42 protein-coding genes, 1 pseudogene and 2 CRISPR repeat arrays are annotated in these 47418 nt (G+C 28.5%); of the genes and pseudogenes, 38 read left to right on the top strand and 5 right to left on the bottom strand.

Annotated features, from left to right (window positions below; translation table 11 throughout):
• Window positions 1-145: 145 nt before the first annotated feature.
• The 6 genes and pseudogenes from ARA56_RS16980 to ARA56_RS14690 form a co-directional block, all read left to right on the top strand.
• Window positions 146-268: pseudogene (locus ARA56_RS16980) on the top strand (ABC transporter permease); the annotation flags it as partial.
• Complete coding sequence (locus ARA56_RS14670; RefSeq protein ID WP_055268011.1) at window positions 261-1127, top strand: ABC transporter permease; 867 nt, start codon at window positions 261-263, stop codon at window positions 1125-1127. The pseudogene ARA56_RS16980 and the gene ARA56_RS14670, both read left to right, overlap by 8 nt.
• Before the next feature lie 76 nt (window positions 1128-1203).
• Window positions 1204-2145, top strand: coding sequence for an ABC transporter ATP-binding protein (locus ARA56_RS14675; protein WP_055268013.1), 942 nt, complete (start codon window positions 1204-1206; stop codon window positions 2143-2145).
• Window positions 2135-2764, top strand: a complete 630-nt coding sequence (locus ARA56_RS14680) for an ABC transporter ATP-binding protein (protein ID WP_055268015.1) — start codon at window positions 2135-2137, stop codon at window positions 2762-2764. The genes ARA56_RS14675 and ARA56_RS14680 overlap by 11 nt, the downstream gene beginning before the upstream one ends.
• A 259-nt stretch (window positions 2765-3023) precedes the next feature.
• On the top strand, window positions 3024-5549 hold the full coding sequence (locus ARA56_RS14685) for a glycyl radical protein (RefSeq protein ID WP_055268017.1): 2526 nt from the start codon (window positions 3024-3026) through the stop codon (window positions 5547-5549).
• A gap of 16 nt (window positions 5550-5565) precedes the next feature.
• Complete coding sequence (locus ARA56_RS14690; protein ID WP_055268019.1) at window positions 5566-6351, top strand: glycyl-radical enzyme activating protein; 786 nt, start codon at window positions 5566-5568, stop codon at window positions 6349-6351.
• Window positions 6352-6498: 147 nt separating this feature from the next.
• Here ARA56_RS14690 and ARA56_RS14695 read toward each other — a convergent pair whose 3' ends face one another.
• Window positions 6499-7209 carry a DUF434 domain-containing protein gene (locus ARA56_RS14695; protein WP_055268021.1) on the bottom strand — a complete coding sequence of 237 codons (711 nt, stop codon included), beginning with the start codon at window positions 7207-7209 and terminating at the stop codon, window positions 6499-6501.
• A gap of 431 nt (window positions 7210-7640) precedes the next feature.
• Here ARA56_RS14695 and ARA56_RS14700 point away from each other — a divergent pair, with 431 nt between their 5' ends.
• The 6 genes from ARA56_RS14700 (at window position 7641) to ARA56_RS14725 (ending at window position 14312) form a co-directional block, all read left to right on the top strand.
• Window positions 7641-9323 (top strand): peptide ABC transporter substrate-binding protein, encoded by a 1683-nt coding sequence (locus tag ARA56_RS14700; protein WP_055268023.1) that lies wholly within the window; start codon window positions 7641-7643, stop codon window positions 9321-9323.
• A gap of 69 nt (window positions 9324-9392) precedes the next feature.
• Entirely contained in the window at window positions 9393-10334 is a 942-nt protein-coding gene (locus ARA56_RS14705; RefSeq protein WP_055268025.1) for an ABC transporter permease, read from the top strand.
• Complete coding sequence (opp3C, locus tag ARA56_RS14710) at window positions 10327-11394, top strand: oligopeptide ABC transporter permease (RefSeq protein WP_055268027.1); 1068 nt, start codon at window positions 10327-10329, stop codon at window positions 11392-11394. Before ARA56_RS14705 ends, opp3C begins: the two co-directional genes overlap by 8 nt.
• Window positions 11395-11407: 13 nt before the next feature.
• On the top strand, window positions 11408-12505 hold the full coding sequence (locus ARA56_RS14715; protein WP_055268029.1) for an ABC transporter ATP-binding protein: 1098 nt from the start codon (window positions 11408-11410) through the stop codon (window positions 12503-12505).
• A complete protein-coding gene (locus ARA56_RS14720) occupies window positions 12474-13403 on the top strand; it encodes an ABC transporter ATP-binding protein (RefSeq protein WP_055268031.1) in 930 nt (309 codons plus the stop codon). Before ARA56_RS14715 ends, ARA56_RS14720 begins: the two co-directional genes overlap by 32 nt.
• 258 nt (window positions 13404-13661) lie before the next feature.
• Window positions 13662-14312 carry a DUF305 domain-containing protein gene (locus tag ARA56_RS14725; RefSeq protein WP_055268033.1) on the top strand — a complete coding sequence of 217 codons (651 nt, stop codon included), beginning with the start codon at window positions 13662-13664 and terminating at the stop codon, window positions 14310-14312.
• Window positions 14313-14524: 212 nt separating this feature from the next.
• Here ARA56_RS14725 and ARA56_RS14730 read toward each other — a convergent pair whose 3' ends face one another.
• A complete protein-coding gene (locus ARA56_RS14730) occupies window positions 14525-15346 on the bottom strand; it encodes a nitroreductase family protein (RefSeq protein WP_055268035.1) in 822 nt (273 codons plus the stop codon).
• Between the two features lie 537 nt (window positions 15347-15883).
• Here ARA56_RS14730 and ARA56_RS14735 point away from each other — a divergent pair.
• Window positions 15884-16744 carry a Cof-type HAD-IIB family hydrolase gene (locus tag ARA56_RS14735; protein WP_055268093.1) on the top strand — a complete coding sequence of 287 codons (861 nt, stop codon included), beginning with the start codon at window positions 15884-15886 and terminating at the stop codon, window positions 16742-16744.
• 277 nt (window positions 16745-17021) lie between these two features.
• Here ARA56_RS14735 and ARA56_RS14740 read toward each other — a convergent pair whose 3' ends face one another.
• Window positions 17022-17870, bottom strand: a complete 849-nt coding sequence (locus ARA56_RS14740; RefSeq protein WP_055268037.1) for a MurR/RpiR family transcriptional regulator — start codon at window positions 17868-17870, stop codon at window positions 17022-17024.
• A 10-nt stretch (window positions 17871-17880) separates the two neighbouring features.
• Window positions 17881-18774 (bottom strand): AraC family transcriptional regulator, encoded by an 894-nt coding sequence (locus tag ARA56_RS14745; RefSeq protein ID WP_055268039.1) that lies wholly within the window; start codon window positions 18772-18774, stop codon window positions 17881-17883.
• Between the two features lie 138 nt (window positions 18775-18912).
• Here ARA56_RS14745 and ARA56_RS14750 point away from each other — a divergent pair, with 138 nt between their 5' ends.
• The 12 genes from ARA56_RS14750 (at window position 18913) to ARA56_RS14805 (ending at window position 28013) form a co-directional block, all read left to right on the top strand.
• On the top strand, window positions 18913-20094 hold the full coding sequence (locus ARA56_RS14750) for an MFS transporter (protein WP_055268041.1): 1182 nt from the start codon (window positions 18913-18915) through the stop codon (window positions 20092-20094).
• A gap of 11 nt (window positions 20095-20105) precedes the next feature.
• On the top strand, window positions 20106-20993 hold the full coding sequence (locus tag ARA56_RS14755) for a PHP domain-containing protein (protein WP_055268043.1): 888 nt from the start codon (window positions 20106-20108) through the stop codon (window positions 20991-20993).
• Window positions 20994-21232: 239 nt separating this feature from the next.
• Entirely contained in the window at window positions 21233-21931 is a 699-nt protein-coding gene (locus ARA56_RS14760; protein ID WP_055268045.1) for a hypothetical protein, read from the top strand.
• A 190-nt stretch (window positions 21932-22121) separates the two neighbouring features.
• The gene (locus ARA56_RS14765; protein WP_055268047.1) at window positions 22122-22373 is read left to right on the top strand and encodes a kinase to dihydroxyacetone kinase; all 252 of its coding nucleotides are present in this window, start codon (window positions 22122-22124) and stop codon (window positions 22371-22373) included.
• A 224-nt stretch (window positions 22374-22597) separates the two neighbouring features.
• Entirely contained in the window at window positions 22598-23134 is a 537-nt protein-coding gene (locus ARA56_RS14770) for a UBA domain-containing protein (protein ID WP_055268049.1), read from the top strand.
• Window positions 23135-23401: 267 nt separating this feature from the next.
• Entirely contained in the window at window positions 23402-23758 is a 357-nt protein-coding gene (locus tag ARA56_RS14775; protein WP_055268051.1) for a nucleotidyltransferase domain-containing protein, read from the top strand.
• A 1-nt stretch (window position 23759) separates the two neighbouring features.
• Window positions 23760-24146: a HEPN domain-containing protein gene (locus tag ARA56_RS14780; RefSeq protein WP_055268053.1), complete on the top strand. Its 387-nt coding sequence runs from the start codon at window positions 23760-23762 to the stop codon at window positions 24144-24146.
• A gap of 37 nt (window positions 24147-24183) precedes the next feature.
• Entirely contained in the window at window positions 24184-24597 is a 414-nt protein-coding gene (locus tag ARA56_RS14785) for a hypothetical protein (protein ID WP_055268055.1), read from the top strand.
• Window positions 24598-24766: 169 nt separating this feature from the next.
• Window positions 24767-25312 carry a DUF4342 domain-containing protein gene (locus ARA56_RS14790; RefSeq protein WP_055268057.1) on the top strand — a complete coding sequence of 182 codons (546 nt, stop codon included), beginning with the start codon at window positions 24767-24769 and terminating at the stop codon, window positions 25310-25312.
• 12 nt (window positions 25313-25324) lie between these two features.
• Window positions 25325-26002, top strand: coding sequence for a response regulator transcription factor (locus ARA56_RS14795; protein ID WP_055268059.1), 678 nt, complete (start codon window positions 25325-25327; stop codon window positions 26000-26002).
• Window positions 25995-27251, top strand: a complete 1257-nt coding sequence (locus ARA56_RS14800) for a sensor histidine kinase (RefSeq protein ID WP_055268061.1) — start codon at window positions 25995-25997, stop codon at window positions 27249-27251. Before ARA56_RS14795 ends, ARA56_RS14800 begins: the two co-directional genes overlap by 8 nt.
• A gap of 105 nt (window positions 27252-27356) precedes the next feature.
• A complete protein-coding gene (locus ARA56_RS14805; RefSeq protein ID WP_055268063.1) occupies window positions 27357-28013 on the top strand; it encodes a hypothetical protein in 657 nt (218 codons plus the stop codon).
• A gap of 102 nt (window positions 28014-28115) precedes the next feature.
• Here ARA56_RS14805 and ARA56_RS14810 read toward each other — a convergent pair whose 3' ends face one another.
• Window positions 28116-28775, bottom strand: a complete 660-nt coding sequence (locus ARA56_RS14810; RefSeq protein WP_055268065.1) for an HAD family hydrolase — start codon at window positions 28773-28775, stop codon at window positions 28116-28118.
• A 233-nt stretch (window positions 28776-29008) separates the two neighbouring features.
• Here ARA56_RS14810 and ARA56_RS14815 point away from each other — a divergent pair, with 233 nt between their 5' ends.
• The 13 genes from ARA56_RS14815 (at window position 29009) to cas2 (ending at window position 46296) form a co-directional block, all read left to right on the top strand.
• Window positions 29009-29323 (top strand): hypothetical protein, encoded by a 315-nt coding sequence (locus tag ARA56_RS14815; protein ID WP_055268067.1) that lies wholly within the window; start codon window positions 29009-29011, stop codon window positions 29321-29323.
• A gap of 355 nt (window positions 29324-29678) precedes the next feature.
• Window positions 29679-30224 (top strand): DUF2815 family protein, encoded by a 546-nt coding sequence (locus ARA56_RS14820; RefSeq protein ID WP_055268069.1) that lies wholly within the window; start codon window positions 29679-29681, stop codon window positions 30222-30224.
• Between the two features lie 14 nt (window positions 30225-30238).
• Complete coding sequence (locus tag ARA56_RS14825; protein ID WP_055268071.1) at window positions 30239-32200, top strand: DNA polymerase; 1962 nt, start codon at window positions 30239-30241, stop codon at window positions 32198-32200.
• Between the two features lie 18 nt (window positions 32201-32218).
• Window positions 32219-34594, top strand: coding sequence for a virulence-associated E family protein (locus ARA56_RS14830; RefSeq protein ID WP_055268073.1), 2376 nt, complete (start codon window positions 32219-32221; stop codon window positions 34592-34594).
• 426 nt (window positions 34595-35020) lie between these two features.
• Window positions 35021-35719 carry a CRISPR-associated endoribonuclease Cas6 gene (cas6, locus tag ARA56_RS14835; protein ID WP_055268075.1) on the top strand — a complete coding sequence of 233 codons (699 nt, stop codon included), beginning with the start codon at window positions 35021-35023 and terminating at the stop codon, window positions 35717-35719.
• Between the two features lie 12 nt (window positions 35720-35731).
• Window positions 35732-37528 (top strand): hypothetical protein, encoded by a 1797-nt coding sequence (locus ARA56_RS14840; RefSeq protein ID WP_055268077.1) that lies wholly within the window; start codon window positions 35732-35734, stop codon window positions 37526-37528.
• Window positions 37521-38498: a type I CRISPR-associated protein Cas7 gene (locus ARA56_RS14845; protein WP_055268079.1), complete on the top strand. Its 978-nt coding sequence runs from the start codon at window positions 37521-37523 to the stop codon at window positions 38496-38498. The genes ARA56_RS14840 and ARA56_RS14845 overlap by 8 nt, the downstream gene beginning before the upstream one ends.
• Before the next feature lie 3 nt (window positions 38499-38501).
• Window positions 38502-39242 (top strand): type I-B CRISPR-associated protein Cas5b, encoded by a 741-nt coding sequence (gene cas5b / locus ARA56_RS14850; RefSeq protein ID WP_055268081.1) that lies wholly within the window; start codon window positions 38502-38504, stop codon window positions 39240-39242.
• Between the two features lie 38 nt (window positions 39243-39280).
• A complete protein-coding gene (locus ARA56_RS14855) occupies window positions 39281-41866 on the top strand; it encodes a CRISPR-associated helicase/endonuclease Cas3 (RefSeq protein WP_055268083.1) in 2586 nt (861 codons plus the stop codon).
• Between the two features lie 177 nt (window positions 41867-42043).
• Window positions 42044-42925: a CRISPR direct-repeat array (repeat unit 30 nt; unit sequence GATTAACAATAACAAGAGTTGTATTTAAAT).
• Between the two features lie 122 nt (window positions 42926-43047).
• A complete protein-coding gene (locus ARA56_RS14860; protein WP_055268085.1) occupies window positions 43048-44340 on the top strand; it encodes an ATP-binding protein in 1293 nt (430 codons plus the stop codon).
• A gap of 166 nt (window positions 44341-44506) precedes the next feature.
• Entirely contained in the window at window positions 44507-44998 is a 492-nt protein-coding gene (gene cas4 / locus ARA56_RS14865; protein ID WP_055268087.1) for a CRISPR-associated protein Cas4, read from the top strand.
• A 9-nt stretch (window positions 44999-45007) separates the two neighbouring features.
• Window positions 45008-46006, top strand: a complete 999-nt coding sequence (cas1b, locus tag ARA56_RS14870) for a type I-B CRISPR-associated endonuclease Cas1b (protein ID WP_055268089.1) — start codon at window positions 45008-45010, stop codon at window positions 46004-46006.
• Window positions 46006-46296: a CRISPR-associated endonuclease Cas2 gene (cas2, locus tag ARA56_RS14875; RefSeq protein WP_055268091.1), complete on the top strand. Its 291-nt coding sequence runs from the start codon at window positions 46006-46008 to the stop codon at window positions 46294-46296. The genes cas1b and cas2 overlap by 1 nt, the downstream gene beginning before the upstream one ends.
• Before the next feature lie 192 nt (window positions 46297-46488).
• Window positions 46489-47107: direct repeats of the CRISPR family, unit length 30 nt; unit sequence GATTAACCTTAACAAGAGTTGTATTTAAAT.
• The last annotated feature ends 311 nt before the right edge of the window (window positions 47108-47418 follow it).

Below are 47418 nucleotides of genomic sequence, written 5' to 3' on the forward strand. Positions count from 1 at the left end.
TTTTTAAATATATTGAAGGTTGGTATAACAGAAAAAGGCTACACTCTTCTATTAATTACATGACTCCAGATCAATGTGAATTATTAGCTAGAAGTGCAGCATAAAAAAGTTTGACTTTTTGTGTCCAAAATATTGACATAAGACCATTCCACTATTACTTGGGATTGCAATATTTAGTGCTATATTTGTATTTGCAGGTAATTTAATTGCGAATATATTATATGGAATTTTAGACCCAAGGTTAAAAGAGGAGGGATATCATGCTTAAAAATCCTTCAGTTAATTTAGGAAAAAAAAGAATACAAATATTTTCTAATAGAAGAAAAAGGATAGTATTTTATATAACTATTTCAGTGATTTACTTAGTAACAATTTTGATTGTAGGTTTAATAATGAATCCAGATAAATATGCTGTAGATTACTCTGCAAAATTTATTAGCCCTTCTTTAGGACATCTATTTGGTACAGATTTTATGGGAAGAGATATGTTTTGGAGATGTATTAAGGGATTATCTAATAGTATATTAATCGGTATTTTTGCCTCTGTAGTAAGTTCATTTATCGCACTTGTATTTGGTGTTTCATCTGCAATTATAGGTGGATGGTATGATAGATTTATTAACTGGTGTGTAGATCTTTGCATGGGAATTCCACATCTAATTTTATTAATATTAATATCATTTATGCTTGGAAGAGGAGCTGTAGGAGTTACTGTAGCTGTTTCATTAACTCATTGGACAGGATTGACTAGACTTGTTAGAGCTGAGGTATTACAGGTTCGCTCTGCACAATATGTACAAGCAGCTTATAAGATGGGAAAAAGTAAATTTCAAGTAGCAATAAGTCATATTATACCTCATGTTCTTCCAGTATATTTAATTGGAGTTGTTCTATTATTTCCACATGCTATTATGCATGAAGCATCTATAACATTTTTAGGGTTTGGGCTTCCAGCTGAAGTTCCAGCAATTGGTGTAATATTATCAGAAGCTATGAAACATATTGCAACAGGAAAGTGGTGGCTTGCATTATTCCCAGGGCTTATGTTATTGAGTGTTGTATTACTATTTGATGTAATTGGCGAAAATCTTAAACAATTAATAAATCCGAATAGTGGTAATGAATAATTTTCAAAATTGATAATTAAGAGATGGTGGTAATTTTCTTAATTATGATAAATATTAGTTTAATAAGGAGGAAGGTATGAGGAATAATGCAAAGAGTGTATATGATGAATTTGCATTAGAAGTAAATAATTTATCAGTAGCTTTTAATATGTATGATAAAGGTTTAAATAAAAATGATTTAGAAGTTATTCATGAATTAAGTATAAATGTAAAAAAGGGAGAAATAGTAGCGGTTGTGGGGTCAAGCGGTTCGGGAAAAAGTCTTCTTGCCCATGCAATAATGGGAATACTTCCAGGCAATTCAAATATAAAAAGTGATATAAAGTTTTACGGAGAAAATTTAACAGAGAAAAAGTTAAAAAAGCTTAGAGGAAAAGATATATCTTTTATACCACAATCCGTAGAATTTTTAGATCCATTAATGAAGATTGGAAAGCAAGTTATCGGAATTAATGGAAGTGAAAAAAAACGAAAAGAAATATTTAAAAGATATGATTTAGAAGATAATGTTGCAGACAAATACCCATTTCAACTATCGGGGGGAATGGCTAGGAGAGTATTAATAGCAACAGCTGTAATGAATGATGCAAAGTTAATTATAGCAGATGAACCAACTCCAGGTTTAAATATAGAACTAGCAATGGATACTTTGAAGCATTTTAGAGATATTGCAGATAATGGATGTGGTATTCTTTTAATTACTCATGATGTGGATTTAGCGTTAAATGTAGCTGATAGAATAGCTGTCTTTTATTCAGGAACAATAGTTGAAATAGCAAAAGTAGATGATTTTATAAAAGGGAAAGATGCATTGAGACATCCATATAGTAAGGCATTCATAGATGCTTTACCACAAAATAAGTTTAAATCTATACCAGGATTTCAACCATATGCAGGAAATTTACCAACAGGGTGTCTATTTGGAGATAGATGTCATATGAGAACTGAAGAATGCAATAAAAATATTGAAATGAGAAAATTAAGAGGCGGAGAGGTGAGATGTATTAATGCTACTTGAAGTTAAAAATGTAAGTTATCGTTACAATAAAAGTTCTCCTTGGATACTTGAAGATGTTAGCTTTACTATAGATTCAAAGGAAAGAGTTGCATTAGTTGGTCCATCAGGATATGGAAAAAGTACCTTAGCTAAAATAATATCTGGATATATAAAGCCAGAAAAGGGGGAAATTCTATGGGATGGTAAGCCACTTCCGAAGAATGTATATTGCCCAATTCAAATGATTTATCAACATCCTGAAAAGTCAGTTAATCCAAGATGGAAAATGGCAAAAATATTAAATGAAGCATGGGAAGTTGATAATAATATTTTGCAAGAGATGGGTATAGAAAAGTCTTGGTTTAATAGATGGCCAAATGAATTGTCCGGTGGAGAGTTACAAAGATTTTGTATAGCAAGAGTATTAGGACCAGAAACAAAATTTTTAGTTTGTGATGAGATAAGTACTATGCTTGATGTTATAACTCAAGCTCAAATATGGAATTTTCTTTTAAAAACTTCGCAAGAGAATGAATTGGGGATGCTTGTAGTTACACATAACATTGAATTAGCCAATAGAGTGTGTGATAGAATTATAGAATTACCTAAATTAAATAAAAAAGAAGAAATAGCAGTGTAAGAAGAAAGAGGAGTAAAAAAATATTTTTTAATATTAACTATGGTCGAATTAAATGCAAAAAATAATATAGGCAAATAAAAATCTCGCAGAAATGTGAGGTTTTTATTTTTGTTATACCCAAAAAGATACAACATAAACAAAGATAAAACAACAATAATTAGTGTAAAAATATTGAAAAAATTCTAAAAAAGAGTATATTAATATGTATAGGTATAAATTGAAATTAAAGAAAAGGGTAATATACAAATGGGAGGATAACATGAGTCAAAGTATTTATGAAATAAATAAAAGTCCAAGAATACAAAAACTTGTAGATAAGTTATTCGAGAAGTTGCCAGAGATAGAATCAGATAGAGCTGTACTTTTAACAGAGTCGTATAAAGAAACTGAAGGCCAACCTATAATAGTTAGAAGAGCCAAGGCATTTTCTCATATATTAAAAAATATTCCTATAACTATTCGTGAAGATGAATTGATTGTAGGAAGCGCTACTAAATTCCCAAGAAGCTGTCAGGTGTTCCCTGAGTTTTCTTATGAATGGTTAGAAAAAGAATTTGACACTGTTGAGACTAGAAGTGCAGATCCTTTTTACATATCTGAAGATAATAAAGAGATATTAAGAGAAGTTTATAAGTATTGGAAAGGTAAGACTACTAGTGAATTAGCAACATCATATATGGCTGATGAAACTATAAGAGCAATGGAACATAACATATTTACTCCAGGAAATTATTATTACAATGGAGTTGGACATGTTACAGTAAAGTATGAAAAGGTTTTAGAAGTAGGATATGAAGGAATTATAAAAGAGGTAAAAGAGGAACTTTCTAAATGTAATGTGGCAGATGAAAATTATGCTAAGAGGAGTCACTTCTTAAAATCTGTTATAGAAAGTTGTGAAGCGGTAATAGATTATGCTAATCGTTATGCTGAATTAGCTCTTAATATGGCTAAAGAATGTAAAGATAATAATAGAAAAGTAGAGCTATTACAAATAGCATCAAACTGTGCAAGAGTTCCAGCAAAAGGAGCAAGAAGCTTTTATGAAGCATGCCAATCTTTTTGGTTTGTGCAAATGTTACTTCAAGTAGAGTCTAGTGGACATTCTATATCTCCAGGTAGATTTGACCAATATATGTATCCATATTATAAGGCAGATTTAGATGCAGGAAAAATAACTAAAGAGTTTGCCCAAGAATTAATGGATTGTATATGGGTAAAATTAAATGATTTAAATAAAGTAAGAGATGCTGGTTCAGCAGAAGGTTTTGCAGGTTATGGTTTATTCCAAAACTTGATAGTTGGAGGACAAGATGCAGGAGGTATTGATGTAACTAATGATTTATCTTTTATGGCAATTGAAGCATCAATGCACGTAATGCTACCTCAACCATCATTATCAGTTAGAGTATGGAATGGAAGTCCTCATGAATTATTAATAAAAGCAGCTAAATTAACTCGTACAGGAATTGGATTACCTGCATATTACAATGATGAAGTTATAATTCCATCATTACTTAATCGTGGACTTACTTTAGCAGATGCTAGAGAATATAACATAATAGGTTGTGTTGAGCCTCAAAAGGCTGGAAAGACAGATGGATGGCATGATGCGGCGTTCTTTAATATGTGTAGACCATTGGAGTTAGTATTTAGTAATGGTTATGATAAAGGAGAGCTTGTTGGAGTTGAAACTGGTGATGTAACTAAGATGAATACATTTGAAGAGTTTTATGATGCTTATAAAAAGCAAATGAAATATTGTATAGAATTATTAGTTAATGCAGACAATTCTATAGATATGGCTCATATGGAAAGGTGTCCATTACCTTATTTATCATCAATGGTTGATGATTGTATAAGTAGAGGAAAGAGCGTTCAAGAAGGTGGAGCAATATATAACTTTACAGGGCCTCAAGGGTTTGGTATTGCAAATATGGCAGACTCTTTATATGCAATTAAAAAATTAGTTTTTGATGAAAAGAAGGTAACATTAGCTGAGTATAAGGATGCACTTGAAAATAATTATGGACGAGGTATATCTTTAGAAAGAGTTGAAGAGCTAACAAGAGAAGTTATTAAGGAATTAGAGAATGATGGACATGCTATAAATGCAGAGGTAGTTGCACAAGTATCAGCTACAATTGCATTAGATAGTTTAGATAATTCTAAGAAAGCTAAATATGATAAATTACTAGAAATGATTGAAGCTGTTCCTAAGTTCGGAAATGATATTAAGGAAGTAGACCAATTTGCTAGAGATGTAGCTTATGTATATACTAAACCTTTAGAAAATTATAAAAATCCAAGAGGAGGTCAATACCAAGCTGGACTTTATCCAGTTTCAGCTAATGTACCTCTAGGAGCACAAACAGGTGCAACTCCAGATGGAAGACTAGCTTATACCCCAGTGGCAGATGGTGTATCACCTTCAGCTGGTAAAGATGTTAATGGACCTACAGCAGCAGCTAATTCTGTAGCTAGACTTGACCATGGAATAGCATCTAATGGAACGTTATTTAATCAAAAATTCCATCCATCAGTTTTAGCAGGAAGAACTGGACTTGAGGCTTTTGTTAACTTTATTAGAGGATATTTTGACCAAAAGGGAAGTCATATTCAATTTAATGTAGTAAGTAGAGAAACATTAATTGAAGCTCAAAAATATCCAGAAAAATATAAGACTTTAGTAGTTCGTGTTGCTGGATATAGTGCATTGTTTACGTCACTATCTAGGTCATTACAAGATGACATAATTAACCGTACAGAACAAAGAGGTTTCTAGAAGGGTGAGATAAAATATGAGTAATTTAGATGTAAAGGGAAGAATTTTTGATATACAAAAGTTCTCAATACATGATGGGCCAGGAATCAGAACAATAGTATTTTTAAAAGGATGTATTTTAAGGTGTCAATGGTGCTGTAATCCAGAATCTCAAAGATTTGATATTGAAAATATGATTGTAGCTGGAAAGAATAAGATTATAGGACAGGATGTAACTGTAAGAGAGGTATTAGAAAAAATAAAGCAAGACAGAGCATATTATAAACGTTCTGGTGGAGGGATAGCTTTATCAGGAGGAGAGTGTATGTGTCAGCCTGAATTTGCAAAAGCTTTACTTCACGAGTGTAATGAGATTGGAATTTCTACTGCAATAGAAACCACAGCAGCAGTAGACTCTGATATAGTAAAATATATAATTCCAGAAGTTGATACTATTCTGATGGATATTAAGCATACTAATTCAGAAAAGCATAAGAAGTTTACTGGAAGAGATAATAAGATTATTTTAGAAAATGCTAAAATAATTGCAGAGTCAGACTCTGATTTAATTATAAGAGTTCCTGTAATTCCAACATTCAATCATACTAAGGAAGAAATAAGAGATATTGCAAGATTTGCAAAAACATTAAAAGGAGTAACAAGATTACATCTACTTCCTTATCATCGAATGGGTCAAGATAAATACACAGGATTAGATAGAAATTATATACTTGATGGAGTGGAAACTTTAAGTAGTGACTATATGGATATGCTTTTAGAAGTAGTATTAAACGAAGGTCTTAGAGGACAAATTGGGGGATAGGCTCTAGTTAATAAATTAATAGTTAAAATATAAAGTCAGCATAGAGATATGAGATTATATTTATGTAATCATATCAATTATGCTGACTTATTTGTTTAAATTAAAATAGTAAAAATATATTTAATAATTAAGATATAGTTATAGAAATCATATTAAAGAAATTATATTTGCATCTTGTATATACTTATCTATTATTGTTTTGCTTAAGTTAAAATGGCTGATACATTTATCAAGAATAGTAGCATCGCTTGTAACTACGTTATTTAATTTTTCTAAAATAACGTCAGCATTATTTACTAATTCTACACTTGTATTAAGATTATATTTTTCAGCATATTCAAAGATTTTAATTTTAAGATTTCCTGAATTAGAGACAGGGGAATCTAAATATATATTAATGCTTTCAATATCTATAGAATTTAAGAAATTAAATATATAGTCTAAAGCTATATCAGTTTTATCAATAAGCTTATAAGTGCCTCTAAGTCCAGCTAAATCTCTTACTAATCCATCATCACCTGTTATTAAGGTCCCTCCGGATAATGCAACTTCTAAATTAATTATTAAGTTAAATCCATCTATATTAAGAGATTGTCCTTTTATATCATTAATACTAATTTCTTTAGATTTTCTCAGTAGTTCATTTGCAGAACTACAAGTAGCACGTTTTAAAGCATCTCTTTGCCTAGTAGAAAATTGATATCTACTTCCAACAAAGTTTATTATAGATTCAAGTTTATAATCTCTATCAAGTAGCCACTTTATTTCTTCGTGAGCTTTTCGTAGTCTAATAATTTCTTTTTCAGAAAACCATCTTTTATCATTTAAATCAAAACCTCTTTTTGATATTTTACTCAAATTAAATTCACCAACTTACAATAATTAATTATATAGTTGTAGTGTATACATAAAACTGATTAAGAATGTAAAAATATCAATATTCAAAATAGAAAGTAAGAAATAATATAAAGATGATAATATCAGTATTCATTAAAATATTGTGGAATAATATATCAGTTATTTAAAGGATTTATAAAGTTTTAGGATTAATTTACGAAAATTATACAAATGTGTCTTGGAAAACGTTTGTATTAAAAGTATTAAGTAAATTATTAAAAAAATAATGTAATACGAAAATCATTGATAGATTAAAAAAACCTAATGGAAATTATTGACAAATATTAAATAAACTCATTATAATAATATATAATAAACAACGGGGTTAAGACTTAAACAAAAGACTATAACCTCGTTTTGTTTTTTATAAAAATTAATAAGGGGGCAAAAGGATGAAAAAGATTAAACAATTATTATCCTTGGTACTTGTTTCTGCATTGTCATTGGGGCTGATATCATGTGGAAATAGTAGTACATCATCAGGCGGAACTTCATCTGGAGATTCTAATCAATCAGCATCTACAGATGGAGCTGCTAGCCAAAGTAGTGATAGTTTAAAGGTTCATATCGATGTTGAAGTAGCATCAATGGACCCACAAATTGCAACAGATGGAACTTCATTTGAAGTTTTAGCTGCAGTAACTGAAGGGTTATTCTCTGTAGATGAAGCAGGGTCACCTATTAAGGCGTTAGCAGACACTGTTGAAAAGAGTGAAGATGGATTAAAGTATACAATTACTTTAAAAGATGCAAAATGGACAAATGGAACCCCTGTAACTGCAAATGATTTTGTATTTGCATGGAAGCGTCTTGTAGATCCTAATGTTGCAAGTGAATATGCATTTATAGTAGGAATTGCAGGTATAAAAAATGCTGATGCAATTGCATCTGGAGAAATGGACTTAGACGAATTAGGAGTTGTGGCTAAAGATGATAAGACTTTAGAAATTGAATTGGATACTCCAGTTCCATTCTTTGAAAGCTTAATGTCTTTCCCTTCATTTTTACCAGTAAATGAAGAGTTCTTTAATCAATGTGGTGATAGTTTTGCTACAAGTCCAGATACTATTCTTTGTAATGGACCATTTAAAGTTACTTCATATGAACCGGCAGCAACAACAATAGAGTTAGTTAAAAATGAAGACTATTGGGATGCTGATGCAGTTAGTCTTTCTGGTATTAAATATCAAGTAATTAAGGATGCACAACAAACTATGCTTGCTTACCAAAACGGAGATTTAGATGTAGCTACACTTTCTGGTGAACAAGTAGAGCAATTCCAAGGAGACTCTGAGTTTAACAACATAATGGCTGGATACCTTTGGTATATATCTCCTAACCAAACTGTCGCTGGATTAGAAAATGAAAATTTAAGAAAAGCATTAGCTATGTCTTTTGATAAGGATGCGATAGTAAATAATATATTAAAAGATGGTTCTATAGTAGCAGATTTTGCAGTACCAACATTATTAGCAACAGGACCAGATGGTAAGGACTTTAGAGACGGAACTCCTACTTATCTTTCTTGTGATAAAGTAAAAGCTTTAGAATATTTTGAAAAGGCTAAAGAAGAATTAGGTAAAGATTCATTTACTTATACAATGATAGTTGAAGATACAGAATCAGCTCAAAATGTAGCACAATTTATTCAAGCAGAAATTCAAACTACACTTCCAGGTGTTACTATAAATCTTGAAGTTATGCCTAAGAAGAACAGAGTTGAAAGAATGCAAGAAGGTACATTTGAATTAGGATTAACTAGATGGGGACCTGACTATGCAGACCCAATGACTTACTTAGATATGTGGACTACAGATAGTGCTAACAACTATGGTTTCTGGTCAAATCCAGATTATGATGCAGTAATTCAATCAGCTAAAAAAGGTGAATTAGCATTAGATGTTGAAAAGAGATGGGAAGCACTTAAAGAAGCTGAAGCTGTAGTAATGGATGAAGCAGTTATATTCCCAGTTTACCAAAAAGGTAATGCTGTAATGATTAAGAGTAATGTTTCAGGAATTGAGTTCCACTCAGTAGGTATTAATAGAGTATTTAAGAATGCTACTAAAAATTAAGATGTATTAACAAATGTTACAGTGGTCTAAGTTTAGCCACTGTAATATTGTTTAAAGGAGGCAAACACGATGAAAAAATATTTGTTTAAGAGAATATGTATCGCGGTGTTAACTCTATTAGCCATCCTTTTAGTATTATTTTTAATGCTAGAATTTATGCCAGGCTCTCCATTTAATGATGAAAAATTAACAGCAGATCAAATAGCTATATTAAATGCGAAATATGGATTAGATCAGCCTATATATATAAGATTTTTCAATTATGTGAAGAACATGATTACTGGTGACTTTGGAGTTTCATACACAATAGCTAAAAATACACCTATATCAACTTTACTTAAAACAAGATTGCCTATTTCTCTAAAAATAGGAGGACAAGCAGTTCTTTTAGGAACTATAGTAGGATTGATTTTAGGTATAACAGCAGCACTAAATCATAATAAAATTTGGGATACAATAACAACAATAATCTCAGTTTTAGGTGTTAGCTTACCATCATATGTATTTGCTTTAGCACTTTCATATTCTTTAGGATTTAAATTAAAATGGTTTCCACTTCTTTATTCTACCGGAACACCATTTAAATCTTCTATATTACCGACAATTGCTTTATGTATGTTTACAGTAGCTACAATAGCTAGATTTACAAGGACAGAGATGCTAGAGGTAATAGATTCAGATTATATACTTTTAGCTGAAAGTAAGGGGATAAAAGGAGCAAAATTAATAATTAGACATGAATTAAGAAATGCATTAATTCCAATAATAACAGTTTTAGCACCACTTGTTGTAGGTCTTATGACAGGTAGTTTAGTTATAGAGAAGATATTTTCTATTCCTGGAATAGGAAGCCTTTTAGTTACAGCTATACAATCAAATGATTATAACGTAATTATGGCTTTAGCATTTATTTATAGTGCAATGTATATAGGAATAATGCTTATAGTTGATATATTATACGGAGTAATTGACCCAAGAATAAGATTAGCAAAGGAGGATAACCATGAGTAATGTAGTTGCAAGAGATATAGAATTAGATTTTTTAGACGATGATTTTGAATTAGTTGGTTCAGAAAATGTAGCTACTATTGATACTACCTATGCTAGTCAACCTTATTGGAAAGATGTATTGAGTAGATTTGTTAAAAATAAAGGTGCAATAATCGGACTAATATGTATAGTTTTAATAATATTTATGGCTGTAATTGGAGTTGGATTAAATGAACATACTTATGACTCTCAAATAATAGCTCATCAAAATTTAGCACCAAGAATTCCAGGGTTAGAGAAGTTGGGGATATTTGATGGTAGTGAAAAGATGACAACATCATCAGGGGTAGTAGAAGTTAATAAATATGTATCAGCAAATGGTAGTGTTACAGGACTTGAAGATACTTATTACTGGTTTGGAACTGATGTTTTAGGTAGAGATATATTTACTAGGACATGGATGGGGACAAGGATATCTTTATATATAGCATTAGTTGCAGTTTTAATAGATATGCTTTTTGGTTTGAGTTATGGACTTATTTCAGGTTATTTTGGTGGAGCTATTGATAATGCAATGCAAAGATTTGCTGAAATATTAAATGGGATACCTAATCTTGTAATAGTTACTTTGCTTATAATTGTACTAAAGCCTGGACTTTTAACAATTACATTTTCTCTTATGATTACGGGATGGATTGGTATGAGTCGTATAGCTAGAGCACAAGTTTTAAAATTAAAAGAGCAAGAATTTATATTAGCGTCAAGAACTTTAGGAGCAAGAAATTTCTTTATAATTTTTAAAGAGATATTACCTAATATTTTTGGTCAAATAATTACAAATACAATGTTCTCAATTCCAAATGCAATATTTACAGAAGCATTTTTAGCATTTATAGGACTTGGAGTTCCAGCACCTATGGCATCTTTAGGTTCACTTATAAGTGAAGCATTTAAGTCATTTACAACACATCCTTATATGATAATACCACCAGTAGTAGTTTTAGCACTATTAATGCTTAGCTTTAATATGCTAGCAGATGGACTTCGTGATGCTTTCGACCCTAAGATGAAGGAAATGTAGGAGGTGGATGTAGATGAGAGAAAAAGTATTAGAAATTAGAGATTTATCCATATCTTTTACAACATCACAAGGTAAGGTAAATGCAATTAGAGGAGTAGAGCTTGATTTATATAGAGGTGAAACATTAGCTATAGTAGGTGAAAGTGGCAGTGGTAAGTCAGTTACAATGAAATCTGTTATGGGCATATTAAGCAATAATGGAGAAATAAATTCTGGTACTGTTAATTTTACTTATTATAGGGATGATGAAAAAATAGATGTAGATTTATTAAAACTATCTAAAAAAGAAATGAGAGATAGAATTAATGGGAAGAGGGTAGCGATGATATTCCAAGACCCTATGACATCTCTAAACCCTACGATGACAATCGGAAAACAAATAATGGAGGGAATGATTTATCACTATAAAAAGTCTAAGAAGGAAGCTTATGATAGAGCTGTAGAGCTATTAAAGCTTGTTGGGATAAATGATGCTGAAAAGCGTATGAAAAACTACCCTCATCAGCTTTCAGGAGGAATGAGACAAAGAGTTGTTATAGCTATAGCACTTGCTTGTAACCCAGACCTTTTAATATGTGATGAGCCAACAACAGCTTTAGACGTTACTATTCAAGCTAAAATATTAGAGCTTATAAAAGATATTCAAAGAAAGATGAATCTATCAGTAATATATATAACTCACGATTTAGGAGTTGTGGCAAAGGTTGCAGATTATGTAGCAGTAATGTATGCAGGTAAAATAGTTGAAAAAGGTAAGGTAGATGAAATATTTTATGAGCCGAAGCACCCATACACTTGGGGACTTTTATCAGCAATGCCTGATTTAGATACAGATGACAATAAGCTGTACACAATACCAGGAAGTCCACCGAATCTTTTAATGCCTGTTAAAGGTGATGCTTTTGCACCAAGAAATATGTATGCATTAAAAATAGACTATAGATTAGAGCCTCCAATGTTTAAAGTTTCAGACACTCATTATGCAGCAACTTGGTTGCTTCACGAAAAAGCACCAAAAATAGATATGCCAGAAGAGCTTAAGTTAAAGATAGATAGAATGTTAAAGGAGGCGGACATGTATGGAAGAGAAGAAGCCTTTGCTAAAGGTTGAAAATTTAAAGCAGTATTTTAAAGTAAATAAAAAGTTTATGGTAAGAGCTGTTAATGGAGTTTCCTTTAATATTTATCAAGGAGAGACTTATGGACTTGTTGGTGAATCAGGAAGTGGTAAGTCTACTATTGGAAGGTCTATTATTCGTTTATATAATCCTACAGGAGGAAAGATAACCTTTGATGGAGTTGATGTAACAGGAAAACTCTCTAAAAAAGAAGAGAAGCATCTTAGGACAAACATGCAGATGATTTTCCAAGACCCTATGGCATGTTTAAACCCTCGTAAGAAGGTTTTAGATATAATAGCTCAAGGTCTAGACATTCATGGATTATGTAAAGATAAAAAAGAAAGAGAAGAAAAAGTATATAAAATATTAGAAAAAGTAGGATTATCAAGAGAGCACGCAAGTAGATATCCACATCAATTTTCAGGAGGACAAAGACAGCGTATAGGAATAGCAAGAGCTCTTATTATGAATCCAAAACTTATAATTGCAGATGAAGCTATAAGTGCATTAGATGTATCAATTCAAGCTCAAGTTGTAAACCTAATGAAGGATATACAAGAAGAAACAAATATAGCATTTTTATTTATAGCTCATGATTTATCAATGGTTAAATATATCTCCGATAGAATTGGTGTTTTACATTTAGGAAATCTATTAGAAACAGGAACTACAGAAGAGATATTTTCAAATCCAATACATCCATATACAAAATCTTTAATATCAGCTATTCCACATCCTAATCCTATAGTAGAAAAAGTGAGAATAGCAGAAGAGTATTGTTATGAGACTAGTGGAATAGATTATAGTAAAGGTAAAGAACAACATGTAGGAGGAACTCATTACGTTCTTGCTACCGATGAAGAATTTAAAAGTTGGGTAAGTAATTGAAGATAGTTTTGTTTTATTATGCTAACAGATACCTCCTTAATAATATATAGCTACCTTAAAACAGTTAAACAATAGTTATTTTAATAAAAATTTTATTGTTAAAATTGTTTTAAGGTAGCATTTTTTTTTGGAAATTTTTTGTAATTTTGCTATAACATAATAATTTGATGATTAGCAGGGAAATATATTTAGTGTTTAGTAATATCAGTAGTATTTTTATGAAAAAAAATAAATTGTTATATTATAGGAGGCACTATTATGAAAAAGTATTTATTAGTTCTTTTATTATTTACTAGTTTTATGGTTAAACCAGTATATGCTTTAGAAAAGACAGAAGTTAACAATGGTTATGTTATGGAAGAAAGTAAGTATAGTGAGTTTGATAATGAATCTGAAAGAATAATAAAGAGAATGGAAAAAACTATGCAGGTATTACCTATTACTGAAAACATTGATTATAATTTTATTAATGAGATGATAGCATTACATACTGAAGAAATACAGCTTTCTACTATTATTCAAGGATATACTGATAATCCTGAAGTACTTGAATATGCAAATGATTTATTATCAGCTGAAAATGGTGAATTAAGAGAAATGAGAATCATAAAAAAAGATTTAGCTAAAGATATGAATAAACCTACTAAAGGAAACGAGGCATACGTTAAAGAGTTCAATAGTTTACTTAAAGGTAGATTTAATAATTTATATGCTTATGAAAGATATGAAGATCCAGCTAAGAATTATTTAAATATAATGAATTTAAATAATGAAGCAGATATAGCGTTAGCAAATACTTACTTAAAATATTCCGATAATGAAGTAGTTAAGAAAGTAGCTGAAAATATTATAAATGTTAAGAAAGAACAAATAAGTAAGGCTAAAGAATTATTAGCAGGAATTAAATAATATTAAAATACCATATATTCATACAATTTAAAATGTACCCTATATAGTTAATCATAATAATTTTATGGGGTAATGCAATAAAAAAGATGATTTATGTATTGAACATGAATCATCTTCTTTTATTAGGATATTCTTTTTCAATTTTATGATTATAAATTAAAATAAATAGCAATTATGATAGATAAGTCGGCATATTATACCGACTTATAGTGCTATATCCAATTAATATTGGCAGTTTTTCTTGGGGCAGTTCTTTGATATTTAACATCAGGGTATCCAATTACTAAACATGAAATTATTAATTTACTATCTTTTATTCCAAGTAAATCTAGTATTTCTTTATTATCTTGAGCAGCAATTTGTAAGAAGCCACTAAAGAAGGTTCCAAGACCTAATGCATCAGTCATAAGTTCCATATTTGAACATGCTAAACCACCATTTAGTGGATTTGGTGAAGTAACAAATATTGAAAGAGGAGCATTAAAGAATAGTCTATCATTTTTTATTGGGTCCTTCTTGAATTCATTATAACTATATAGCCACATATTAGCATATCTCTTAAGGTGTTCTGTTTCAGGGGTTAAATTTGCCAATATATATTCACCTTTTCTTTTTAAGCTTTCATAAGCTAATTCTTTAAGTTTATTTAGTTTTTCAGTAACTACTATATAAGAAACGTCTTGGCTATTAGTTGCAGTTTGAGTATATCTTCCAGCTTCGATAATTTTCATTATCTTTTCCTTTTCAACTTCTTTATTTTTAAATCTTCTAACGCTTCTTCTGAATTTAATAAAGTTTAAGAGATTATCAGCGTCTACAGAAAAGGTTTCTTTGTCATAAGGTATTACCTCGTTCATGTTATAATCATCTGTTGAAACAGCATCTACGGGACATATTGCTATACAGTGTCCACATTTAATACAACCTTCATTATTAATATCTGCTTTTCCATCTTTTAATGAAATTACACGAGCAGGGCAATCCTTAATACATTGCATACAAGCTATACACTTGTGTCTATCTACTTTAAACATTTGAAAACACTCCTTTGATTTTATTATGTGCCTATTAAATTGATAGTCAGCGAGAAAATATATTTAGTGTGTAGTAATATTAAAAGTATTTTGTGCAAATAATTAAATTATTATGTTAAATTAGGTATGATTATGAAAAAATTCTTATTAGTTATTCTGCTAATAAGAATTTAATTTAATCTATGGTAACTATTAATAAAGTTAATAATATCTCTATTATTTCTTAAGATAATAGTCTTTTCTTTATAATAAATTAAATAGGTTGAAAAAGTTGATATTATGATAAAGATTTTTCAAAAAAGTTATAAATATGTATAGAAAAATAAAAAAATAATTCTTTAGATTCCAAAAATATTTATTTTATTTTTATATTAATTATAATTTCTCTTGTAGAGATAGATAAAGAAAAATTATTTTATTAAAGGTAAACAGCACATACTAATAAATATTTTTGATATAATTCCTCAAAATATTTATATATAAGATAATTTCTTTATCTATCAATTGTAATAATTAGTAATGGAAGGGATAGATAATATTATGAGTATAAAAGTAATAATAATGGACGTAGATGGAACATTAACTAATAGTAAAAAGGTAATTACAGAAAAAACTAAAGAAACTTTACTTAAAGCACAAGAAGCAGGGGCAAAATTAATACTAGCATCAGGGAGGCCTACATCAGGATTAATGGATTTTGCTAAAGAGCTAAAGATGGATAAACATAACGGTCTTTTAGTTTCTTTTAATGGAGCAAAGGTAGTAGATTGTGAGACTAATGAAGTTTTATTCAATCAAACTATGACCGTAGAAGAGGGACAAGCTGTTCTTGAGCATATGAAAAAATTTAAAGTTAAGCCTATGATTGATAAAGGCGATTATATGTATGTTAATGATGTTTTTGATAATGAGATAGAGGTTAATGGTAAACCATTTAATATAATTCAATACGAGTCTCGTGGAGGAAAGTTTAAATTATGTGAAAAAGCTGATTTAGCAGCATTTGCTGATTATCCACTAAATAAAATTTTAACTGCAGGAGAGGCAGATTATTTAGCAGAAAATTATAAAGCTATGATGGAGCCTTTTAAGGATAAATTAAGTTGTATGTTTACAGCACCATTCTATTTTGAATTTACTGCTAATGGAATTGATAAAGCTAAAGCTTTAGATACAGTCCTAATTCCAATGGGATATAAAAGAGAAGAAATGATTGCTTTTGGAGATGGGCATAACGATGCATCAATGGTTAAATATGCAGGAATCGGAGTTGCTATGGCAAATGCTGTAGAAGACTTAAAAGCTATAGCAGATGAAATAACTTCATCAAATGAAGAAGATGGAATAGCAGTATCATTACATGAGCATATGCCAGAACTTTGCTTAGTTAATAGCTAATACTGTAGAGTTAAGAATAAGATAAGTGCAAACGAAATAAAGTGCGAAGCTCTTTGGTGAAAGGTTTGACTTCGTCAAAGGGGAAAAGTCAGCTAAAGCTGAGGAGAAAATATTGACTATGGCAATAGGGAAAAGATCTCTAATGAGATAAAATGCTTTTCTCTGCTACTTATAGTAGCATTTTCCCCTTAACGTAGTTAACTTTTCCCCGCTACGTAGTACCCTTTCACTTCGACAGAGTCGACTTTTCACTAGCGAGACTTAGCTCGCACTTTATTTAGCTTTCTATCATTTTTTTATAATAATTTAATTTTTTTTCTAAGTTTTTATCATAGTCAGTTTTGAAGTAGCACGCAAATAGTATATCTAATATATAAAGCAATGATAATCTAGTTGAGAAAGATGATATTTTATTATAATGATTTTCGTTAGAACATAGATATAACTGATAATCGGCATATTCCTTAATTGGGCTATCTTCTGTCGATGATATCAATAATATTGGTGTTTTATTTCCTTTTAGAGTCTTAATAATCTTATTAACTAAAAGACCTCTACCACCAAATGAAATTACTATAGCTAGGTGATTTTCATCACTACATGAAGCTACTAATCTTTGGTTATATTCTTCTTCTGGCACATTTATTGTAATACCTATTTCTTGCATTTGAAATTTAAAGTTTTCAGCAAAAAATATATTACCTGCAGAAGTATAAACATCAATTTGTTTTGCTTTTTTCATGGCATTAACAGAAAGTCTTAATTGTTCTAGATTGAATAGATTAAATGTTGATAATAATGTTTGGTCATAATCTTCTCTTATCTTTGTAAGTATTTCATAGTGGCTTTGGTTCTGTTTAACAGGAAAGTCAAAATCAAAATCTTTATTTTCTTTTAGATAACTATTTATTGAGCCAGACATTTTAACTTTAAGGTCTGATAAACCTGATAGATTAAATTTTTGGCATAAACGATATAAAGTTGTTGTAGAGACAAAACATTCTTTGCAAATTTGCTCAGAGCTCATATTTAAAAAAGCATTAGGATTATCTAAGATAAAATCAACTATTTGCTTTTCGTTATTAGTTAAGTTTTTTGTGTTTCTTAATTGAGTAAAAATATTCATGAGATACCTCCTAAGCTTTATTAGTATTATTTTTTCTATACTGAGAAGGAGTACATCCTAGGTGTTTATGAAATATCTCAGTAAAGTAACTTGAACTATTAAAACCACATTTAAGTGCTATTTCTGTAATTGTATATGAAGTATTATTAAGTAATTTAATACTTTTATTTATACGATATTCTATAAGATAAGAAATAGGAGATTTATTTAATGTTGATTGAAAAATTTCGCAACAATTGCTACGGCATACATTTCCTGATGATGCAATTTCTTTTAATGTAATTTTATTTTTATAATTTCTCTGAATATATCCAACCATGTTATGTAGGGAATCTAAGTTTTTATCATAATAATATTCCTTAGAGTCTTTAGAGTTTTTTACATTATGATAAAGACAATAGAAGATTGAATATAAATTAGCCATAACTTGCAACTCGAAACCATCTTTTTTATCAGAACAAAATTCATGAATTTTAGTTAGTTTCTCTATAAAATCTTTTTGCCATCCAATAGATGAATCAAATATAAAAAATGGATGTGAAGTATCAGTGCATATTGGAATTATATATGAGTTTTTTATACTCTCTATATCTGAAAGAATTAATGGGTTGAATATTATACAAATAAAATCACAGTCAGAACCATCGCATGAATATCCATAATGCATTTGCGCAGAATTTACAAAGATAGCTTGACCTTTTTTCAATTCATAGCTTTTTCCATTAATGGAGTATGACATTTTGCCTTCTAAAATTACTATGAATTCTATATCATCATGCCAATGGTTAGGGGCAGCCATATTAGGATATTCTGAAAGTAGTGATTGTTTTGAAAGGATTGGAAATCCTTCAAAGTTATAAGTGATAACTTCTGAATTATCATTTAATAATTTCATTTCAATCATATAAACCTCCGATAAATAATAAAAAATACGATTGTTATAAAATATTAGTTAATTTTTATATTATATATCTATTATATGGAATATTATTATAATGTAAACAATGTTATAAAAAATAGATGAGAACAAGGGAGATTATATATGTTAACGGTATTATTAGTAATTATTTATATTGCATTTATTAGTTTAGGCCTACCAGATGCAATATTAGGATCAGCTTGGCCAACATTGCATCAAGATTTAGGAGTACCTATGTCCTATGCTGGAGTAGTTACTATGATAGTTGCTGGAGGAACTATAGTTTCAAGCTTTTTTAGTGGAAAGGTTATTAAAAAGTTTGGGACAGGAAAAGTAACTACATTTAGTGTATTTCTAACAGCAGCAGCTCTTTTAGGAATTTATTTTTCACCTAGTTTTATATGGATATGTATACTTGGAATACCACTAGGATTAGGAGCAGGAGCAGTAGATTCAGCATTAAATAACTTTGTAGCACTACGTTATGAAGCAAAGCATATGAACTGGCTTCATTGTTTCTGGGGGATAGGGGCTACAGCTGGACCATTCATCATGTCATTATATTTGTTAAAAGAAAATGGATGGAGATTAGGGTATCTAACTATAGGAATTATTCAAGCAGTATTAGTTATATGTTTATTTGCATCATTGCCATTATGGAAAAAGTTTGAGGTAAAGGATAATGATGATGAAGATACTCATGTAGAAGTAAAGGTGTCTACTTTAATAAAATTACCAGGAGCAAAACCAGCTCTTATATCATTTTTCTGCTATTGTGCAATAGAATTAACAACTGGATTATGGGCAAGTTCATTTCTTGTTGTTAATAATGGATTATCAGCAGAGAAGGCTGCAAAATGGGTATCATTATATTACTTAGGAATTACAGTTGGAAGGTTTTTATCAGGTTTTCTTGCTATTAAGCTAAATAATAAGCAAATGATAAGAATTGGAGAAGTTATATGTATTATTGGAGCTGTTTTACTTATGATGCCATTTTCTAATAGTCTACAATTATGTGGATTAATATTGATAGGACTTGGATGTGCACCAATATATCCTGCTATGCTCCATGAAACTCCTAATAGATTTGGTAAAGAATTATCTCAAGGAATAATGGGAATTCAAATGGCTACAGCTTATGTAGGAAGTACATTTGTACCACCGATATTTGGATTTTTATCTGGAGTTTTAGGGTTTAACATTTTACCATATTTCTTAATGATATTGATGATACTTATGTTAGCTACATCAGAAAGAGTTAGTAAGGTATGTAGATGTAGCGAAAATATACAAGAAGTATAAGAGGAGAAATTATGAGTTATATAGACTTACACATGCATTCAAATTATAGTGATGATGGGGAGTTTTCTCCACAAAAAATAGCAGAACTATGCTTAGAAAAGGGAGTAAAGTATTTTGCAATAGCAGACCATAATTCAACAAAAGGTGTAGCTGAAGCTAAAGAATATTGTGATGATAAAGATATTACAATAATTCCTGCAATAGAATTAGATTGTACTATTGATGGAGTGAATCTTCATCTTTTGGGATATAACGTAGATTACAAAAGTGATGATTTTAAAAGAATAGAAGAAAACATAATAGCTCAAGAGCAAGTGGCATCTAAAGAACGTATGAGATTAGTTAGAGAGCTAGGGATAAATTTTGAAGATTCAGTAATAGATGGATTGTCCAAAAACGGAGTAGTTAATGGAGAAATGATTGCTGAAGCTGCAATGCTTTTTGATAAAAATAAAGAAAATAAATTACTTAATCCATACTATGAAGGTGGACTGAGAAGTGATAATCCTTATGTTAATTTTTATTGGGATTACTGTTCACAAGGAAAACCTGCATATGCTGAAGTAAAATTTATTTCTCTGCAAGAAGCTATCAAAGTGGTAGAAGATAACGGAGGAATTCCAGTACTTGCTCATCCAGGCAATAATGTAAAAGAAAATAAAGATTTATTAGAAAAAATTATTAAAGCAGGAGTTAAAGGATTAGAGGTTTATAGTAGTTATCATAATGAAAAGCAAACAGCTTTTTATAAAGATTTTGCAATAAATAATAATTTGATTATGACATGTGGAAGTGATTTTCATGGTAAGACAAAACCAAGTATAAGTATTGGTGGAATAAGCTGTGAAGATAATGAAGAAAAAATAATAAATGAATTAAGTAAAAAATTCAAATTATAAAGCATACTAATTATATTTTTTTCATTTTAAAACTGTGTAGTTAATAAAAACTATGCAGTTTTTATTTATTACCAAAATTATGTAGTATAATATAAATAAGGTTGTTATGAGAAGTGATAAAGTGGGTGAATCTTATTTACGGGAAGCTTATGTGGAATTGGAGTAATAGGAGTTCTTGTTAATACATATTTTTTATTAAATAAAGTATATATTAATATGTTTTGATTGGGGGGAATTTTTTGAAAGAATTATCAAGTGGACAAAAAAGAATACTATGTTTTTGTGGTCTAGGAATAATGTTTATTTTTATGGGAAACAGTAATAACTCGCCAGAGGTATTTATTCGAAGGATATTTAAGCCTATTAGCGGAGAAAATTGGGTATTTTATTATTCAGGTTTTATAGTTATTGGAGGAATTTATTATTGTTTATATAAGCTTAATGAAATTAAAGAAAATAGATTAATTAGGACTCCCATTAGAAGGTTTATTTCAACTATTTTATTAATGAGTATTTTTCCTATGCTTTGGACAAACTGTACACAAGTTTACAAGGGATTTTATAAAGATTTAAATGCAATATATATTGATAGAGAAATTAGTTATATGAATTTTAATAAAGGAAATGGAACAGTAAGTATAGATGGAAGATTATACATAAAAAATTGCAACAATGAAACTCAAGAATTTTACATAAAAATTAAGACCCCATCATCAATAAAGTCAGATATAAAAGAAGACTACGTAACCTTACCTGAAAAATATATAGTACATCCAAAAGAGAATAAAACCATATATGTAAGTCAAGAATTACTAAGAACAGGGGAAAGTAATAATTCTACGTATATGATGAAGGGATTTGAATATATATTATTTAATGATAAAGATGAAGCTATTTTTGAGGGTTCAGTATCTGATTATAAATATGATGTTAGATAATTATATTATTAAAGTAAGTTTGTATGGAGAAAAATTATGGAGGAAAAATTAAAGTCAGTATGTTGGTTTTTTGCTGGTGTACTGTGTTATTTTATAGTAAGTAAAATAATAGAATTATATTGTATAATTAAATAAAAATAAAATAAAAGGGCATTGTATTGTAGATATGATGATAAAAGGAGTGTAGATTATGATTGAATATAAATTTGATACTCAATTATTAATAGAGGGGAATAACCTTTCAGAAGATGAAATTAACGATTATATTACAGCAAATATTGAAGGAGATTGTTTACTTGCTGTTGGTGATGATGAATTAATTAAGATTCATTTCCATACTAATACACCATGGAAGTTACTTGAATACTGTGCTTCATTAGGTGAAATATTTGATGTTGTTGTTGAAAATATGGAGCGACAAGCAAAAGGACTTAAGGGATAAAATAAATATATTGATTAATAACTAACTAACTGTATAGAAATTTATTCTATGCAGTTTTTATATTTACTATAGATTTATAGTAAAATTAATTTTTTAATCTAATTTTAATCTTTCTTATATTTAAGATTAATTTTCCAAAAGTATTATATAACCATAGTAAGAAACGGAAGCTCACTACTAAGATACATTTGTAGGAGCAACTTAATTTTTGGAGGTTATATATTATGGAAAGAAATGAAATGATCGAAGTATTAATGGGAAAAGCTAATGTAAGTAGAGAAGAAGCACAAGAGGTTTTAGAAATATGTAATTGGGACCTTTTAGATGCAATAATTTACCTAGAGAGAAGAGGAAAAGTAGAAAACAATGAAACTACTACAATAATCGAAGTAAAGGAAGAAGAGCAAGAGAAAAAGGAAGACCATAAAAAGCATGAAGAGAAGTTTGGTGGTATTGGTGAAGTTATCGGAAGAATGTTCAAATTTTTAGGTAAGTTTATAAAAAAGGGAAATGAAAATTTCTTTGAAATAAGAAAAGCTAATGAAAAACCAATAAGAATATCATTAACAATATCATTACTTTTATTAATATTCTTATCAGTGCCAACTATAGTATTATTAGTAGTAGGATTATTCTGTGGATATAAGTATTCAATATCAGGTCCAAGCATGAATTATGATGGAGTAAATACTGTTTTTGAAGAAGTATCAAAGTCAGCAGATACTATCAAAAAGGATTTTAAAGAAGGTTATGATAGTTAATATTTAAGAGTAAAAGAGTTGTGTTATACGACTCTTTTTTTATATATGAAATAATAATGTAATAGTAACTTTTGGAGGGATTTTCACGAAAGGAAGTATATCAGTTCATAATTTTTGAAAAGTAATATAAGACCGTGCGCTCAGAAGGTCATAATATAATATATTTTAGCCTTCGTGTTTATAAATAAATATTGCTGGTATATAATAAAAATAAGAAATATATGTAGTAAAGGATAGATTATTTATAAAATATATAGGTAGGAAAATATGAAAATAGATGTGGAATATTGCATTGAGAGTAATTTAAGAAGTGAAATAATTAAAGTTAAAAATGTTTGTATGGAGATATTAAATAACCCAGAAGTATATTTATTTGGTTCAATATCAAAAGGAATGTATAAAAAAAATAGTGATATAGATATACTGATTCTAATATCTGAAAATAAAGATTTAAAAGAATTACGTAATTTAAGACATAGCTTAGAGGATAAAATAGAAGAACTTAAGTTAAATCGTGACGTAGATATAAAATTATATAATAAGGATAGATATATTGAATTAACAAGAGACATAAGTTTTGAACAGGCTATATATAAAGATTTAATTGATATAAGGATGTGGTAATATGGTAAAAAGAGATATGTTTTACTTTGCAGATATTGATGAAAAATTTATAGATTCTACTAAAGATAGTATAGGGCTTGAAGATGGAGTTCTTGTACATTGTCAACAATGTATAGAGAAAAATTTAAAAGCAATAATACAAAAAAAATATGGAATGATTTCAAGAGAACATAACCTAGTAAAATTATTAGAGGTATTATATCTACAAGACTATAGTGAATTAAAAAAGTATAAAAGTTTATGTAGAGATTTAAAGGATTTTTATTTCAGTAGAAGATATGCTTCAGATGATTATGAAGTTTTAACCCATGAAGAATATCTGGAATATATAGATAAGTTTTATGAATTATTAAATGAGATAAAAGTAATTAGACAAGAGTTAGAATAATAAACTAATAGTATTATGGGTAAAAGGGTGTGTAAATTTGAAAAAATACTTAGCTATACTTACGTTAACTATAGTAGTATCTATTATTACAGGTTGTACAAGTAATAATGTAACTAAGGTAACTTACCATGGTGAAAGCCTTAATTGGGAATCAACGATGATTTTTGATGAAGAGGATAAGCAGAGCTTAAATATTAAATATTTAGGTGAAGAGCAATTTCCTATAGATGTTTCTTTTAATGCAGAGTTCTTATCTGGAAATGGTAGTGGTGGTTATATGGAGTATGGAGAGTTAGCAAATGATGTATTTGGAGGATTCACCTTTGAGAATGATTATGATAAAAAGATACATGGTGATGTATCAAAGTATGGAAATAAAGATTCGTTAGAAGTTTTTATTAAGTGGAATGATAAAGAAGAAACTATTGTACTAAATAAGGTAGAAAAGTGATATGTTTTTATGAGGAATAAGTGTAAAGCTTGTTCCTTTATTTTTAGGTAAAATGATATATAGTAGACTTTAACATTATATGGGAAATTTATGGTATATGATATAATTAAGTGAGATTCTTCAAGATACCAAATCAGGGATTTGGACTTTCAGTTATGGAGGAGTGTTTGTGGACAAATTAAAATTAGTAGATAGATTAAGGGAGAAAGCTAATATAAGTTATGAAGAAGCTAAGATAGCTTTAGAAAATAGTAATTGGGATATATTAGAGGCTATGCTTTACTTAGAGAAGCATGGAAAAGTAAACAGTCCTTCTGTTAGTATATTTTATTCAAATGAGTATAGCGAGAGTTATACTGAACATGAGGAAACTCATAATAATGATGATAATATAAATAGTGATAACTCTAAAAGCAAAGATAATTTTGAAGGAATTTTTGAAGCGATATGCAAGGTTATAGACACTGGAAATAATATATTTCTTCAAGTTAAAAAAAGTAATAGAGTATTAGTAAAGATACCACTTACGGTTGTGGTTGTACTTTTATTTTTTGCATTTTGGGTGATAATACCTTTAATTATAGTAGCATTATTCTTTGATATAGAAATTTCACTTTCATCAAAAAGATTTGATACTGATAAAATAGATAAGGTTAATGAAGCTTTTAGATATTTATTAAAAGTAGCTCAAGATATAAAAAAGAAGTTTAAATAGAGAGGTTTATATATGGTTAAGGTTTTAATTGTTGAAGATGAAGAAAAAATAGCAAGATTTATAGAGTTAGAATTAATGCATGAAGGTTATAAAGTAATAAAAGCAAACAATGGTAGGACAGGGCTTGAAATTGCTGAAAGTGGGGAAGCTGACCTTGTAATATTAGATGTTATGCTTCCAGAGATAAATGGACTTGAAGTATTAAGAAGGCTTAGAAGAACTTCTGATGTTCCTGTAATAATGTTAACTGCAAGAGATGCTGTTATGGATAAAGTATCAGGACTTGATGCAGGAGCAGATGATTATGTAACAAAGCCTTTTGCAATAGAAGAACTACTTGCAAGAATAAGAACAGCCCTTAAAAAGAGAGTAGTTACTGTTAAAAAAGAAGATATATTAAGGTGTGGATTATTAACTTTAGATAAGATGAAACATAAGGTAACTTATGATAATACAGAGGTTGAATTAACTAATAGAGAATTTACTTTGCTTCAAATATTGATGGAAAATAAAAATATAGTTTTAACTAGAGATGTACTTATAGAAAAAATATGTGGTTATGATTATGTTGGAGAAACTAATGTGATAGATGTTTATGTAAGATTTTTAAGAACAAAGATTGATGATGCTTTTAAGACTAAAATAATAACTACAGTACGTGGTGTAGGATATGTAATTAAAGATGAATAAAGTTAAGAAAAATAAAAATGTTACATCTATTGCAATAAAACTTAATGCCATATCTGTAAGAGACTTATTTTTGAAGTTTCTTATACTTAATGCATGCTTAATGTTTGTATTAATAGTTATTTGGTGTATGGATTCTGAAAAGAGCTTTTTTGGAGAGGTAGTACAAAATGCACAAAGACATATTGATTTTTATCCTATAGAAACAGCTACTTACACAGTAATTTGGGACAATGGAAAAACCTTAGTTAAAGATGCTAGTAACTTTTTATATACTGTAAGAAAAATATTTATAGTATTAGTAATAATTCAGGGAATATTTTTAGTAGAAGAAATAATATTTGGTACAGCAAGAGTTAGAAAGAGATTAAAGCCACTTAATGATATAGCAGAAACAGCAAGCAGGCTTAGTAATATGGCTTTTGATGAAGAAAAATTCCACAGTCTTGAGGATGCTATAGCCAATATAAGTCCAGTAACATCAGATGAAAGAATACATATTGGAGATAGTGAGCTTCAAGGGTTAGAAGATGCAATAAATAAATTATTAGATAGAATGAGAGATTCTTATAGGCAACAGGCAAGGTTTGTTTCCGATGCATCTCATGAACTTAGAACTCCTATATCTGTAATTCAAGGCTATGCAAATATGTTAGACCGTTGGGGAAAAAATGATGAAGAAGTATTAGAAGAATCTATTACGGCAATAAAGTCTGAATCAGAAAATATGAAAAATCTAGTTGAGCAGCTATTATTCCTAGCTAGAGGTATTAATGGAAAAACTCAGCTTACAATGACAGAATTCTTACTTAATGATATGATAAGTGAAGTATTTGAAGAATCCAAAATGATAGATGAAAATCATATATATACTTACATTAATTCAGAAAATATAAGTATTAAAGGTGATATAGGATTACTTAAGCAGACAGCAAGGATATTAGTTGAAAATGCAGCTAAATATACAGAGTCTGGTGAAGAGATAATGCTTAAAGTAGGAAGAAATCATAAAGGAGAACCTTATTTTTCTGTTCAAGATAATGGAATAGGAATAGATGCAGAGGATGTACCCCATATATTCGAACGTTTCTTTAGAGCTGACACAGCAAGAGTTAGGAAAAATGGAGGTACAGGTCTTGGGTTATCTATAGCAAAATGGATTATTGATAATCATAAGGGATACTTTAGTGTTTTAAGTAGAAAAGAAATAGGAACAAGAGTAACAGTATACTTACCACAAATTTATAGTTAAATTTAGAACTGTATAGAAGTAATTTCTATACAGTTTTGACTTTAAATTAATTTAGAGTAGAATTATATATAGGGACAAAATTAAAATTAAAAGGGGACTTATATTATGAAAAAGATTATTATTTCTTTATTAGTTTCTACAATGTTTTTAACTGCCTGTTCTTTAAAAGATTCTGATGGTAAATCAGGACAAAATAATAAGGGAGATAAAGAAATTACTGAAAGTAGTAATGACACTAACGAGGAAAAAGACGTTACAAAAAATACAGAAGATAATAAAGATAATAATACAACTGGGAATTACGATAATGATTCTGATAATAATAGTTCAATTGAGTCTTCAAATAATACTTCTGGAGAAAGTCAATCACCTTCAGATGATAGTATAAATAAAGAGAATATTAGCGAGAAAGTTAAAGATTATATTATTAATGGACAAGGCGATAAGCCAGAAGCTGAAAAATATAAATGGAGTACAAGATTTTTAAATGAAGTTAATATAGCAACTTTGTATGATGATTATATAGCAGCAGGTGGAAATTCAAGTGATATAGAAGAGTTTGCTAAATATATTACACTAAACGCACCTATATTAAGCAACTGGGAAGCGCTATTTAAAGAAGATTTAAAAGATACCTATGGAGAAGATGTTGTTAAATTAGAACATTTAGAAGGAGATTTATATCAAGTTTATGTAAATAAGGATGGTTCAGAAGTTCCATTTGTTGTAGTTTCAGCAAGAACAGGTTATTTCCACGGATAAAGCATACTTATTATAATAAAGAAAGATATCTCATAGATTGTAAAAACATTTATGAGATATCTTTTATTAATATGTATATTATTCAACTATTAAGTAAGATAATTATAAGCTTAGAAGTAATGAGTGAAGCTCCTTAACATCTTTAACTATATAATTTGCACCACTATTAGATAGTTCATCATATGAGCCATATCCATGTAAAACTCCGATAGATTCAATGTTTAAAGCTTTTGCACCAATAACATCATGCTCTCTATCACCAATCATGATTATTTCTGAAACTTCAGTTATACCTTGTTGCTCTAAGGCATAGCTAATTACATCAGCTTTTTTTGTTCTAGTATTATCAAGATTACTTCCTGCAATAAAATCAAAATACTTTTTAAGATTAAAATGCTCAAGAATCTTTTCAGCAAAAACTGTTGGTTTAGAAGTAGCTATTATTAAAGACTTATTTTTTTCTTTTAACGAGATAAGCATATCTTCAAAGTTTTCATAAACTGTATTTTCATAAAGTCCTTTAGTTGAAAAATACTCTCTATAGTAAGTGATAGCATTTAATGCATCTTCTTCAGTAAAGTTATAAAAATTCATAAATGAATCTTTTAATGGAGGTCCTATAAATTTGCAAAGTTCATTTAAGTCTTCTACTTCAATATCGAATTTATTTAATGCATATTGAACTGATTTTGTTATTCCTATCATTGGATCTGTAACAGTTCCATCTAAGTCAAATAAAATATATTTTTTTATGATAATCATCCCCCTAAAAAAATTGATGGTTAATAATTTAGTATAAGTTTACCACAGGTAGATAGAGTTTTTAAGGAGACATTTATTTGCTTTGGTAAAAATTTCTTTATATAAACTTATTTTTATGTATAATTAAATCTGAAGGTATTTTGGGAGATAGTATTATTGAGAATTTATGTACGAAGAAAAAAGTACATGATTAATGAGAATTATAAATATAGGGGAACAGTGGAGGCGATTTTATGATTTGTCCAGAATGCAATTCAAAATTTAAGTTAAGAAATAGAATAAAATCAATGGTAAGAAAATACGGGAAAATAGAGTGTAGCAAGTGTAAAAGCATATTTAGGGAAGAAAGAAATTTAGGAACGGTAAACACTTCAATATCTATGGGATTGATAGTGCTTTTATGCAATAGCATAAATTTATTGATAGGTGGATTATTAAAGAATAAATTTGTAGCTATTTCAATAGCTATATTTGCAGCATTAATAGTAGTTCCACCTGTTATGTTTTTAGCACAAAGTTGGACTAACTATAAAAAGATTGAGGAGTAGTACAGGATTTATATAAATGTAAATTTTAAAGTGTTTAATGCAAATGAGTTAATAAATAAATATATGAAATAAGAGTATGGGTTAAAAGAATTGCTAAATAATTAAATTATTATAGAGGAAAGCACTATCATTTTTATGATATGTGCTTTTTCTTTTTGCTAGAGATTATTATTTTTTAATAAATAAATACTTAAAATTTATAAGAAAAATATTTTTACAAATAAATTAAAAAAATAATAAAAAATCTGTAAAATAGAATAATTCTATCATATGTAATTAGTGAGGGCATTTTTAAATAGTGAATGCCATTTAAATAAATAGATTTAAATTAATTAATAAAAGGGGAGAGTGTAATATGAAAAATAAAAAATGGGTTAATAAGGTAATAACAGGGGAGGTTAGATTCTCGTATGTAAATATTTTTGAACCTAGGTCTATTAATGGTGAAAATGAGAAGTATAGTTTATCTCTTATAATTCCAAAGTCTGATGAAAAGACAATACTTGAAATTGAAGAAGCTATTTTTGAATCGGAAGAAAATGGAAGAAAAAGGTTTGGGCTTATAGAATCTAAAAAGTTAAGAACACCTTTAAGAGATGGTGATGTGGAAAAGCCAGGTAATCCTGTGTATAAAAATAGCTTTTTTATAAATGCAAAAAGTACTATAAAACCACAGATTGTTGATATTAATATAGATGAAATTAAAGATAAAGCTGAAGTCTATAGTGGATGTTATGGAAGAGTTAGTTTATCTTTTTATCCATATCAATTTAATAATAATGCAGGTGTAGCTTGTAGTTTAGGTAATGTCCAAAAGTTATCTGATGGTGAGCGATTAGATTTAAGTACTACTGCAAAAGATGATTTTAAAGCCTATGATGTAGATGGATTTTTTAGTTAGGGGGAAGAGGTAGTATGAGAATTTTATCTATAGATATAGAAACCTATTCTGATGTTGATTTAATAAAAAGTGGTGTATATCCTTACACCGCTTCTTCAAATTTTGAGATTCTTTTATTTGCATATGCCTTTGATGATGAAGAGGTAAAGATAATAGATTTAGCTAATAGGGAAAAGATACCTACTAATATCTTAGAGGCTATTGAAGATGAAAATATAATCAAAACTGCCTTTAATGCAAACTTTGAAAGAGTATGTTTAGGTAGATTTCTTAATAAGAGTTTATCATCTAAGTCTTGGAGATGTACAGCAGTACATGCACTTTCTTTAGGTTTACCATCATCTTTAGAATCAGTAGCCGAAATGCTAAATTTAGAGCAACAAAAGATGAAGGAGGGGAAAGCGCTTATAAAATATTTTTCAGTTCCTTGTACTATTAAAAATGATAAAAGTCAGTATAGCTTTGAAGGGCAGATAGGTAAATTAATGAGAAATTATCCTAAGGATTCTTTAGAAAAGTGGGAGCTTTTTAAGAAATACTGTATTAAGGATGTAGAAGTTGAGAGAGCTATAAGAAAGAAGCTTGAAAGATTTCCTATTATAGAAAATGAACATAAGCTTTATGTTTTAGACCAAGAGATTAATGATAGAGGTATTTATATAGATATGGAGCTTGTTACTAAAGCTATAAGCTGTGATGAGCTTTATAAAAATAAGTGCTTGAATGAAGCTAAGAATATTACTGGACTTAGTAATCCTAATTCAGTTACTCAGCTTAAAAAGTGGTTATATGAAAAGGGAATTGAAATAAAGTCATTATCAAAAGGTAATATAAAAAAGATATTAGAAGATTGCGATGATGATGTAAGAGAATTATTAGAACTTAGACTAAAATTATCAAAGACTTCTGTTAGAAAATATGAAGCTATACAAAGATTTATATCTAAAGATTTTAGAGTTAGAGGATTGTTTAAGTTTTATGGTGCAAACAGAACTGGAAGATGGGCAGGGAAGCTTGTTCAGGTTCATAATCTTCCTCAAAATCATCTAGAAGATATGGATTCAGCTCGTAATTTAGTCAAAGAAGGAGACTTTGCAAAACTAGAAGATAAATTTAATAGTATACCACAATTATTATCAGAGCTAATCAGAAGTGCATTCATCCCAAAGAAGGGTGCTAGATTTATTATTGCTGACTTTTCTGCTATAGAAGCGAGAATACTTGCATATATTGCAGGTGAAAAGTGGAGAATTGATGTATTTAAATCACATGGAAAGATATATGAAGCTAGTGCTAGTAAGCTTTTCAAAGTACCTATAGAGATGATAACTAAAGAGTCGAACCTTAGAGTAAAGGGTAAAGTTGCGGAATTAGCTCTTGGATACGGGGGAGGAGTAGGAGCACTTAAAGCTATGGGAGCTCTTGAGATGGAAATTGAAGAAGATGAACTTCAAGACCTAGTAAATAAATGGAGATTGTCAAACTCTAATATAGGTAGACTGTGGTGGGCGATACATAAAGCTGCTATAAATGCTTTAAAGACTAGAGAAGTCAATATAGTTGGGTATATAAAAATATATTATCAAGGGGACATAATGTTTATTACATTGCCTAGTGGTAGAAAACTATCATATGTTAAACCAAGGATAGAAAAGAATAAATATGGTGGAGATTCAATTACCTATGAAGGAGTTAGCGTAGCTAAAAAGTGGGAAAGAATCGAAACATATGGACCAAAGCTTGTAGAAAACATAGTACAAGCAATAGCAAGAGATATACTTGGTGAAGCTATGATTAGATTAAGAGATAAAGCTTATGACATAGTAATGCATGTCCATGATGAAATAATAATAGAAGCAAAAGAAGGACAAGGTTCCTTAAAAGAAGTTATAAAAATAATGACAGAAACTCCTATCTGGGCAAGAGGACTACCACTTGATGCAGAAGGTTTTGAAAGTAACTATTACAAAAAGTAAAGAGAGGATTGATTATTTATGATTATAGCTATTGGTAATTCAAGAAGAGATAAAGCTTTTAAGATTGTAGATGTAACTTGGGAGCAGTTTTTGAATAAAGTGTCTAATACAATAAGAACTGTTGAGACTGTAGATGAATATGGCAAAATGAATAAAGCTAAAAAGGATGATATAAAAGACGTTGGAGGCTTTGTAGGAGGGAAGCTTAAAGATGGAAGACGTAGCAAAGATTCTGTTGAGTTTAGGTCTATGTTAACCCTTGATTTAGATTATGCAGAAAATGATTTATGGGAGCAGGTAACAAAAAGATTTAAGTTTGCTTGCTGCATTTATTCAACTCATAAGCATAAAAGAGACAAGAATAGATTACGACTTATAATACCTTTAAGTAGAAATGTAAATGCTGATGAATATACAGCAATAGGGAGACTTATATCTTCAGATATTGGAATAGAGCAATTTGATGATTCAACATACGAACCAGCAAGACTTATGTATTGGCCATCAACCTCCAGTAATGGTGAGTTTATATTTGAAAAGCAGGATGGAGAGTTTTTAAATCCAGATTCTATACTTTCAAGATATGAAGATTATAGAGATAGCAGTAAATGGCCCATATCATCAAGACAAAATAAAGTAATCAAAAATAACATTTCACACCAAATGCAGGCTTTAGCCAAACAATCAAATCCATTAGAAAAAGAAGGCTTGATAGGTGCTTTCTGTAGAGCATATACTATGGAAGAAGCCATCGATAAATTTTTAAACCACATCTATAAACCAAGTCTAATAAAAGGCAGATATGACTATGTTGAAGCAGACTCAACATCAGGCTTAGTCATTTATGAAGATAAATTTGCCTATTCACATCATGCTACAGATAAGGCTGCAAATGTTCTTTGCAACGCCTTTGATCTAGTAAGAATCCACAAGTTTTCAGAGTTAGATGTAAATATTGATGAAGATACAAGAACTTCAAGATTACCTTCATTTAAAGCAATGCGTAAATTTTGTACTAAAGATGAATTAGTACAAAAACAAATTACTAATGAAAAGATGAAAGATATAGGACAAGAGTTTGGAGAGCTTGAAGATAATGATAATAAACTAGAAATTGATTTAACAGGTGAGATAAAAGATACGTTAAATAATATAGTTAAAATATTAAGAAATGATAAAAACTTACATGGAATAGCTTATAACAAACATAAAGATATGTTGGATGTAAAAGGTAAATTACCTTGGATTAGATTAAAGGAGGGGTGGAACGATTCAGATTTAGCTTCATTAAAAATATATTTAGAAAAAAAATATAATATATGGTCTCCAGCAAAATTAAAAGATGCTTTATTAGCTGTAGCAACAGAAAGAGCATTTCATCCTGTAATAGATTATTTAGAAAATTTAGAAGAGTGGGATGGAAAAGAAAGATTAGAAACACTATTAATAAAATATTTAGGGGCAGAGGACAATGCCTATACGAGGGAGGTTACTAGAAAAACATTAGTTGCAGCTATTGCTAGAGTGTACGAACCAGGAGTTAAATTTGATTCTGTACTTATTTTAAATGGTAAACAAGGAATGGGAAAAAGCACATTATTCTCAAAGCTTGGTGGTAAGTGGTTTTCTGATAATTTAACTTTAGAAGATATGAAAGATAAAACAGCTGCCGAGAAATTACAAGGTTTTTGGATTATGGAGCTTGGAGAACTAGCTGGTATGAGAAAAGCTGAAGTAGAAAATGTAAAATCATTTATAACAAGAACAGATGATAAATATAGAGCAAGTTATGGAGTAAATGTAGAAAGCCATCCAAGACAATGCATTATTGTAGGTACTACAAATAATAAAGGAGGTTTTTTACGAGATGTTACTGGTAATCGTAGATTTTGGCCAGTTACAGTGGATCCAGATAAAGCGTTAAGTTCACCTTGGGACTTAGAAGATGTAGATAAAATATGGGCTGAAGCTTTATATGTTTATAAACAAGGAGAGGAACTATATCTAAAAGGAGAGGTGTTAGAAATAGCATCTAAAGAACAAAGTGAAGCTATGGAAAGTGACGATAGAGAGGGGCTTGTGAGAGAGTATTTAAATAAACTACTTCCTAATAATTGGAGTAGTATGAACTTATATGAAAGAAGGAAATTTCTTAATGGAGATGACTTGGCAGGAGGACAAGTTGGAACGGAAAAACGAAAAGCTGTTTGTTCTATGGAAATATGGTGCGAATGTTTTGGAAAAGATGCCTCCAGTCTTAAAAAATCAGATTCATATGAGATAACAGCAATAATGTCTAAGATAGAAGGTTGGGAACTTTATTCAGGGAATAAAACCAATACTATGAGATTTCCTATATATAATAAACAAAGAGCATTTGTGAGAGTGGAATGAGCATAGGAATGAGGTAGGAATGAGTTTAAAAATAAAAAAATATAAATATAAGAAAGTTAATAAGCCAAAGAAAAATTGGAATGAGCGGAATGAGAATTACGGTTATTCCAGTTATCATTCCTATGTAAACAAATGATATTACTAGTTTATAGCCGTTTGGAATGAGTGGAATGAGAATTATATATGAATTAAAAAATATATGATACTAGTAAATATGCGTACACGTACATACACTTAGGAGTTTTAAAGTAGTTTATTCAATAACTCATTCCACTTGTTTTCTGAATTAGAAAGCTTAGTGCTTAAGAGGATTAGAATTAATTCATAATAAGTAAAACTATAAAAATTAATAGACAAAATATTCTGAACATAAATGGTAAAAATAAACATTAATGTGGTAAAATATAGAAGGAGGTGTAAATTTATATGGAATTTAGAGTTTATGAGATTTCGGTTAAGAATTATCTGTTAAAAAATATAGATAAAAATAATATGTTTCAAGCTATATCAGAAGTTATAGATTCAACTCTAAGCAGAAATGAAGAGTTTTTAGAGTTTCATAATAAAAATTGTTACAAAAATTATTGTAATAATGGATTTTATCCATTAGAAACTGATGGAATTTATAAAGAAGACAATATATATACATTTCAAATAAGAACTATAGATGAAGATTTAGCAAAATATCTTATTAAAAATTTAGCTAATACTTCAACTAAATTTATTAAAGTGTTAAAGACTGATATTAAAATCATAAGTAGAAAGCATATAGATAAGGTATTTTCAATTACTCCGATAGTTATTAAAGATAGTACTGGCTATTGGAAAGGAAATATTAGCTTAGATGAATTTGAAAATAGGATTAAGACTAACTTGATAAAAAAATATAATAGCTTTACTGGTGATAAGATAGATGAAGATTTTGAGTTTTACACAAGATTTGAGTTTAAAAATAATAAGCCAATAGCAGTTAACTATAAAAATATTAAGTTACTAGGCGATAAGATTCAACTGAATATTGCAGATGATGAAATATCTCAAACTATAGCCTATATAGCTTTGGGAACAGGTTTAGGTGAGAATAATTCTAGGGGAGCTGGATTTATAGGATTTAGGTGGTTATAGGGAGGTGAAATATTGTTAAAGGAAAGTTTAGAAGTTTTTAAAGAGCAACTAGATAAACATGGAGATAAACTCATATTAGATAATTATACTCCTGCAGATGGAACTTATCTGATAATAGGAACTGATAAAGATGAATTTTATATTAAAGATGAACCTATAAAAGTTAAATTTGATAAAAAAAATAGAAAACTTAATTTGTCAGAAGTTAAGTTAAAGGATATAAGAATATATGATTACAACAGTACTCTAATTACAATGAATAAGCCAATTGACGGTAAAAAGATAATACACAGTAATAATTATTTATCATTTTTTATAAAGAAAGATAAGTTTCCTACAGCAAATGATAAAGATAAAAAGCTTACTAATGAAATAATAGATGGATATTATGAGATATTAGCTAATCCATATCTAAAATATAAGTCAGGAAAACCTAAAGAGATATATAAAGAAGTCGAAGAAGAAATTGGTGAAGTAAATATTGAGTTACTTAATAAGATAAAGGAATGGATAAAAGAAAATATTTTTGACTTAGGAAGTGAATATCCAGGTAAAGATTATTTAAAAATATTTTTTGAATATCCAATAGAAGATTATCAAAGAGAAAATAAAAGATATATAATTCCTAATATCTATAATAAAAATGATTATAATGAGAAAATTGATAACGTTTTATATGGATTACCTAATGATAATATGGGATTAAATTCAAAAAAACCTTATTTAGAAAATAAGACTAGAAAGGTAAAAGTTCCTTACCTCATTGATAGTAATGAAGTTTTATTACAAAAAAAGTTTTTTGATTATCTAATGAATTTCACGGCAGAAGGAAAACTTAATGTGTACATTGATGATGAAGAAATTGATCCTAAGAAGAATGGAGAGCTTCCAGACCAAGGATTTACTGGTAGTTTCTTTAGAATAAAAAAAGGAATGGAATTAGAAATTCAAAACTATGATAAGATAGTTGGATATTCTGATGTTTTAAATAAAGAATTAGTATTTGAAAACGTATTAGGGGTAAAGGAGTCAGCAGATGATGGTTTTGAATATGGATCATTTAGAAAGAAAGTAGATATTCAAAAAATACTTGATAATATATTCTTTTCAAAATTCTTAATAAACAATTATTTTACTGATGCTGGAGATATATCAATAAAAGATAATAATCAAAAGAAAAATTTATTGATATCAAGAGAAGCTATTTTTAATTGGTTATATAAGGATGGATTAAAGGAAAATAAAAAATCAAATGAAATAGGATATTTATTAGGTAAGGTATCTGTAAGTTTAGTAAAAGGGTCAATAGAAAATGGCTATATACAAAAAGCGAGCAAACAGTTTAATTTAAGATGTGCATTTAAAGGATATTTTGAGGGAGGAAAGAGTATGGCAGATATAATCAAGGATGTGAAAGATAATTTAAGAAATAAGGTAAATGCTGAAAAAGTTACTGAAAGCATTTCTGAAGATAATGAATACTATTTTGCAATAGGTCAATTAGTAAGTTATTTTATATCAAAGAGTAAAGGTCTTAAGAGACCATACCATTTAGTAAGGCCATTTATTAATACAAATAATAATGAAGTAATAAAAAATAACTTAAGCAAGTTATATAAAAAGTATAGCTATGATCCTAAATTATATTCACCAAGGTTTAGAAATTTATATGCTATGGTTTTATCTTATACACCTGAAAATAAGGTAAATCAAGATATGATTATGGCAGGATTTCTGCACAGTAGTTTAATTTATGAAAGTAATGAAGATGAGATAATTGAGAATATGGAGGTTCAAGGTAATGAATAAGAGAGTATATGGAGTAATTGGAATATCATCAAAGATGGCTAACTGGAATGCTGATTTTACAGGATATCCAAAAACAACATCTAATGGAGAGGTTTTTGGAAGTGATAAAGCTTTAAAATATCCTATGAAAAAGATGTGGGATGAGAATGGAGAAAAAGTTCTTTATATAAAATCTATGAAATTAAGCCAAAAGGAAGATAAGAAAAAAGGCACGGTAGAATCAATATTAGTACCAAGAACTTTAAAAGAAAGATATGAACAAATATTTTCGGTAGAAGATTTAAAGAAGACAAAAGATACAGCAGAAGTATTAAAAAATTTATTTAACTCTATAGATGTAAAAAACTTTGGTGCAACATTTGCTGAAGAAGGAAATAATATATCAATTACAGGGGCTGTACAAATAGGGCAAGGATTAAATAAGTATGAAGATACAGCAGCAGATGAGCAGCAAATATTATCGCCATTTAGAGATGGAAAAGACTTAGAGAAGAAGCAAAAGAAAGACGAAGATGCAGAAGAAGCGAAAAATTCAACTCTTGGAACAAAGATTGTAAGTACAGAAGCTCATTATTTCTATCCATTTTCAATAAATCCATTAGCATATAAAGAATATAAGGAGCTAGGAGTAACTGAAGGTTATACTGAAGATGATTATAAGAAGTTTAAGAATGCTGCTTTGGTATCAGCTACATCATATGCAACTAATGCCAAGATAGGCTGTGAAAATGAATTTGCATTATTCGTAGAAACAGAACAAGACTTATATTTACCTAACCTTTCTCAATATATTAATTTTGAAAAAGGTGTAGATAAGGATGTTATAGAAATTAAATGTGGAGAGCTTTTAGGTAAGTTAGGTAATAAAATTAAAAGTATTGAAGTTTATTATAATCCATATACAACAGAAATTGAATCAGATATTGAAGGAGCTAAGCTTTTAGATATATTTACACAAACAGAGGTATAAGATATGAAGGTTCTAAAATTTAGATTATATGGAGATAATGCTTTCTTTAAAAAGCCAGATGTAAATACTTATTTATATTTTACTTATTCAAATATTCATAAAGTGGCTTTGCTTGGAATATTAGGAGCGATAGTAGGATATAAAGGCTATAACCAAATGAGTAAAACTGATAAATATCCTGAATTTTATGAAAAGCTAAAAGATATAAAAGTTGCCATAGAACCTGAAGAAGGCTCAAGAGGAGATTTCTATAAGAAGGTTCAGGTATTTAATAATTCAATTGGATATTATAATAAAGATAAGGATGAAAGGCCTTGTAATTTAATAGTAAAAGAGCAGTGGCTTGAAAAACCCTCTTGGAATATATATGTCTTGGTAGACTCAAAAGATACTGAAAAAATTTGCGATTATATAACAAATTATAAAAGTATATTTATACCGTACTTAGGCAAAAACGACCATATAGCTAATATAGATGAAATAGAGATATATGAATCAGAAAAAGCTGCTGATGAAATAGAAAGTATAGATTCTTTATGTCCTAAATCTTATGTGAATTTTGGTGATAGTGTAGCTGATATGAATTATATGCCATATAAGTACAAAGAAAATTTACCTATAAGACTTAATGAAAAAACTAATATGTATGAATATGAAACATTTATATATACCAATATGGAAATTGACGATATAAATACAGATGAAATTTATACTGTAGGTAATAAAAATATAGCATTTTTCTAAGGAGGGGTTAACCCTCCTTACATTATATGAGGTGATATATGGAATATTTAGATAAGAGAGAAATTATAGATTTCAGCGAAATAGTAAATAGTAAATATAACTTTTATGCTCATAAAAAATCAGTAGGAAATAAATATGAGTATGAAAAATTAATAAATCATATAGATTTATCTAATAAATATTTCTTTAAGATTTATGATGCAAAAAATTTAGATAGTATACTAAAAAATTTTGAAGAAAAATTTTTAAGAACTGTAAGTATAGAAGGAAAAGAATTATTTAGAAAATTATTGGTGAATATAGTTAACTTTCATGATGTAGGTAAAATAAACCCCATATTCCAAAAAGATAAAATGGATAACGAACTTTTTGAAACAGATAATTTTAAGAACATAAAAAGTAAACATTCAATAATTTCATCAGTAATTTATATTGATTATTTTTTAGATGAAGTAGAAAGTTTACAAGGCAAAAGCAAAAAAATGCTAAGGACACTTTTATACTTGAACGCTTATTTAATATCAAAACATCATGGTGATTTAAGTCAATTTGAAAAATTTATAGCTAGCTTTAATAAAGATGGAGAAGATTATGGTGATGCTAATAAAGCTATATCAGTATTAAACGAATCTTACAAAGATGTATTGTGTAAGGAGTTTTCTTTAAATAGTACTAAAGCATGGAATATAGGAGACGCTGCATTAAAATATTTAAAAAAACTAGATAAAGAAGATTCAATATATCTATATACTTATGGACGATTAGTATTTTCCATACTTTTAGCCTGTGACTTTTACTCAACATCTGAATTTATGAGTGGAGTAATTGTATATGATTTTGGAGAAATATCAGCCATAAATGAGTTTTATGATGTTTATAAAGATACAAAAATTTATAAGAGCATAAGAAGATATGAACAAGATAGTTATGGTAAAAGAGAAGACTTTTCAGATGAAAAAAATATAAACGTATTAAGGACAGAGATGTTTTTAGATGCAGAAAAAATTTTAAATGAAAATAAAGATGGAGAAATATTTTATCTAGAAGCCCCAACCGGTGGAGGGAAGAGTAATATTTCTACTAATTTAAGCTTTAAGTTAATAGAAAATAATAATAGCTTAAAAAAGATATATTATGTTTCACCATTTAATACTTTGGTAGAGCAAAATCAAGCTAATTTAAGTAAAATTTTTGGAGATAAAAAAGAAGTTTTAAATAAGATAGCTGTTATCAATTCTGTTACAGCTATAAAGATGGAAGAATTAAAGGAGGATAATATCTTAGATGAAGAAGAATTTAAAAAATATGATGAAGCATTATTAAATAGGCAGTTTTTAAATTATCCATTTATTTTAATAACTCATGTTGGGATATTTAATACAATGTTTAATAATGATAAAAAATCGATATTTTCATTTCATCAACTTGCCAATAGTGTAATTGTATTAGATGAAATTCAAAGCTATAAGCTAGAAATATGGACAGAGATAATATCATTTTTAAAAGTATTTTCAAAGTTATTAAATATAAAAGTAATTATAATGTCAGCAACATTACCTAATTTAGATTTATTAACTGAAATAAAAGGTCAAACAGTAAATTTAATAGAAAATAGAGAAAAATATTTTACTAATCCACTTTTTAAAAATAGGGTAGAGGTGAATTATAATCTTATAGATAAGGAGAGAGAAGAACTTTTAGAGCATGTAACGATTCAGAGTAAAAGTAAAAAGAAAATCTTAATGGAATTTATAAAGAAAAAAACTGCATATGAATTTTATAAAGAATTACTAGATAGAAATTTAGAAGCTAAGGTGCTTTTACTTACAGGTGATGATAACTCAATAGATAGAGCAAAAATATTAAAAGAAGTAAAAGATAAGGATTTAAATCATAATGGAGTAATACTAGTTGCAACTCAAGTTATTGAAGCTGGAGTAGATATTGATATGGATATAGGGTATAAGGATATTTCTAAATTAGATGGTGATGAACAATTTATGGGTAGAATAAATCGTTCATGTCTAGATAAAGGAATAGTATATTTCTTTAATTTAGATGAGGCAGAAAGTATTTATAGAGGGGATTTTAGAGCAGAGAAAAAATATTCGCTTATAAATGAGTGGGTTAAAGAGATATTAATATCGAAAAATTTTAATAAGTATTATGAGAAGATACTTATAGGATTAAAAGAAAACTATAATGATTCAACAAGAGAAAATCTAAATACTGAAAGATTTTTTAAAGAAGATGTAGGTGGTCTAAAGTTTTCACAGGTAGCAGAAAAAATGAAATTAATTGATGATACTATGGAAAGACAGTCAGTTTATCTTGCAAGAGAAATTCCATTAGAAAATGGAGAGGTTTTAGATGGTAAAGATATATGGAATCAGTATATAGAGTTATTAAGAGATAATAAAATGAAATATTCAGAAAAAGAAGTGAAACTATCAGATGTTAGGGCTAAGATGAATAACTTTATATATGAGGTACAAAAAAATAACAATATAATGCCAAATGAGATTGTTGGAGATCTTTATTATCTTGAAGATGGTGAAAGTTACTTCAAAGATGGCAAGGTAGATAAAGAAAAATTAATAACTGGAATAGGGGATTTTATATAGATATTTACCAAGTGAAATTATATAGTTATGAGGGTAGATATTAGGATTTGTATAGAGTTTAGAATAAAAAAACTTAAGTTTTTAAATATTGATTGCTGCTTGGTAAAAAATTAAAGATGCTAGATATAGCAATAAGCTAAGTTGATTAAAATATATAGAAACTTTGAATTTTCTATGGATTAACAATAACAAGAGTTGTATTTAAATTACTCGTTGGATTAACGTAAATAATTTTACAGTTGGATTAACAATAACAAGAGTTGTATTTAAATGTATTAACATAGTCGCACCATAAAAGCATTTTATCGATTAACAATAACAAGAGTTGTATTTAAATGATATTTATAACCAGCCTATGTTCTTTGAATTTATGATTAACAATAACAAGAGTTGTATTTAAATTTTCATAAATGTATATAGGCTGTTAGCGTACTCATTAGGATTAACAATAACAAGAGTTGTATTTAAATGGATGTTAGTAGTTCACAATTTATTAAATGGGGAAGATTAACAATAACAAGAGTTGCATTTAAATTTTCCTATTTGAATAATATTCAGTACAGGTTCAACAGATTAACAATAACAAGAGTTGTATTTAAATAAGAGAAAGAAGTATAACACTAGAAAAGTATTTTGGATTAACAATAACAAGAGTTGTATTTAAATAAATAAAAAGAATGCTACTGTAATTAACACTCAGGGATTAACAATAACAAGAGTTGTATTTAAATGTTAATAATGAAACAGTTGATTTTATAGAAGTAAAGATTAACAATAACAAGAGTTGTATTTAAATAAAATGATTGAGGTAACATTAGGATAAGAGGTGGAGATTAACAATAACAAGAGTTGTATTTAAATGTTTTAAACATATTGAATTCGTATTCTTTAGGATCGGATTAACAATAACAAGAGTTGTATTTAAATGTAAATTGACAATCTGCATGCTCTAAAGTAACAATCGATTAACAATAACAATAGTTGTATTTAAATCCCTTATATATTTATTATATCCCTTTGTCGGTGAGTAATTAACAATAACAAGAGTTGTATCTAAATAGATATAAATTAAGAATAAATGTATTTAAAGAAAGTATATATGTATATAATAAGAATAAGTTGATAAAAATGTAGATAGAGCGTAAAATTAAGTTATAAAAAGTGTTGTGAGGTAACATTAAATGGAACGTAAAATTTTAAAATGGTTAATAAATTGGAAGAATAGTTCTAATAGAAAGCCTTTAATTTTACAAGGGGCAAGGCAGGTTGGAAAGACGTATTCTGCATTAACCTTTGGAAAAGAGTATTATGATTCAGTAGTATATTTTAACTTTGAAAATAATAGAGAACTAATAAAAATATTTGAAAGAGATTTAGATCCTGAAAGAATAGTAAGAGAGCTTTCTATTAATGCTGGAAAAAGTATATTTAAAGAGAAAACTTTAATATTTTTTGATGAAATACAGGCATGTGAAAGAGCATTGACGTCATTAAAATATTTTAATGAAAATGCAAATGAATATCATATAATTGCTGCTGGAAGTTTACTTGGAGTTGCTGTGAATAGAGAGCAGTATTCATTTCCAGTAGGAAAAGTTGATTTAAAAACTTTATATCCGCTTGATTTTGAAGAGTTTTTAATGGCTATGAATGAAAAAGATTTAATTAATATTATAAAAGAATGTTTTAATAATGATACAGAATTATCTTTGCATAATAAGGCTATGGATATATATAGAGAGTACTTAGTAATAGGTGGAATGCCTGCTGTAGTTAAGGAGTATATTGAAAAGAAGGATTTTGATTTTGTTCTGGCAACTCAGAAAGGTATAAATGATTCATATGTTGCAGATATGGCTAAATATGCAACACCAAATGAAACCACTAGAATAATGGCTACATTTAATAGTATTCCAGCTCAATTAGCTAAGGAAAATAAAAAATTTCAATACAAGGTTATAAAATCAGGAGCTAGAGCTCATGAGTATGAAACACCTGTAGAATGGTTAAAATCTTCTGGAGTAATATTAAAATGTATAAAATGTAATGAAGGAAAATTACCTTTATCAGCATATAGTGACTTTAATTCATTTAAAGTATATATGACTGACACAGGATTACTTTGCTCTAAATTTGGAATACCGGCCAATGCTGTTTTGTCAGAAGGAGTAGTGTTTAATGATTTTAAAGGTGCATTAACTGAAAATTATGTATGCTTTACGTTGAATGCTAATGGATATATACCTTATTATTGGGAATCTAAAGGAAGTGCAGAAGTAGATTTTTTAATTCAAGATAAAGATGGAAACATAATACCTATAGAAGTAAAAGCAGCAGAACATGTAAGAGCAAAGAGTTTACAACAGTTTATAAAAAAATATCAGCCTAAATATGCAATAAGAGTATCTGCTAAAAACTTTGGCTTTGAAAATGGAATCAAGTCAGTTCCACTTTATGCAGCATTTTTAATTTAGATATTTTATGTTAATAGTATTTGAGAATAAATATAAATTAGAGCCAATAAAATCAATAGTTTTATTGGCTCTAATTTATTTTAATAAGGTGATTATATATGCAATTTCGTGGAAATCATTATAGATAAGAGGCATGTACAAAAAATGATTTAGGAGATTTGGTGGAATGAAAGTTAATGGTACATTAATAAATTACTATTTTCATTGTAGAAGGCAATGTTATTTACATGGTAATAGATTGAATCTAGAAGATAATAGTGAAATTGTAAAGATAGGTAAAGCTATGCATGAAGAGAAAGCTACAAGTGAAAATTCTGAGATATCTATAGACAACATAAAAATAGATAAGTTAACTAAAGAATATTTAACTGAAGTAAAAAAATCTGATGCTGATGTAGAAGCTGCGAAATGGCAGTTATTATATTATTTAAAGGTATTAAAGGATAAAGGGATTGTAAGAAGAGGTAAATTAGAATGTATTGAAAAAAATAAAAGCGATAATAAGATATTATATTTTGAATTAACAAATGAAATAGAGAGAGAGTTATTGAATTATATTGAAGATATAGACAAATTGCTGACAGGTGGTAAAGTTCCAAAAGTATTAAATTCAGCAAAATGTAAGAAATGTGCTTATTATGAATATTGCTATATTTAAGGAGGAGATATGGGGAGTACTAGATATATAACATCTATGGGGGAGTTAACAAGAAAAGATAATTCTTTATGCTTCAGAAAGAATGGTAAAAATGTTTATATACCAATTGAAAATACAAAGGAAATATATTGTTTAAATGAAGTAAGTATAAATACGAAATTACTAGATTTTTTAGCTAGCAATAATATAGTAGTACATTTTTTTAATTATCACCAGGGATATAGTGGAACATATTATCCAAGAAATCAATATAATAGCGGGAAATTATTGGTAAAACAAGTTAGGAAATTTGATGAAGATAGATTATATGCTGCAAAAGCAATAGTAAGAGGGATAGGAATAAATATAAGTGAAGTTCTTTATCATTATTATAAACATAATAAGAAAGAAGTAAAGGAAACAATAGATTGGATAAGGAAAGAGTTTTTATTAGCTGTGGAAAAGAGTGAAAATATTAATCAATTAATGTCTGTTGAAGGTGAGGTATGGCAGAGATTTTATTCAGATTTTAAATTATTTTTACCTGAAGATTTTATAATGAATAAGAGGGTGAAAAGACCACCAGATAACCCTATAAATGCAATGATATCCTTTGGAAATACGTTGCTATATACTAAGACAATCTCATCTATATATCGAACACATCTAGATCAAAGAATAAGTTTTCTACATGAACCATCAGAAGGAAGATTTTCATTAAGTTTAGATATAAGTGAAGTTTTTAAACCTGTAATAGTTTATAAAACAATATTTGATTTAATTAATAATAGAAAAATTCAAGTAGATAAACACTTTGAAAAGAAGGTTAACTATTGTTTGTTGAACGAAGAAGGTAGAAAAATATTTATAGAAGCTTTTGAGGGAAGATTAGAATCTGTATTTAAGCATCCAAAATTAAAACGAAATATTAGCTATAGGACGGCGATAAAGCTTGATTGCTATAAATTAATAAAATGGATATTGGAAGATAAAGAATTTATTCCTTTCAGTATTAAGGAGGGAATGTAATGTCTAAAAAAGTAAATTATAATTATGCTTTTGTATTTTATGATGTAAAAGAAGAAAGAGTAAATAAAGTTTTTAAAGTATGTAAAAAATATTTATCACATTTTCAAAAATCGGTTTTTAGAGGAGAAATGACACCTTCTAAATTAATAAGATTGAAAAAAGATTTAGATAGAGTTACCGATAAAAATGAAGATTTCATATGTATAATTAAACTTCTAAATGATAATGTATTTGATGAAGAAGTATTTGGTGGAAAATCAATTGTAACAGGTGAGGATTTAATAATATAAAGTATCTAAAGAAATAATTTTACCAAGTGGAACATTATAAAAATATGTTATTAACTAGGAGTAATTCTAGCTTTACAGTAATAATTAATCACTAATGTAAAAAGTAATTAACGGTTGGTAAAAATTTTGTATAAGTAGTAGTTGTAAGCACTTAGCAGTATTGGTAAAGTTATAAGTAGGTATTTTACTTTGGATTAACCTTAACAAGAGTTGTATTTAAATATGATAACTGTTGCACTTTCTGGTTTTACTGGAAGATTAACCTTAACAAGAGTTGTATTTAAATAGTCAAACTGTTGGTGTGTCTAGCGTATCAAATGCGATTAACCTTAACAAGAGTTGTATTTAAATAAATTTAAACAATAGATTAAATAAAAATACAGTTTGATTAACCTTAACAAGAGTTGTATTTAAATGCTATTTTCAATTGGATTTAAAACCAAAGATATGGATTAACCTTAACAAGAGTTGTATTTAAATAGCGATATTAAAAGCAAAGTTGGGAAAAATAAATGAGATTAACCTTAACAAGAGTTGTATTTAAATCGCTAGGCAAGGACGCTACAGACGTAGGGGAAGCGAGATTAACCTTAACAAGAGTTGTATTTAAATAAAGCGATATAGATGGCGTAACACTAAAGGTGTCTAGATTAACCTTAACAAGAGTTGTATTTAAATTTGTAATGTATTTGCTAACGTTATACAGGACGAAGCGATTAACCTTAACAAGAGTTGTATTTAAATAATTCCGGCAGAAGTTTGTATAGTATAGATAAATAGCGATTAACCTTAACAAGAGTTGTATTTAAATTCCAATGTCTCCATTATTGAAAATCTAAAATCATCGATTAACCTTAACAAGAACTAATAATGAAAACTATGAGATAGCTTCTATAATGGCAAAGATTGAAGGTTGGAAATCATACGATAAAAATAAGACGGGAATGCTTAGATTTCCTATATACAATAAACAAAGTGGTCTTATGTCAATATTTTGGACACAAAAAGTCAAACTTTTTTATGCTGCACTTCTAGCTAATAATTCACATTGATCTGGAGTCATGTAATTAATAGAAGAGTGTAGCCTTTTTCTGTTATACCAACCTTCAATATATTTAAAAA

The organism is Clostridium disporicum (genome assembly GCF_001405015.1).
Taxonomy (GTDB): domain Bacteria; phylum Bacillota; class Clostridia; order Clostridiales; family Clostridiaceae; genus Clostridium; species Clostridium disporicum_B.

Coding starts and splice junctions, on each gene's coding strand:
- ARA56_RS14855 (WP_055268083.1), top strand. CDS start 39,281: ATGGAATATTTAGATAAGAGAGAAATTATAGATTTCAGCGAAATAGTA.
- ARA56_RS14780 (WP_055268053.1), top strand. CDS start 23,760: ATGGTAAAAAGAGATATGTTTTACTTTGCAGATATTGATGAAAAATTT.
- ARA56_RS14800 (WP_055268061.1), top strand. CDS start 25,995: ATGAATAAAGTTAAGAAAAATAAAAATGTTACATCTATTGCAATAAAA.
- ARA56_RS14715 (WP_055268029.1), top strand. CDS start 11,408: ATGAGAGAAAAAGTATTAGAAATTAGAGATTTATCCATATCTTTTACA.
- ARA56_RS14745 (WP_055268039.1), bottom strand. CDS start 18,774: ATGATTGAAATGAAATTATTAAATGATAATTCAGAAGTTATCACTTAT.
- ARA56_RS14675 (WP_055268013.1), top strand. CDS start 1,204: ATGAGGAATAATGCAAAGAGTGTATATGATGAATTTGCATTAGAAGTA.
- ARA56_RS14720 (WP_055268031.1), top strand. CDS start 12,474: ATGGAAGAGAAGAAGCCTTTGCTAAAGGTTGAAAATTTAAAGCAGTAT.
- ARA56_RS14810 (WP_055268065.1), bottom strand. CDS start 28,775: ATGATTATCATAAAAAAATATATTTTATTTGACTTAGATGGAACTGTT.
- ARA56_RS14750 (WP_055268041.1), top strand. CDS start 18,913: ATGTTAACGGTATTATTAGTAATTATTTATATTGCATTTATTAGTTTA.
- cas5b (WP_055268081.1), top strand. CDS start 38,502: ATGAAGGTTCTAAAATTTAGATTATATGGAGATAATGCTTTCTTTAAA.
- ARA56_RS14815 (WP_055268067.1), top strand. CDS start 29,009: ATGATTTGTCCAGAATGCAATTCAAAATTTAAGTTAAGAAATAGAATA.
- ARA56_RS14845 (WP_055268079.1), top strand. CDS start 37,521: ATGAATAAGAGAGTATATGGAGTAATTGGAATATCATCAAAGATGGCT.
- ARA56_RS14775 (WP_055268051.1), top strand. CDS start 23,402: ATGAAAATAGATGTGGAATATTGCATTGAGAGTAATTTAAGAAGTGAA.
- ARA56_RS14765 (WP_055268047.1), top strand. CDS start 22,122: ATGATTGAATATAAATTTGATACTCAATTATTAATAGAGGGGAATAAC.
- ARA56_RS14685 (WP_055268017.1), top strand. CDS start 3,024: ATGAGTCAAAGTATTTATGAAATAAATAAAAGTCCAAGAATACAAAAA.
- ARA56_RS14680 (WP_055268015.1), top strand. CDS start 2,135: ATGCTACTTGAAGTTAAAAATGTAAGTTATCGTTACAATAAAAGTTCT.
- cas4 (WP_055268087.1), top strand. CDS start 44,507: ATGAAAGTTAATGGTACATTAATAAATTACTATTTTCATTGTAGAAGG.
- cas6 (WP_055268075.1), top strand. CDS start 35,021: ATGGAATTTAGAGTTTATGAGATTTCGGTTAAGAATTATCTGTTAAAA.
- ARA56_RS14690 (WP_055268019.1), top strand. CDS start 5,566: ATGAGTAATTTAGATGTAAAGGGAAGAATTTTTGATATACAAAAGTTC.
- ARA56_RS14795 (WP_055268059.1), top strand. CDS start 25,325: ATGGTTAAGGTTTTAATTGTTGAAGATGAAGAAAAAATAGCAAGATTT.
- ARA56_RS14670 (WP_055268011.1), top strand. CDS start 261: ATGCTTAAAAATCCTTCAGTTAATTTAGGAAAAAAAAGAATACAAATA.
- cas1b (WP_055268089.1), top strand. CDS start 45,008: ATGGGGAGTACTAGATATATAACATCTATGGGGGAGTTAACAAGAAAA.
- ARA56_RS14730 (WP_055268035.1), bottom strand. CDS start 15,346: ATGTTTAAAGTAGATAGACACAAGTGTATAGCTTGTATGCAATGTATT.
- ARA56_RS14825 (WP_055268071.1), top strand. CDS start 30,239: ATGAGAATTTTATCTATAGATATAGAAACCTATTCTGATGTTGATTTA.
- opp3C (WP_055268027.1), top strand. CDS start 10,327: ATGAGTAATGTAGTTGCAAGAGATATAGAATTAGATTTTTTAGACGAT.
- ARA56_RS14725 (WP_055268033.1), top strand. CDS start 13,662: ATGAAAAAGTATTTATTAGTTCTTTTATTATTTACTAGTTTTATGGTT.
- ARA56_RS14770 (WP_055268049.1), top strand. CDS start 22,598: ATGGAAAGAAATGAAATGATCGAAGTATTAATGGGAAAAGCTAATGTA.
- ARA56_RS14705 (WP_055268025.1), top strand. CDS start 9,393: ATGAAAAAATATTTGTTTAAGAGAATATGTATCGCGGTGTTAACTCTA.
- cas2 (WP_055268091.1), top strand. CDS start 46,006: ATGTCTAAAAAAGTAAATTATAATTATGCTTTTGTATTTTATGATGTA.
- ARA56_RS14805 (WP_055268063.1), top strand. CDS start 27,357: ATGAAAAAGATTATTATTTCTTTATTAGTTTCTACAATGTTTTTAACT.
- ARA56_RS14740 (WP_055268037.1), bottom strand. CDS start 17,870: ATGAATATTTTTACTCAATTAAGAAACACAAAAAACTTAACTAATAAC.
- ARA56_RS14700 (WP_055268023.1), top strand. CDS start 7,641: ATGAAAAAGATTAAACAATTATTATCCTTGGTACTTGTTTCTGCATTG.
- ARA56_RS14860 (WP_055268085.1), top strand. CDS start 43,048: ATGGAACGTAAAATTTTAAAATGGTTAATAAATTGGAAGAATAGTTCT.
- ARA56_RS14830 (WP_055268073.1), top strand. CDS start 32,219: ATGATTATAGCTATTGGTAATTCAAGAAGAGATAAAGCTTTTAAGATT.
- ARA56_RS14820 (WP_055268069.1), top strand. CDS start 29,679: ATGAAAAATAAAAAATGGGTTAATAAGGTAATAACAGGGGAGGTTAGA.
- ARA56_RS14755 (WP_055268043.1), top strand. CDS start 20,106: ATGAGTTATATAGACTTACACATGCATTCAAATTATAGTGATGATGGG.